This window comes from Pseudomonas sp. 15C, assembly GCF_055484735.1.
On sequence record NZ_JBUDGD010000044.1, the window covers coordinates 1 to 50,930 of the forward strand.

Annotated in this window: 50 protein-coding genes; 26 read left to right on the forward strand and 24 right to left on the reverse strand. The window is 60.3% G+C overall.

The window, feature by feature from the left end:
* Positions 1-154 precede the first annotated feature (154 nt).
* From lpxO to ACYYKW_RS19855, 9 genes are all read right to left on the reverse strand, one after another.
* Entirely contained in the window at positions 155-1,054 is a 900-nt protein-coding gene (gene lpxO / locus ACYYKW_RS19815; protein ID WP_464990913.1) for a lipid A hydroxylase LpxO, read from the reverse strand.
* 388 nt (positions 1,055-1,442) lie between these two features.
* Positions 1,443-1,868 carry an HPF/RaiA family ribosome-associated protein gene (locus ACYYKW_RS19820; RefSeq protein WP_090283609.1) on the reverse strand — a complete coding sequence of 142 codons (426 nt, stop codon included), beginning with the start codon at positions 1,866-1,868 and terminating at the stop codon, positions 1,443-1,445.
* 36 nt (positions 1,869-1,904) lie between these two features.
* A complete protein-coding gene (locus tag ACYYKW_RS19825; protein ID WP_464990942.1) occupies positions 1,905-2,366 on the reverse strand; it encodes a hypothetical protein in 462 nt (153 codons plus the stop codon).
* 66 nt (positions 2,367-2,432) lie between these two features.
* Positions 2,433-3,158, reverse strand: a complete 726-nt coding sequence (locus tag ACYYKW_RS19830) for a DUF892 family protein (RefSeq protein WP_093101423.1) — start codon at positions 3,156-3,158, stop codon at positions 2,433-2,435.
* A complete protein-coding gene (locus ACYYKW_RS19835; RefSeq protein ID WP_464990914.1) occupies positions 3,155-4,330 on the reverse strand; it encodes a hypothetical protein in 1,176 nt (391 codons plus the stop codon). The genes ACYYKW_RS19830 and ACYYKW_RS19835 overlap by 4 nt, the downstream gene beginning before the upstream one ends.
* Positions 4,331-4,593: 263 nt before the next feature.
* On the reverse strand, positions 4,594-6,354 hold the full coding sequence (locus ACYYKW_RS19840) for an ABC transporter ATP-binding protein (protein ID WP_464990915.1): 1,761 nt from the start codon (positions 6,352-6,354) through the stop codon (positions 4,594-4,596).
* Positions 6,351-7,526: a glycoside hydrolase family 1 protein gene (locus tag ACYYKW_RS19845; RefSeq protein ID WP_464990916.1), complete on the reverse strand. Its 1,176-nt coding sequence runs from the start codon at positions 7,524-7,526 to the stop codon at positions 6,351-6,353. Before ACYYKW_RS19845 ends, ACYYKW_RS19840 begins: the two co-directional genes overlap by 4 nt.
* Positions 7,526-8,716 (reverse strand): UDP-galactopyranose mutase, encoded by a 1,191-nt coding sequence (glf, locus tag ACYYKW_RS19850; protein WP_464990917.1) that lies wholly within the window; start codon positions 8,714-8,716, stop codon positions 7,526-7,528. Before glf ends, ACYYKW_RS19845 begins: the two co-directional genes overlap by 1 nt.
* Positions 8,704-9,873, reverse strand: coding sequence for a glycosyltransferase family 1 protein (locus ACYYKW_RS19855; RefSeq protein ID WP_464990918.1), 1,170 nt, complete (start codon positions 9,871-9,873; stop codon positions 8,704-8,706). Before ACYYKW_RS19855 ends, glf begins: the two co-directional genes overlap by 13 nt.
* A gap of 294 nt (positions 9,874-10,167) precedes the next feature.
* On the opposite strand from ACYYKW_RS19855, the gene galE reads away from it, so the two are divergent.
* The 3 genes from galE to ACYYKW_RS19870 all read left to right on the forward strand — a co-directional run bounded on the left by galE (position 10,168) and on the right by ACYYKW_RS19870 (position 14,929).
* Entirely contained in the window at positions 10,168-11,193 is a 1,026-nt protein-coding gene (galE, locus tag ACYYKW_RS19860) for a UDP-glucose 4-epimerase GalE (protein ID WP_464990919.1), read from the forward strand.
* 282 nt (positions 11,194-11,475) lie between these two features.
* Entirely contained in the window at positions 11,476-13,062 is a 1,587-nt protein-coding gene (locus ACYYKW_RS19865; protein ID WP_090283621.1) for an ABC-F family ATPase, read from the forward strand.
* A 679-nt stretch (positions 13,063-13,741) separates the two neighbouring features.
* Positions 13,742-14,929, forward strand: a complete 1,188-nt coding sequence (locus ACYYKW_RS19870) for an MFS transporter (RefSeq protein WP_464990920.1) — start codon at positions 13,742-13,744, stop codon at positions 14,927-14,929.
* A gap of 120 nt (positions 14,930-15,049) precedes the next feature.
* Here the strand turns inward: ACYYKW_RS19870 and ACYYKW_RS19875 are convergent, their stop codons facing one another.
* Together ACYYKW_RS19875 and ACYYKW_RS19880 are read right to left on the reverse strand one after the other, a co-directional pair.
* Positions 15,050-16,087, reverse strand: coding sequence for an alpha/beta hydrolase family protein (locus ACYYKW_RS19875; protein WP_464990921.1), 1,038 nt, complete (start codon positions 16,085-16,087; stop codon positions 15,050-15,052).
* A gap of 201 nt (positions 16,088-16,288) precedes the next feature.
* Positions 16,289-16,900, reverse strand: coding sequence for an FMN-dependent NADH-azoreductase (locus ACYYKW_RS19880; protein ID WP_464990922.1), 612 nt, complete (start codon positions 16,898-16,900; stop codon positions 16,289-16,291).
* Between the two features lie 127 nt (positions 16,901-17,027).
* Here ACYYKW_RS19880 and ACYYKW_RS19885 point away from each other — a divergent pair, with 127 nt between their 5' ends.
* The gene (locus ACYYKW_RS19885; RefSeq protein ID WP_464990941.1) at positions 17,028-17,936 is read left to right on the forward strand and encodes a LysR substrate-binding domain-containing protein; all 909 of its coding nucleotides are present in this window, start codon (positions 17,028-17,030) and stop codon (positions 17,934-17,936) included.
* Complete coding sequence (locus tag ACYYKW_RS19890) at positions 17,933-18,292, forward strand: MmcQ/YjbR family DNA-binding protein (RefSeq protein WP_093101405.1); 360 nt, start codon at positions 17,933-17,935, stop codon at positions 18,290-18,292. The genes ACYYKW_RS19885 and ACYYKW_RS19890 overlap by 4 nt, the downstream gene beginning before the upstream one ends.
* A gap of 116 nt (positions 18,293-18,408) precedes the next feature.
* On the opposite strand, the gene ACYYKW_RS19895 is transcribed toward ACYYKW_RS19890, so the two are convergent.
* On the reverse strand, positions 18,409-18,837 hold the full coding sequence (locus tag ACYYKW_RS19895) for a DUF1294 domain-containing protein (protein WP_464990923.1): 429 nt from the start codon (positions 18,835-18,837) through the stop codon (positions 18,409-18,411).
* The gene (locus ACYYKW_RS19900) at positions 18,834-19,664 is read right to left on the reverse strand and encodes an undecaprenyl-diphosphate phosphatase (RefSeq protein WP_090283634.1); all 831 of its coding nucleotides are present in this window, start codon (positions 19,662-19,664) and stop codon (positions 18,834-18,836) included. Before ACYYKW_RS19900 ends, ACYYKW_RS19895 begins: the two co-directional genes overlap by 4 nt.
* Before the next feature lie 304 nt (positions 19,665-19,968).
* On the opposite strand from ACYYKW_RS19900, the gene ACYYKW_RS19905 reads away from it, so the two are divergent.
* The 10 genes from ACYYKW_RS19905 (at position 19,969) to ACYYKW_RS19950 (ending at position 28,148) form a co-directional block, all read left to right on the forward strand.
* Positions 19,969-21,603, forward strand: coding sequence for a methyl-accepting chemotaxis protein (locus ACYYKW_RS19905; protein ID WP_464990924.1), 1,635 nt, complete (start codon positions 19,969-19,971; stop codon positions 21,601-21,603).
* 150 nt (positions 21,604-21,753) lie between these two features.
* The gene (pnuC, locus tag ACYYKW_RS19910; RefSeq protein ID WP_090283638.1) at positions 21,754-22,317 is read left to right on the forward strand and encodes a nicotinamide riboside transporter PnuC; all 564 of its coding nucleotides are present in this window, start codon (positions 21,754-21,756) and stop codon (positions 22,315-22,317) included.
* Positions 22,314-22,838, forward strand: a complete 525-nt coding sequence (locus tag ACYYKW_RS19915; protein ID WP_336355776.1) for an AAA family ATPase — start codon at positions 22,314-22,316, stop codon at positions 22,836-22,838. The genes pnuC and ACYYKW_RS19915 overlap by 4 nt, the downstream gene beginning before the upstream one ends.
* A gap of 16 nt (positions 22,839-22,854) precedes the next feature.
* Complete coding sequence (locus tag ACYYKW_RS19920) at positions 22,855-23,061, forward strand: hypothetical protein (protein WP_464990925.1); 207 nt, start codon at positions 22,855-22,857, stop codon at positions 23,059-23,061.
* Between the two features lie 98 nt (positions 23,062-23,159).
* A complete protein-coding gene (locus ACYYKW_RS19925; protein ID WP_090283642.1) occupies positions 23,160-23,609 on the forward strand; it encodes a hypothetical protein in 450 nt (149 codons plus the stop codon).
* A 1-nt stretch (position 23,610) separates the two neighbouring features.
* Positions 23,611-24,183 (forward strand): adhesin, encoded by a 573-nt coding sequence (locus ACYYKW_RS19930; protein ID WP_464990926.1) that lies wholly within the window; start codon positions 23,611-23,613, stop codon positions 24,181-24,183.
* A gap of 68 nt (positions 24,184-24,251) precedes the next feature.
* The gene (locus tag ACYYKW_RS19935) at positions 24,252-25,250 is read left to right on the forward strand and encodes a heme utilization protein (RefSeq protein WP_464990927.1); all 999 of its coding nucleotides are present in this window, start codon (positions 24,252-24,254) and stop codon (positions 25,248-25,250) included.
* A gap of 65 nt (positions 25,251-25,315) precedes the next feature.
* Positions 25,316-25,996, forward strand: a complete 681-nt coding sequence (locus ACYYKW_RS19940; RefSeq protein ID WP_039760558.1) for a C39 family peptidase — start codon at positions 25,316-25,318, stop codon at positions 25,994-25,996.
* Positions 25,997-26,039: 43 nt separating this feature from the next.
* A complete protein-coding gene (locus ACYYKW_RS19945; RefSeq protein WP_464990928.1) occupies positions 26,040-26,786 on the forward strand; it encodes a hypothetical protein in 747 nt (248 codons plus the stop codon).
* A 45-nt stretch (positions 26,787-26,831) separates the two neighbouring features.
* A complete protein-coding gene (locus ACYYKW_RS19950; RefSeq protein ID WP_464990929.1) occupies positions 26,832-28,148 on the forward strand; it encodes a hypothetical protein in 1,317 nt (438 codons plus the stop codon).
* A 65-nt stretch (positions 28,149-28,213) separates the two neighbouring features.
* Here ACYYKW_RS19950 and ACYYKW_RS19955 read toward each other — a convergent pair whose 3' ends face one another.
* Complete coding sequence (locus tag ACYYKW_RS19955) at positions 28,214-29,539, reverse strand: sigma-54 dependent transcriptional regulator (protein ID WP_090283651.1); 1,326 nt, start codon at positions 29,537-29,539, stop codon at positions 28,214-28,216.
* 355 nt (positions 29,540-29,894) lie between these two features.
* On the opposite strand from ACYYKW_RS19955, the gene ACYYKW_RS19960 reads away from it, so the two are divergent.
* The 3 genes from ACYYKW_RS19960 to nhaB all read left to right on the forward strand — a co-directional run bounded on the left by ACYYKW_RS19960 (position 29,895) and on the right by nhaB (position 33,327).
* The gene (locus ACYYKW_RS19960; RefSeq protein WP_336355730.1) at positions 29,895-30,161 is read left to right on the forward strand and encodes a hypothetical protein; all 267 of its coding nucleotides are present in this window, start codon (positions 29,895-29,897) and stop codon (positions 30,159-30,161) included.
* Between the two features lie 277 nt (positions 30,162-30,438).
* A complete protein-coding gene (locus ACYYKW_RS19965) occupies positions 30,439-31,752 on the forward strand; it encodes an NHL repeat-containing protein (protein ID WP_464990930.1) in 1,314 nt (437 codons plus the stop codon).
* Positions 31,753-31,824: 72 nt separating this feature from the next.
* Positions 31,825-33,327 (forward strand): sodium/proton antiporter NhaB, encoded by a 1,503-nt coding sequence (gene nhaB, locus ACYYKW_RS19970; RefSeq protein ID WP_090283656.1) that lies wholly within the window; start codon positions 31,825-31,827, stop codon positions 33,325-33,327.
* 113 nt (positions 33,328-33,440) lie between these two features.
* Here the strand turns inward: nhaB and ACYYKW_RS19975 are convergent, their stop codons facing one another.
* The 3 genes from ACYYKW_RS19975 to gnd are packed head-to-tail and all read right to left on the reverse strand — an operon-like array spanning position 33,441 to position 36,759.
* Entirely contained in the window at positions 33,441-34,262 is an 822-nt protein-coding gene (locus ACYYKW_RS19975) for an HAD family hydrolase (protein ID WP_336355728.1), read from the reverse strand.
* Positions 34,259-35,782: a glucose-6-phosphate dehydrogenase gene (gene zwf / locus ACYYKW_RS19980; protein WP_093101380.1), complete on the reverse strand. Its 1,524-nt coding sequence runs from the start codon at positions 35,780-35,782 to the stop codon at positions 34,259-34,261. The genes ACYYKW_RS19975 and zwf overlap by 4 nt, the downstream gene beginning before the upstream one ends.
* On the reverse strand, positions 35,779-36,759 hold the full coding sequence (gnd, locus tag ACYYKW_RS19985; RefSeq protein ID WP_093101378.1) for a phosphogluconate dehydrogenase (NAD(+)-dependent, decarboxylating): 981 nt from the start codon (positions 36,757-36,759) through the stop codon (positions 35,779-35,781). Before gnd ends, zwf begins: the two co-directional genes overlap by 4 nt.
* A gap of 273 nt (positions 36,760-37,032) precedes the next feature.
* Here gnd and ACYYKW_RS19990 point away from each other — a divergent pair, with 273 nt between their 5' ends.
* The 4 genes from ACYYKW_RS19990 to ACYYKW_RS20005 all read left to right on the forward strand — a co-directional run bounded on the left by ACYYKW_RS19990 (position 37,033) and on the right by ACYYKW_RS20005 (position 41,955).
* A complete protein-coding gene (locus ACYYKW_RS19990) occupies positions 37,033-37,215 on the forward strand; it encodes a DUF6026 family protein (protein WP_090283663.1) in 183 nt (60 codons plus the stop codon).
* Between the two features lie 204 nt (positions 37,216-37,419).
* Positions 37,420-39,168: a phosphoethanolamine transferase CptA gene (locus ACYYKW_RS19995; RefSeq protein ID WP_464990931.1), complete on the forward strand. Its 1,749-nt coding sequence runs from the start codon at positions 37,420-37,422 to the stop codon at positions 39,166-39,168.
* A gap of 144 nt (positions 39,169-39,312) precedes the next feature.
* A complete protein-coding gene (locus ACYYKW_RS20000) occupies positions 39,313-41,541 on the forward strand; it encodes a TonB-dependent siderophore receptor (RefSeq protein WP_464990932.1) in 2,229 nt (742 codons plus the stop codon).
* A gap of 198 nt (positions 41,542-41,739) precedes the next feature.
* Positions 41,740-41,955, forward strand: coding sequence for a hypothetical protein (locus ACYYKW_RS20005; RefSeq protein WP_464990933.1), 216 nt, complete (start codon positions 41,740-41,742; stop codon positions 41,953-41,955).
* Positions 41,956-42,252: 297 nt separating this feature from the next.
* Here ACYYKW_RS20005 and ACYYKW_RS20010 read toward each other — a convergent pair whose 3' ends face one another.
* From ACYYKW_RS20010 to ACYYKW_RS20030, 5 genes are all read right to left on the reverse strand, one after another.
* Positions 42,253-42,750 carry a GNAT family N-acetyltransferase gene (locus ACYYKW_RS20010; RefSeq protein WP_464990934.1) on the reverse strand — a complete coding sequence of 166 codons (498 nt, stop codon included), beginning with the start codon at positions 42,748-42,750 and terminating at the stop codon, positions 42,253-42,255.
* A gap of 106 nt (positions 42,751-42,856) precedes the next feature.
* Positions 42,857-43,441: a DinB family protein gene (locus ACYYKW_RS20015; RefSeq protein ID WP_093101368.1), complete on the reverse strand. Its 585-nt coding sequence runs from the start codon at positions 43,439-43,441 to the stop codon at positions 42,857-42,859.
* Positions 43,442-43,459: 18 nt separating this feature from the next.
* Positions 43,460-44,575, reverse strand: a complete 1,116-nt coding sequence (gene zapE / locus ACYYKW_RS20020) for a cell division protein ZapE (RefSeq protein WP_464990935.1) — start codon at positions 44,573-44,575, stop codon at positions 43,460-43,462.
* 22 nt (positions 44,576-44,597) lie between these two features.
* Positions 44,598-44,939 (reverse strand): nuclear transport factor 2 family protein, encoded by a 342-nt coding sequence (locus ACYYKW_RS20025; protein WP_093101364.1) that lies wholly within the window; start codon positions 44,937-44,939, stop codon positions 44,598-44,600.
* 52 nt (positions 44,940-44,991) lie between these two features.
* Complete coding sequence (locus ACYYKW_RS20030; RefSeq protein WP_464990936.1) at positions 44,992-45,708, reverse strand: helix-turn-helix transcriptional regulator; 717 nt, start codon at positions 45,706-45,708, stop codon at positions 44,992-44,994.
* 308 nt (positions 45,709-46,016) lie between these two features.
* Between ACYYKW_RS20030 and ACYYKW_RS20035 the strand changes: the two genes are divergently transcribed.
* Positions 46,017-47,483: a nucleobase:cation symporter-2 family protein gene (locus ACYYKW_RS20035; RefSeq protein WP_464990937.1), complete on the forward strand. Its 1,467-nt coding sequence runs from the start codon at positions 46,017-46,019 to the stop codon at positions 47,481-47,483.
* A 64-nt stretch (positions 47,484-47,547) separates the two neighbouring features.
* The gene (locus tag ACYYKW_RS20040) at positions 47,548-48,021 is read left to right on the forward strand and encodes an LEA/WHy family protein (protein ID WP_464990938.1); all 474 of its coding nucleotides are present in this window, start codon (positions 47,548-47,550) and stop codon (positions 48,019-48,021) included.
* A 40-nt stretch (positions 48,022-48,061) separates the two neighbouring features.
* Here the strand turns inward: ACYYKW_RS20040 and ACYYKW_RS20045 are convergent, their stop codons facing one another.
* Entirely contained in the window at positions 48,062-48,985 is a 924-nt protein-coding gene (locus ACYYKW_RS20045) for a carbon-nitrogen hydrolase family protein (RefSeq protein WP_464990939.1), read from the reverse strand.
* 84 nt (positions 48,986-49,069) lie between these two features.
* On the opposite strand from ACYYKW_RS20045, the gene ACYYKW_RS20050 reads away from it, so the two are divergent.
* Positions 49,070-49,978 carry a LysR family transcriptional regulator gene (locus ACYYKW_RS20050; RefSeq protein WP_464990940.1) on the forward strand — a complete coding sequence of 303 codons (909 nt, stop codon included), beginning with the start codon at positions 49,070-49,072 and terminating at the stop codon, positions 49,976-49,978.
* A 3-nt stretch (positions 49,979-49,981) separates the two neighbouring features.
* Here ACYYKW_RS20050 and ACYYKW_RS20055 read toward each other — a convergent pair whose 3' ends face one another.
* Positions 49,982-50,236: a hypothetical protein gene (locus ACYYKW_RS20055; RefSeq protein ID WP_038363082.1), complete on the reverse strand. Its 255-nt coding sequence runs from the start codon at positions 50,234-50,236 to the stop codon at positions 49,982-49,984.
* A gap of 153 nt (positions 50,237-50,389) precedes the next feature.
* On the opposite strand from ACYYKW_RS20055, the gene ACYYKW_RS20060 reads away from it, so the two are divergent.
* Positions 50,390-50,707 (forward strand): ElaB/YgaM/YqjD family protein, encoded by a 318-nt coding sequence (locus tag ACYYKW_RS20060; protein WP_093101352.1) that lies wholly within the window; start codon positions 50,390-50,392, stop codon positions 50,705-50,707.
* Positions 50,708-50,930 lie beyond the last annotated feature (223 nt).

The following is a 50,930-nucleotide window of genomic DNA, read 5'->3' on the forward strand; positions in this document are numbered from 1 at the left end:
GCGAAGGGACCCGAGCCTGCGAGGGCCGAACGCAGGAGCAAGCGTTTTGGGTTACCTTTTTGGCGTTTGAAAAAGGTGACTCGCCGTAAGGGCGAAACCCTAAGCCGCCGTTACCGCAGCAACGGATATGTACCCAGCAAAAACCAGCCCGTGATCAGATCAGAATGAAGATCGCCAACAACCCAGCAAAAATCGCCCACTTCTCCAGGTAATAACGCGTACGGTTACGCTTCTTCAACTCCTTGCCCCGCAACCGAATCTTGTAGATCCGCGCAAACAAACGGTTAATGCCACCCGTACGATCCCCCGCATCATTCGGCGCACCCGCCGCCGACATCACCGTACGACTGAACCAGCTATTGAACGCCCCCGCCCAGCGATACTTCATCGGCCGCTCAATGTCACAGAACAGAATGATGCGGTTCTGGTCAGTGGTGTTTTCCGCGTAATGAATAAACGTCTCGTCGAACATCACCGCCTCGCCATCGCGCCAGTGATAGCTCTCACCGTCAACGTTGATGTAGCAACCGGCATCGTTCGGCGTATCCAGGCCCAAGTGATAGCGGTACGAACCGGCATACGGATCGCGATGACGCACCAGTTTCGAACCCGGTGGCAGTTCGGCAAACATCGCCGCCTTGATCGAGCCGATGCTCTGCACCAGTTCGGTAGTGCGCGGGCAGAGTTTCATCGCCGAAGGATGGCTCTCGCCGTACCACTTCAGATAGAAACGCTTCCAGCCGCTTTTGAAGAACGAGTTGAAACCCACGTCATCGTACTGGTTCGAGCGTTTGATCTCACCGGCACGCAACAGATTCTGACCTTCTTCGCGAATCTCCTCCCAGTGAGCCTGCAACGGGCTCAGGTCGGGAAACTCGCTCGGGTCGAGATAAGGCTGGTTCGGCTTTTTCGAAAACAGATAGAGGAAGCAATTGATCGGCGCGAGAAACGTCGAGTGGTCGCTCAGTTGTCGACCGAGCTTGTGCCGCACACGCCCACGCAGGTGAACGTAGGCAATCGAAACGACATAGATAGCAGCAATGATGAGTTTCACGGAAATCGTCACACGTCAGAAGTGAACAAACTGCGCGCCGGGTGGCCGAAGGCCCTGCGTCTTGTGCAGCGGTCTGAATACAAAGTGGCACGTCCTTGAGCCCACGCCGCCATCCGGCGTCGGTGAAAGGTGGCATTTTAGCCACAGTTTGTAACCGACTGTGAACCTTCATCTGTGAAAAACTGTCATGCGCGGCGCAACGCACCGATAACGCCGGCATCGCGCCTTCATTGAAAACTACATGATGGCGCCAGCAGTCCATCGCCGGCGCTCGGATTGACTGATCAATAACGATAAACCGCCGCCGCCCCGGTTTCGGTCGGCATCGAACGCAAGGTGTTCAGTGTCTCGTGAGTAAACGGTTGAATCCGGGCCGTGACGACACTCCTTACTCCTTCTCCAGATCAGCTTGTTTGGCGAGAAACTCGTCTTCGAGCATGGCGTCGATTTCCGCTGGCGAATCCTCCCGGACCGGCGGCGCCGTGAGGCGTCCGGTCGACTCGACGCGCGGTGACAAGCGCCCCACCAGATGCTCCAGCGCATGGGCGATTTTTTTCGCCGCGCCGGCGACGGCCAGTTCCAGACTCTCGGCATGGTGGCTGGCCGACAGCGAACTGTGCCCTTTGGGGTGCGCTTCGATCTGGCAGCGTTTGTCTTGCGCGCCGGCCTTCTGCGCATTGACGTCGCCGACATGAATCTCGAGACGGGTCAGAAACGAGGTATAGCGGTCCAGCTCATCGACCACCGTACTGCCCACCCACTCCTGCAGTTCGGCGCTGCCTTCGATATGGTTGCTGTCTACTTGTACTTGCATGGTGAAATACTCCGCGTGCTCTGGGCTTGAGGGCAGTCAGCAGTTCCCCGGGGGGATGCCGTCCTTGTTGAAGTCCTTCAAGCGTTCGCGCTCCTGCTCGGTGGAATGCGCCGGCACGGTGTCGTTCGGTTGGTTGTTCGGTTCGTCGGGTTGATCGTTCTTTTCTTCAGTCATGATGACGCTCCCATGGGTAGCTGCCGCGTGCGGCGGTTGCTCAAGCTGTCGCTTTTCGTGCCCCCTCGGGAACTGCAGCAACGAGGTTTTCAGGCAATCGCGCTGTTCGCGCGCAAGGCTCTCGAGGGTAAATTCCCGGGCTTGGTCAGCAGCGTTCTTCAGTAGCTGCCAGTCGTCCCGAGTGATCCATTCGTGCAGCAGCAATTCGTCGGCACGCTGGATCAGCGTGTGGTGATAATCCTCGGGAAAATCCAGCCGATAAGCGTCGTCCTCCAGCAACAGACGCCACGCTTTCAGTTCCATTTCAAGATCGGTCTCACTCACGATAGTGTCCTTCTCGGGTCGGTGGTTTACATCGGCAAACGAGGTAAACCACGCATTGCACTTCGCTCAGCTCACTTGCTCGAGCAGGTCTTTGCGGATGAACTCGCGGACCGTAGCCAAGTGGGTTTCTTCTTGCTCCAGCGCATGTTTGAAGCGTTTGGCAATCAGCGGATGACCGCCCTTCTGCGCCAGCTCGATCAGCAATTCCCAGGCGGCGTTGTCTTCAAGTTCGATGGTCAGGATCGCACTCATCGACTGCGACACCGTGGTGCGTGGGTCGGTCAGCACTTGCAACACGCCCATCGCCTTGACGCCGGCCACGTCCGCGCACGGCGTCATGGCGGTGGGGTCGCCGCCGAGGGTTTCGATGGCTTCGCGCACGATGTTCATGTGTTCGAGTTCTTCAGCCTGGATCTGCCGCAACGTGTCGACCAGCGCCGGATCGGCACCGGGCGCCGAGGTGGCCTTGGCGACCATTGCCTCATACAGGCGCACGCCGGTGCGTTCGAAGGCCAGGCGTTCGCCAAGTTTGTCGATCAGCACTTCCGGGGCCTTGCCGATGGTTTTGTCCAGCGCGGTCTTGAGCATGCCTTTGGTGGTGCCCGGTGCCGGCACCGAGCCGATCAGGTCTGCCTCGCGAATCGCCCGTTCACGTTCAGCGGTGTAGTCGCTCATGTCGCCCGGGACATCGGCCGGGAACATACGAGTCGCCTCCAATTGGCGAGCGGTGTCCTGCGGCGAGGTCTGAATGCCGGTGCGATTGGTGCCGATGGTGACTTGAGGTTCGCTCATTGCTGTTCTCCCACTTCGTTGAGTTCCGTGCCCGGTTTGAAGGTGTAGCCGGCCGAGGCGATGTTGGCGGGCACTCCCTCGCTGTTGAGTTGCGCGCGGTAATCAAGGGAAGGTCGTGCTTCGCGCTCCTTGGGCACGTAGTCGATGCCATGCGCGCGCAGGTCGACTTCCCGCGACAGGGTTTCGCGGACGAAATCACGCTGGCTCTTGAACTCGATCATCCGTGGCAATGGTCCGGCGAGCACTTCGGCGGGGTCGCGTCGTTCGTACTTCTTGAACAGTTCGCAGGCCAGGTTGAGGTGCCCCAGCTCGTAGTCGACGTAGCGCTCCCACAGCGCTTTGAGGCGTGGGTTCTCTTCCTGCTCGGCGCAACTGGCGTAGGTGTAGACCTCCATCGCTTCGTGGACCAGCCACTTCTCCATGAACGTTTCGGCAGGATCCTGCAACGAGCCGTACTGGGTGACGTGCTGTTCTTCGACCGAGGCGATCTCAGCATACAGGGCGCGGGCTACCGGATCGGCAAACAGCGGGCCGATGTTCATGTAGTAATCGTGGGTCTGATATTCGGCGCCGGTGATCAGCGCCGCGTGGATCTTGGTGATCAGCGCGGCGTTGTCTTTTTCGTAGTTGTCGCGCAGGTCGTCACCAGGGGCGCGGTGATGCTGGCTGGTCGGCCGACCGGGCACCAGATCGGTGTAGCCCTGGAGGATGTTGTTGGCGTCCTTGCCTTCGAGCCGATCGAGCATGGCGGCGTAGCGATACAAATGATCGAAGTCTTCGAGCAGGCCAAACCGGTAGGTCTGCGCCTGATACGGATCGGGCTCGTTCTGCGCGACGGCAGCGGTGACCTCGATCGCCACCTGCTCATAGGCCACCGTGGTTTCCAGTGGCGAATGATCCGCCGAGAGCAGCCAGTTGATCGAAGTCATCTGGTGCTGCTCGGCGCGGCGAATCTGTGCGAGCGGCAGTTGCAGTTCCTTGTGAAAGCGCGCGCCGAAATGCTTGAGTCGCAGCGCGTCGGACTCCACCCCATTCATCAAAATCACCCGTACACGGGTAAACGCGTCGTCATCAAGCTTGCTGATCGGTTTGCCGGCCAGCTCGCGCCAGGTGAACGTCTGCTTGTCCAACGGCGTGCCTTTGTTGTCCAGCAGGTTGTCAATTTTTGTCATCTGTTGCTCTCCTCAATCAGTCAACACGCAACGCCTCGCGAGGCACGCTATGAAAAATCGACTGCGCCAGTCATGCGCCCATTCCTGTGTTCCGATGGATGGCGTCCTACAGCGCAACGGCCGTATTGAAAGGCTTGCGGTCTCATGGAGATGACCATAAGAGCGAGGAAAAACATCGATTTACTTGCGCTGAAACCCGATGAGCGGCGCAGTACCGCGCTCAGACATCAAGCGCAGCGAGGCTGGCAAAACCCGCACAATGCTCAACGCTCATGCAGCATCGCCTGCATCTGCCAGAGCGTGCGAAATCGCCCCTGGCGCAGGCGCAATTCATCCGGCGGGCCGTCTTGCACGATCTCGCCTTGTTCCAGCACCAGCACGCGGTCGAAGCCGGCAATGGTCGAGAGCCGGTGCGCCACGGCGAGCACCGTTCTGCCACGCATCAGGTTGGCTAACGCGCGCTGGATAATCGCTTCGGAATCGGAATCCAGCGCCGAGGTCGCCTCGTCCAGAATCAGGATCGGCGCGTTCTTGAGAAACGCGCGCGCCAGCCCCAGGCGCTGACGCTGGCCGCCGGAAAGCGTGACGCCGCGTTCTCCGACCAGCGTGTGGTAACCCTCGGGTAAGGCCTGCACGAACTCATCGCAGAACGCCTGCCGGGCGGCGTCGATGATTTGCTCCTCGGTGGCGTGGGGCTGGCCGTAGCCAATGTTTTCCAGAATGCTGCGATTGAACAACGCAGGCTCTTGCGGCACGACGGCGATCTGCCGGCGCAGGCTGTCCTGGCTGACCGAACGGATGTCCCGATCATCGATGAGGATCACACCGCTTTGCACGTCATCCAGACGCTGCAACAGGCTGAGCAACGTCGATTTGCCGGAACCCGAGGTGCCGGCGATGCCAACACTCTGCCCCGGCGGTATTTCCAGAAACAGGTGCTTGAACACCTGACAACCGTCCGGATAGGCATAGCTGACGTCGAGCAGTTTGATGCCGCCGCGCGTCGGTGCCAGTTCCTCCGGCGTGTCGCTGAGTTCGTGGGGTTGCGCGATGATGCTCAGGGTTTCGGCAATCACGCCCATTTGCTGGCTGGCATCGACCAGCGCCAGTGCCAGATCCCGCGAACCGTGAAGAATGCGAAAGGTCAGCGCGCTGACCATCACCACATCGCCCGCCGTGACTTCGCCCTGCCGCCACAACAGGATGGCCCAGCCCAACATCGCTCCGGCCATGATCGACAGGCAGACATCGTGCAGCACACGGGCCTTTTCCAGATAGATCCAGCTGCGTCGATGGGCAGCGGCCTCGATGCCGATCTCGCGCTCCAGCCGCTGACGCTCACGCTCGCGTCCGGAAAACGCCTTGATGGTCCAGACATTGGCGACCAGATCGACGATCTCGCCGCCGACCCGCGCCGACTGCGAGGCGAACGCGATATGCCGGTGCCGGCCGCGCACCCCGACCATCGTCAGCAACGCCGCCACCAGCAACACGCAGACGATCAACGCCAGCGCCATGGAATCGCGCACCGAAAACAGCACCACCACCGCGCCGAGGAAATCCACGCAGGGCGGCACGATGCGCCACGCCATACCGCCGTAGACGACATCGGCGGCGCCACCGGCCGCCGCCACCCGGTTGGCCAGCGAGCCGCTGAAGTGCCGTTTGAAATAGCGCATCGGGTGGCCGGTCAGGTGATGAAACAGATCCACACGCAGATCCGCACAACTGCCGACCACGGTGTAGCAGCCGACCCAGCCGCCGAGTCGCCACAACACGTTTTCCAGCACGATCAATGCAATGAACAGGCTGAACGCGCGCCACACTTGCCCGGCCTGTGACTCACCGGCCATCGCATCGACCAGCAGTTTCATGCCGTACTGCACCGCCACCGCGCAGCACGCAGCACCGATCACCAGCGCCAACATGGTGCTGAAGTGAAATGGCCGCACCCTGACATAACGCCACAAGAACGCACTCGCCGAGGCCGGCAATGGCTCATGACGCAAATGCTGAAAATTCATCGCGGCCACCGCTTGTCAGCCAGATGCAGCTGCTCGCCGATGCGCTCGGGCACTTGCACAAGCTCAACACACAACGGATGAAAACCCGCACGCTGGCCCTCGCCATCGGGATAGCCGAAAACTCCGGTCGGACAGTAACGGTCATCATCCCAGCCGGGGTAATCGAGAAACGGGTACCAGCAAATGCCCTGCACCGGCACGCCACGTGCGAGCGCGATTTGCACCTGCTCGACGATATAGCGCAGCCACGGCACGCGCTCGGTGTCCTCCGCCCCGGTTTCCGAGATCAGCAGCGGTCGCTGATAACGCTGATGCAGTTCTTTGAGCATGCCGGCCAGCGGCCGGTAATCGCGTTCACCGCGGTGGATTCGCGCACCTTGAAAATACCATTGGTTATGCGGGTAAAAGTTCGCACCGATGATGTCCAGGTAATGTTCCTGCCCGCCCAGTCCAGGCCATTTCCGCCCGGCCAGCAAGTCCCAGGCTTCGAACTGCGCCAGGCGATATCGCTCGGCGTTTTCCAGCTCGTCGCTGCGCCGCGAGCCGGAGATGACGTTGATCAACGGGTCGCACTGGACGAAACGCGCGGCCGGCGCCTGTTCGCGAATCGCCTCGATCGCCGCGATGCTCGCTCGAACCAACTGATGTTTGAGCTCTTGCCCGCGCCCGTGAGCACCGGGGTTGAAATAGCCGACATCACCGCCGGCCCAACTCCAGAAAGAGATTTCGTTGATCGGCGAATAGAACGGCACGCTGACCCCTTCATCGCTCATCAGTCGCGCCGCGGCACCAGCAAAACGGGCGAAGCGCTCGACAAACGCCGGCTGCCAGATATCCAGATCATCCGGATAGCCGTAATGGCACAAGTCCCAGACCACTTGCAGTTGCGCGCCTTGCGCCGCTTTGAGCATCGGCAGAAAACTGCCCCAGTCATATCGGCCGGGGCTGCTTTCGATCAGATGCCAGCGCAACCCGTCCCGTGCGCAGCGGATGCGCAGATCGGCCAGTTGCCGATAGTCCTTGTCTGCCCACTGCGCGTGGCCGGTGCTGCCGAGCAGATCCAGCCGTCGACCATCGCGGCGGCGCTGACTGGAACATTCGTAACCGGCCATCACAAAGCTGTCGAACAGCGCAGCGGGCTCGAGTCCGTCACCCTTCGGCTGCGCGGTCATCAGGCATCCAGCCTCGCCTCATCGGGTAGCGTCTGGCTTTGCGCTTCGATATCGCGATACAACGCCAACGCCTGCCCGACGACCTGGTCCATGTTGTAGTACTTGTAAGTGCCCAGCCGCCCAAGAAACGTCACGTTCGGGGTTTGCTCGGCGAGCGCCCGATAGCGTTTGTACAGCTCGGCGTTTTCCGGGCGTGGCACCGGGTAATACGGGTCGCCGTCGTCACAGGGAAACTCATAGCTGATGCTGGTGCTCGGGTGCGTCTGGCCGGTGAGATGCTTGTACTCGGTGATCCGCGTGTACGGCACCTCGGGGTCGGGGAAATTCACCACGGCGACCGGTTGATAGCGCTCCTGCTCCAGCGTCTGATGCTCGAAGCGCAAGGAGCGGTACGGCAAACGCCCCAACTGAAAGTCGAAGTACTCATCGATCGGCCCGCAGTAAATGACATGCCGGTACTTCACCACATCGCGCACGTGCTTGAAGTCCGTGCTCAGCAACAGATCGATTCGCGGGTGATCGAGCATCCGCTCGAACATTTGCGTGTAACCGTGCAGCGGCATGATCTGGAAAGTGTCGGTGAAGTAGCGGTCGTCCTCGTTGGTGCGCGTCGGCACCCGCGAGGTGACCGATTTGTCCAGCGCCGATGGATCGAGCCCCCACTGTTTTCGCGTGTAGCCGCGAAAGAATTTTTCATACAACTCACGGCCGATCTGGTTGACCACCACGTCTTCGGAGGTGCGAATCGTCGCCACCGGTTCGGCGCGCTCGGCCAGAAACTGTTCCGCCTCGACCGAGTTCATCGACAAACCGTAGAGCGCATTGAGCGTACTCAGGTTGATCGGGATCGGCACCAACTGGCCGTCAACCCTGGCCAGCACTCGGTGCTCGTAAGGACGCCACTCGGTAAAACGCGACAGGTAATCGACGATGCGCTGCGCGTTGGTGTGAAAAATGTGCGGACCGTAGCGGTGCACCAATACGCCCGCGGCATCGTAATGGTCGTAGGCATTGCCGGCGATATGGTCGCGCCGATCGATCAGCAGCACGTGGCGGCCGAGGCCTTCGGCCAAGCGTTCGGCGATGACACTGCCGGCAAACCCGGCGCCGACGATCAAATAGTCATAGACCCCACTGTCGTTCTGACTGGATGGGCCGGATCTGGCCGCTTCAAGGGTTATCTGAGGCATTCGATCTGCTCCTTCATGAAGCGGCAAGTGTTGTCCCACGACATGCCCGCGATAGCGGCGTCGGCGCGTTGTACAAATTCATCGGTGCCTTTGAGCGGCAGCGCGCGCTCGATCGCTTCGATGAACGCCCCGGCCGTATCGGCAATGAACACCGCCCCGCTCTCCCCGTAGCCGCTGATCACATCGTGGATCGGCGTCGATACCACCGGACAGCCGCCAGCGAGATATTCCGGGGTCTTGGTCGGGCTGATAAAACGAGTGGAAGCGTTGAGGGCGAACGGCATCAGCGCCACGTCCCAACCGCTGAGATAGGCAGGTAGTTCGGCGTATTGCTTCGCCCCCAGATAATGAATGTTCGGCCGACGTGGCAGGGTCTGCGGATCGATCTTGACCACCGGCCCGACCAGCACGATTTGCCAATCGGCACGTTGCTGCGCAACCTGGTCGATCAGGTTGATATCGAAGCGCTCATCGATGACACCAAAAAAACCCAGGCGTGGCCGTGCGATCAAGGCCTGATCCGCTGGCTCCGGCACATCCTGCCGCGCCACTGCGAAGTGTGCGATATCGACGCTGCTCGGCACCGGATAAGCATTGCCATGCTGGCGCTGCTTGACCTCCCACAGACTGACGCCGCCGGTGAAGACCACGTCTGCCCGGCCCATCAGCAAGCACTCCATGTCGATCAATTGCGCCGGCGCGCCCATGAACGCCGACAGCTCATCCATGCAGTCGTAGATCGTGACTTGCGCATCGAGGTGATCGGTAAACGCCAGGCTCATCGGGGTGAAATACCAGAGCAGCAGATCGCCCTGCTCACGCCCGGCAAGCAGTTGGTCGAGCAAGGTGCGTTGCGCCGACACCACGGCGTCGTGGTCGAGGCCTTCGGGCACATGCGGAACCGCCACTTGTATGCCTGCGGCGGGCGTCGAGGTTTCCAGCCAGGGACTCTCGCCAGCGGAGACCACTGGCTCTTCAAAAAAAATCACATCGTAGTGCTGTGCCAGACGCGACATCACATGCTGCGGCCGCTGAAAAACAAAACCCCAGCGCAAATGCGACAGGCACACCAGCGTGGGGCGGGTTTGCGTCGCCAGCTCGACGAGCTTTTGCGCATTCAGAATCGGCGACTGTCCGGGTTGTTCGGCAAGGTTCATGGCACGGTCCTTTTCAAGAGAAGGAAAGACGACTCAGGATCGAGCCATCGGGCCGTAACACCCGTGAAACAGCAGGTGTCCGGCTTCTCTCGATGAGTCCGTACGGCTCTTGATCGTTGGAAACGTGGCGTTCACGAGGCGTTCACACGAACAATAATCGCAGCCGATGAACTGCACATACCGGCTGGCAAACCGGCTTGAACTCCGCTCAAAAAAAGCTCCCTACCTTTCAACAGGCATCGCTGCGAGCGCCGCGGATGCCATCGAAAAACCAAGATGATCGAGGGCGGGCGCATGATTCTGATAACGGGTGGTGCGGGCTACATCGGTGCGCATGTCGCGCTGGAATTGCTGGCCAGGAACGAGGACGTGCTGATTCTGGACAATCTGTGCAACAGCCAGCGCTCGGCGATCGAGCGCATCAGCACGCTGGCCGGGCGACGACCGGGATTCATTCAGGGCGATGTGCGCAATCGGCGTTTGCTCGACACGCTGCTGCGCGACTATCCGATCGATGCCGTGGTGCATTGCGCCGGGTTGAAAGCGGTCGGCGAAAGCGTGCACGAGCCGTTGCGTTACTACGACAACAATGTCGGCGGCAGCCTGACCCTGTGTCAGGCGATGGCGCAGGCCGGGGTTTTCACCTTGGTGTTCAGCTCATCGGCCACGGTGTATGGCGACTGCTGCACGATGCCGATCAACGAATCCTGCGCCACCGGGCAGCCGACCAATCCTTATGGCATGTCGAAGCTGATGGCCGAAAACATCATGCAGAGTGTTGCCAGCTCCGACCCGCGCTGGTCGATAGGCCTGCTGCGCTACTTCAACCCGATCGGTGCACACCCTTCCGGCTTGCTGGGCGAGGCGCCGCTGAACATGCCGAACAATCTCCTGCCCTTTCTGCTTCAAGTTGCCAGCGGGCAACGTGAATACCTCTCGGTGTTCGGCAACGATTACCCGACAGCGGATGGCACCGGGGTGCGCGATTACATTCATATCGTCGACCTGGCGCAGGGACACCTTTGCGCGCTCGACGCATTACGCGAGCGCAGCGGCGTGAACATCTGGAACCTGGGCACCGGACGAGGTTACTCGGTGCTGGAGCTGGTCAAGTCTTTCGAACAGGTCAGCGGCGTACCGATTGCGCTGCAGTTCAAGGCCCGGCGGCCGGGCGATGTCACCTGTTGCTGGGCCGATCCGCAAAAAGCCGCTGACGAACTGGGCTGGCGGGCCAGTCGTTCATTGCAAGACATGCTGACCGATGCGTGGCGATGGCAATGCAGTCAACTTGAAACCGAGTGGATCAGAGAGGCCAATTGAAACCTGCAGCACCCGCCAAAGCAGATCACAGCAATGTGCGTTGGCTGGTCGCGTCGCCATACAACTGCCTTGTTGATTATGCGACAATGCGCGCAATGTCCAACATATGACCCCCGCATGCATCGCTCAGCAGCCTGGCCACACCGGCCAATGGTTGCTGGCGAAGCATGCGCGTTGGCGCAACTCAAGCTCGGATCGGGCGGAGCCGGCAAAGCTCCAGGTTGGTATCAAGTCGGTATCAGGCACACATGACCCGCTCCAAACCATTGATAGGTAAGGTAATTGATCTCCACAGCTAACATCACGATGCAGTTCGGCGCCAAGCCGCTCTTCGAAAACGTTTCGGTCAAGTTCGGCGCGGGCAATCGCTACGGTCTGATTGGCGCCAACGGTTGCGGCAAGTCGACCTTCATGAAAATCCTCGGCGGCGACCTCGACCCGTCCGGCGGTCAGGTCATGCTCGAACCGAACGTGCGTCTGGGCAAGCTGCGCCAGGATCAGTTCGCTTACGAAGAATTCACCGTGATCGACACCGTGATCATGGGCCACGAAGAGCTGTGGAAGGTCAAGGCCGAGCGCGACCGCATCTATTCGATGGCGGAAATGACCGAAGAAGATGGCATGGCCGTCGCCGAGCTGGAAACCGAGTTCGCCGAGATGGACGGCTACACCGCCGAATCCCGTGCCGGTGAACTGCTGCTGGGTCTGGGCATTCCGCTGGAACAGCATTTCGGCCCGATGAGCGAAGTTTCGCCAGGCTGGAAACTGCGCGTATTGCTGGCGCAGGCGCTGTTCTCCGATCCGGAAGTGCTGTTGCTCGACGAACCGACCAACCACCTGGACATCAACACCATTCGCTGGCTGGAAAACATCCTCACCCAGCGCAACAGCCTGATGATCATCATCTCCCACGACCGGCACTTCCTGAACAGCGTGTGCACGCACATGGCTGACCTGGATTACGGCGAGCTGCGTCTGTTCCCGGGCAACTACGACGAGTACATGACCGTGGCGACCCAGTCCCGCGAGCAACTGCTGTCGGACAACGCCAAGAAGAAAGCGCAGATTTCCGAGCTGCAATCGTTCGTCAGCCGCTTCTCGGCCAACGCCTCGAAAGCCAAGCAGGCGACCTCCCGCGCCAAGGCGATCGACAAGATCCAGCTGGCCGAGGTCAAGCCTTCGAGCCGCGTCAGCCCGTTCATTCGTTTCGAACAGAACAAGAAGCTGCACCGTCAGGCAGTCATGGTCGAGAAGATGGCCAAGGGTTTCGACGGCAAGCCGTTGTTCAAGGATTTCAGCTTCCAGGTTGAAGCCGGCGAGCGCGTGGCGATCATCGGCCCGAACGGTATCGGTAAAACCACCCTGCTGCGCACCCTGGTCAACGAGCTGACCCCGGATGCCGGTACCGTCAAGTGGACCGACGCCGCGGAACTGGGCTACTACGCTCAGGACCACGCGCACGATTTCGAAGACGACGTGACCCTGTTCGACTGGATGGGTCAGTGGACGCAGGGCGAGCAGATGATTCGCGGTACTTTGGGCCGGATGCTGTTCTCCAACGACGAGATCCTCAAGTCGGTCAAGGTCATTTCCGGTGGTGAGCAAGGCCGCATGCTGTTCGGCAAGCTGATCCTGCAAAAGCCGAACGTGCTGATCATGGACGAACCGACCAACCACCTCGACATGGAATCAATCGAAGCGCTGAACCTGGCGCTGGAAAACTACCCGGGCACGCTGATCTTCGTCAGCCACGACCGCGAGTTCGTCTCGTCGCTGGCCACACGCATCATCGAGCTGAGCCCGGATGGCGTGACGGATTTCAGCGGCACCTATGATGACTACCTGCGTAGTCAGGGCGTCGTTTTTTAAACGCAGCTGTGAGTTATTAGCTGCAAGCTGCAAGTTAAAAGCCCTGTCCTTGGTGACGGGGCTTTTTGCATTTTGAGCCGAGTGATCAGTTGATGCGGGGACCTTCGCGAGCAGGCTCGCTGCCACATTGGGAACGCGTTCTTCTGTGGGAGCGAGCCTGCTCGCGATGGCGCCAGACCAGTCACATCGCCGTCGCCTGATACGGCGCAATCGCGAGCAGGCTCACTCCTACAGGGGGGCGGTGTCACCACTAACTTGTGATTACACCCAAAATCCAATGGGAGTGAGCCTGCTCGCGATGGCGCCAGACCAGTCACATTGCCGTCGCCTGATACAGCGCATTCGCGAGCGGGCTCACTCCTACAGGGGGGCGGTGTCACCACTAACTTGTGATCACACCCAAAATCCTGTGGGAGCGAGCCTGCTCGCGATGGCGCCAGACCAGTCACATCGCCGTCGCCTGATACAGCGCATTCGCGAGCAGGCTCACTCCTACAAGGGGTGCGGTGTCACCACTAATTTGTGATCACACCCAAAATCCTGTGGGAGCGAGCCTGCTCGCGAAGGCGGCCTCAGCATCACCGCACTCATCGGCGAAGTCGTTAGCCTGCTTTCTTTTCATCCATGCCCGCGCCATGATGACGGCAACGCTCCCACCGCCGCCCGCGATCGAGTTCTCATGTCTGCACAGCCTCAACCCCCGCAAAGCTCCCTGGCGATCACGCTGAAGATCGTCTCCATCGTCTTCTATACCTTCATTGCCTTCCTCTGCATCGGCCTGCCGATTGCGGTGTTGCCCGGTTACGTGCACGAGCAACTGGGTTTCAGTGCGGTAATTGCCGGGCTGGTAATTGGTTCGCAGTACCTGGCCACCCTGCTCAGCCGGCCGATGGCCGGGCGCATGTCGGATACTCTCGGAACCAAGCGGGCGATCATTTACGGTTTGTGGGGCATTGTCCTGAGTGGTGTGCTGACGCTGCTTTCGACGTTGCTGCAGGATTTTGCCCTGACCAGCCTGATCATTCTGATCATCGGCCGCTTGCTGCTTGGCGTGGCGCAAGGCTTGATCGGTGTGGGCACGATCAGTTGGTGCATGGGCGCGGTCGGCGTTGAGCACACGGCGAAATCCATCGGCTGGAACGGCATCGCCTCGTACGGCGCCATCGCCATTGGCGCGCCGTTGGGTGTGGTGATGGTCGCCGATTACGGTTTCACCAGCCTCGGCATTGCGCTCGCAGCGCTGGCAGCGGGCGCGTTGCTGCTGATTCGCAACAAACCTTCGGTGCCAGTGATTCGCGGCGAGCGCCTGCCGTTCTGGGCGGTGTTCGGGCGAATCGCACCTTATGGCACCAGCCTGACCCTGGCCTCGATCGGTTATGGCACGCTGACCACCTTCATCACGCTGTATTACCTGGATCGTGGCTGGACCGGCGCAGCGTACTGCCTGACGGTGTTCGGCGTGTGTTTCATCCTGTCGCGGCTGCTGTTCATTTCGGCGATCGCGCGCTTTGGCGGCTTCACCTCGGCCATCGCCTGCATGAGCGTTGAAACCCTGGGCCTGGTGTTGCTGTGGCTGGCGCCGTCCACCGCGTTCGCCTTGATCGGCGCCGGGCTGGCGGGATTTGGCCTGTCGCTGGTGTACCCGGCGCTGGGCGTCGAGGCGATCAAGCAGGTCCCGAGTTCCAGCCGTGGATCGGGGCTGGGCGCATATGCGGTGTTCTTCGATCTTGCGCTGGCAATCGCCGGGCCGTTGATGGGCGCGGTGGCGTTGAATCTTGGCTATGGGTGGATATTCTTCAGTGCTGCGATGTTGTCGGTGATCGGCTTGGGGCTGACGTTGCTGCTCAAGCGCCGGGCGACAACCTGATCCCGCCGCGGTCCCCTGTAGGCCTTCGCCTGCTCGCGATAGCGGTGTATCAGGTAAGAAGATGTCGACTGACACTCCGCTATCGCGAGCAGGCTCACTCCTACAAGGGATCTGCGACGTTTATTGATCGGCCGTCTGCATCCCCGCCCGTGTCGGTTTGCCCAGCGCATGGGAGAAGAAGCGGCCGGCCTCGGAGATCAGGTTGCGGTGGATGTCTTCGCGGTCGACACCATCGGCATCGGTGCACAGCGCTGGCATCGCGCGGATCTGCTCTTCATTGCACGGCGCCAGGAACACGAAATGCCCTGCCCCGGCCAATAATTTGAAGTCCGGCGCGGTCGGCAGTTTGCGCGCCAGTGCGGCGGCGTTCTTGTCGAAAGCCACCAGTTTGTCGCCGTCGCCGCTGTAGAGCAGCACCGGCACGTGCACATCGGCCAAGGTGTGCCGGCCGAACTTCAGGCTCAGCGGCGCCATCAGCAGCAAGGCGTGGACGCGCGGATCGGGCACCGGTTGCAGATCATCGCGATCGACGATCAATTCACCCTGAGTGTTACAGGCGTCGTGGTCATCCGGGCGTTCCTGGCAATAGCGCCGCAGGCGATCCAGATCCGGTTGCGCGCCGGAGAGAATCAACGCGGTCTCGCCGCCCGCCGAATAACCGATCACGCCGACCTGTTCGGCATTCACATAAGGCGCGAGCATGCCGTCGCCGAGTGTCGCGGTGATCGCTTGGGAAATCTGGATCGGCCGCCCGTACAGATTGCTCAACGTGCCCAGTCGGCTGTGGTCCTTGGAGTTATCGCCTGGGTGAATCACCGCGACCACCACAAACCCCTTGCGCGCCAGCGAGGTCGCGAGATCGTGCAAGGCCAGCGGTGTGCCGGTATTGCCGTGCGAGAGCATCAGCATCGGAAAACGGCCGATGGCGACTTTGGTGTCTTCACCCGCCTCGACCGAATAGCCCTCGAGCAGGCTCTGGTGTTCGCGGTCGCTGGACGGGTAGAACGCAATCGCGCGCATCGGTTGCAGATCGAGGGGATCGAGAAAGGTCATTTCGTGGTAGCCGACGCTCCACACGGGGTGTCGTCCGGGCGCAGCCTGCACTGAATCGAGGCTGACCAGCAGGCCTATCAGTAACACTGCACAAAGACGCACCATGGATGCCCCACCCTGTTTTGACTGAATCCTGTGATTCGCTGCCTGCGTGGATCGGCGCGCGAACGCTGAGCGATCAACTGCATAACCCGGGCCAGATTATGTAACAGCCAGAAACAAAAAACTCCGTATTCGCCCCTTGCGGAACCAGAATACAGAGTTTTTTGAGTACTGCCTGAACCTCAGCTGTTCTTTACGCAAGCCTTACGCGGCGGCGAACAGTTGCTCGCTGACCTTCGCCTGGGCTGCGGTCATGGCGTTGTTGCGCACTTCTTCGCCGTAAGCCAGACCTTCAGCGCGAACGATTTCGATGTCGGTGATGCCGAGGAAGCCCAACACCAGCTTCAGGTATTCTTCGTGAGCGATGCCGCTGGCCTGACCGGCATGGATGCCGCCGGAGGTGGAAACGATCACCACTTTCTTACCACCGCACAGGCCTTCAGGGCCGGCTTCGGTGTAACGGAAGGTCTGGCCGGCGACGGCAACGCGGTCGATCCACGCCTTGAGTTGGGTCGGCACGGTGAAGTTGTACATCGGCGCGGCGATCACTACGGCGTCGGCAGCGATGAACTCGGCCAGGGTGCTGGCGCTCAATTCGGCTTCGTGCTGTTGCGCGGCGTCACGCAGTTCAGCGGTGGTGCCAGCGGCGACCAAGGTAGTCGAAGAAAAGTGGCTGATCGCGTCAGCCGCCAGATCACGGTAAGTCACCACGGCGCTCGGCTCAGCGGCCTGCCAGGCTTTGACGACCTGGCTGCTCAGCTGACGGGATGCCGAGTTGTCGCCCAGAATGCTCGAATCGATATGCAGCAGTTTCATGTGGATGCTCCTTAAGTGATCGCCAGTGGCGACGGAATGGAGACAATCCTACGCAAGAAACCAATGGATGATTAGCCGCCTGCAATGCGATAGTTTGTCCTATTGATAGAACAGTCGGATGACTCGAATGCAAGACCTCAACGATCTCTACTATTTCGCCAAAGTTGTCGAGGCTGGCGGGTTCGCCGCAGCCGGGCGTTTGCTGGGCATTCCCAAATCGCGGCTGTCACGGCGCATCGCCGAACTGGAAGATCGACTCGGCGCGCGTCTGCTGCAACGCACCACCCGCCAGCTCAACCTGACGGCGGTGGGCGAGCGCTACTTGCGCCATTGTCAGGCGATGTTGCTGGAAGCGGAAATGGCGGATGAGGCCGTGGCGAGCATGTCCAGCGAGCCGCGCGGGCGCTTGCGGGTCTCCTGCCCGACCGGACTGGCGCGGGAGATGCTGCCGTGGGTGATCAGCGAATTTCTCGGCAAATTTCCGCAGGTGCAACTGGAGGTGGTGCTGCTCAATCGCCGCGTTGACCTGGTCGGCGAAGGTTTCGATGTGGCGCTGCGTGTGCGCGAACACGGAGATGAAGATCCGCTGCTGGTCACCCGGCGTCTGCGTCAGGCGCAGATGGTCGTTGTCGCCAGCCCGACGTTTGTCGCGAGCCACTCGGTCAATCATCCGCAGGACCTGAAGAACCTGCCGGTGCTCGGCGCGCTTGAGGCCGATCGACTGGTCCATGTGCGCTTGCTCGACGCCCAGGGCAAGAGTTTCGAGCTGAACATGGAAGCACGCCTGGGCATCGATGACTTTATTGTGCGCAAAGCCTGCGTGCTGGCCGGCCAGGGTTTCACCTTGTTGCCGATGATGTATTGCGAAGAAGAGCTGCGCAACGGCACGCTGGTGCAGATGCTGCCGGAGTGGTCATTGCCCGGCGGCTGGCTGCAAGCGGTGTATCCGCATCGGCGCGGGGTGATGCCGGCGGTGCGCGCGTGGATCGATCATCTGGTCGAATCGTTCAATGCCTGTGGGGAGCGACCGTTATGAGCAAGGGAAAAATGAACGAAGCCCAAGTGGCGGAGTTCTGCCTGGCATTGCCGGGCGCTCGGGAAGATTACAAGTGGGGCGGCGTTCGGGTGTTTTCGATTGCCGGCAACAAGATGTTTGCCTTGCAGGGACTGCGCGGCGACTCATTAGCCTTCAAGGTCGACAAGGATCTGTTCCTCGGCCATTGCGACCGCCCGGGCATTCACCCGGCGCCGTATCTGGCGCGGGCGCAGTGGATCATCATGCACCCACCCTACCCGCTGGGCGCCGAGGAGTTGCAGGGGCTGTTGCAGCGCTCGCATCAGCTGGTGGTGGGCAAATTGCCGAAAAAGACCCAAATCGGTCTGTTGCTATAAACGCGGTCCCCTGTAGGCCTTCGCCTGCTCGCGATTGCGGTTTACCTGTTTAAGATGTAGCGGCTGACACACCGCTATCGCGGGCAGGCGAAGGCCTACAGGGGGCGGAGGTGGTCTTAAGACAGTGTCAGCAGGTTCGAGCCGAGGAACAGCTGGTCGATCCAGAATACCTGATGCAGTACGACGATCACCCAGAACAGAACCTGAAACGACACCTTGCGCGTCTTGTGCCGGAACACTTGCTGGGCGATCAATGCACCCGGCCAGCCACCGGCCAGTTCCACGGCGTGGAGGATGTTTTCCGGGGTGCGCCAGGCATCGGCGCGGGCCTTGCGCTTGTCGGCCCAGTACATGAAGAACGCCAGCACACTGACAATCCCGTACGCTGCCAGCGGCACCAGAGAAATCCCGCGCAGCCACATCGACACGGAACCGAACAGCGGCAGCGCGCAAACCACCAGCAGCACCAGCAGTTTGAATTTCAGATGTTGAATCGCGCCGCCCGAAGGCCGAGCTTCGGCGCGGCGCGCGCGGGAGTCATTCATGGCTTGGCCGCCGCCCAGTCGACCCAGCCGAACTGCCAGGTCGCCAGAATCACCAGGCCGAACACGATCCGGTACCAGGCAAACGCCGCGTAACTGTGGCTGGCGATGAACTTGAGCAGGCCGCGCACGGCGATCATGGCGAAGATGAACGCGGTGACGAAACCGATGGCGAACACTGGGAAATCCGCCGGCACAAACAGCTCGCGATATTTGTAACCCGAGTAGACCGCCGCGCCGACCATGGTTGGCATCGCCAGAAAGAACGAAAACTCTGTAGCGGTCTTGCGCGACAGGCCGAACAACAGGCCGCCAATGATCGTCGAGCCGGAGCGCGAGGTGCCGGGGATCATCGCCAGGCACTGGGCGAAACCGACTTTCAGCGCGTCCTTCCAGGTGATCTCGTCGACCGTTTCGGCGTGCACCTCGTGCTGACGCTTCTCCGCCCACAACATGATCACCCCGCCCACCACCAGCGCGGCCGCGACCGTGATCGGGTTGAACAGATATTCGTGGATCAGGTCGGCAAAAATCACGCCCAGCACCACCGCCGGCAGGAAGGCGATCAGCAGGTTGGCGGTGAAGCGCCGTGCGCTTGGCTGGGTCGGCAGACCGATGACCACGTCGAGAATCTTGCGGCGAAACTCCCAGACCACCGCGAGAATCGCGCCGAGCTGAATAATAATGTTGAACGCCATGGCCCGCTCACCGCCGAAATCGAGCAAGTCGGCAACGATGATCTGGTGTCCCGTACTGGAAATGGGCAAAAACTCCGTCAGCCCCTCTACAACTCCTAGTATCAGTGCCTGCAAGGCCGTCCAAAGATCCATCAATCCCCCAAAGAGCGATGCGCAGCGGCATGCTCCGATAGTATTTTTTTACGTTCACTGCGATCAGCGTAGCTGTTTATGGCTGTACCGATTCCGCGCGCACAGAATCCACACGAAACGGTAAAAATTCCGTGAAATTTCAAAATGGATTCAGGTTTTCACGCGCGGGGCCGAAATCCTAACAGACAAGCCCTAATAGCGCTGCCGCGTTATACGACTTGGGTCGCGTATGCCCACCCGCGCAATCGTGGCTGGATGCTGGCGGTCGATCATTACAAGAACAAGAATCCGGAGTGACAGCGTTATGAACAGCTTGCGCAGTGTGTCGATCAGCCGACGCTTGTGGCTCATCTTGATTGTGGCGGTGGTCATGTTGCTGACCTTGGGCGTGCTGATGCTCAAGCAGATCCATGACGACCTCTATCACGCCAAGGCCCAGAAAACCCAGCATGTGGTGCAGACCGCCAGCGGCCTGCTGACCTATTACCATGGCCTGCAGACCGCCGGCACCTTGACCACGGAAGCCGCGCAGCAACAGGCGCTGACGGCGATTCGCGGCTTGCGCTACGACCAGAGCGATTACTTCTGGATCAACGACCTCACGCCCGTGATGGTCATGCACCCGACCAATCCCAAGCTTGAAGGCCAGAACCTTTCGGCAATCCGCGACCCTGACGGTTTTGCGGTGTTCAATGAAATGGTCGCCATCGCCAAGGCCAAAGGCGCTGGCATGGTCAACTATCGCTGGCCGAAACCCGGCGCCACCGACCCGGTGGCCAAAACCTCCTACGTCAAACTGTTCGAGCCGTGGGGCTGGGTGATCGGCTCCGGCGTGTATGTCGATGACGTGCAGGCCGAATTCCAGGGGCAGATGCTGAAAGCCTCGGTGATCGGCCTGGCCATCGCGCTGATCATGGCGCTGCTGGTGATCCTGATCGCGCGCAGCATCGTCCGGCCGCTGCAGGAAACCGTCAACGCCATGGCCAATATCGCCAGCGGCGAAAGCGACCTGACCCGCAGCCTCGATACCCACGGCAAGGACGAAGTCACCGAACTGGCCCACCACTTCAACGCGTTTACCGCCAAATTGCGTCGGGTGATCGGCGACTTGCAGGTCTCGGCCAGCGCCCTCGGCCAATCCTCCAGCGAGCTGGGCAACGACGCTTCGCAGGCGCAACAACGCAGCCAGCAGCAGTCGCAGCAGATGGAACTGGTGGCCACGGCAATCAACGAAGTGACCTATGGCGTGCAGGATGTGGCGAAAAACGCCGAGCACGCCGCCGCCGAAATGCGTGATGCCGAGGCGCAGGCGCAACAGGGCCAGATCAACATCGACGGCAGCCTGCAACAGATCGACAGGCTGTCCGGCACCATCGATCAAGCGGTGGAAGTGATTCGCACGCTGGCCGCCGAAAGCACGCAGATTGGCAGCGTGCTGGAAGTGATCCGCTCGATTGCCGAGCAGACTAACCTGCTCGCGCTCAACGCCGCCATCGAAGCCGCGCGGGCCGGCGAGCAAGGTCGCGGGTTTGCCGTGGTCGCGGACGAAGTGCGCTTGCTGGCGCAGCGTACGCAGAAATCGACGGCGGAAATCCAGTCGATGATCGAGCGCTTGCAGAACCATTCCGAGGCCGCCGTGAAGGTCATCGGCGACAGCAGCAAGGCCTCGCAACTGACCATCGAACAGGCGGGGCTTGCCGGCGCCAGCCTCAACGCGATCGGCCAGGCCCTGCGCAATCTCAATGGCCTGAACGCCTCGATTGCCAGCGCGACGTTGCAGCAGGCGCATGTGGTTGAAGACATCAATCAGAACGTGACGCAGGCGGCGGGGCTTTCGCACAGCACGGCGTTGGCGGCGGAGCAGTCGAGTGCGGCGAGTTTGCGGCTTGGGCAACTGAGCGAACAGCTCAACGGGTTGCTGCGGCAGTTTCGCGTCTAGTCACCTTCCTTTGTAGGAGTGAGCCTGCTCGCGATAGCGGTGTGTCAGACAATGTGAGTTTCGCTGACACACCGCTATCGCGAGCAGGCTCACTCCTACATGTTTTTGTGTAAAATCCGCCCCTTTCTTCATTCCCCCCAAGGATCTTCAATGTCCGGGCTCGAACTGTTTGCCGCCGCCCTCGGTGTGATCGCCGTCTGGCTGACGGTCAAACAGAATCCGTGGTGCTGGCCGATCGGGCTGGTCATGGTGTTGCTATACAGCTGGATCTTCTTTGAGGTGAAGCTGTATTCGGACATGTTGCTGCAGGTGATCTACGCCGCGCTGCAACTCTACGGCTGGTGGCAATGGACCCGCGCCGGGACGATGCACGACGGGCGTGCGGTGACGCGGCTGGATGCGCGCGCCGTCGCCCTTGGCCTTGGCGTCGGCGCGCTCGGCAGTCTGCTGCTCGGCGCGGCGATGGCGCACTGGACCGACGCTGCGCAACCATGGCTCGACGCGGCGCTCACCGGTTTCAGCCTGGTCGCGCAGTTGTGGATGGCGCAAAAGCGTCTGCAATGCTGGGCGCTGTGGTTTGTGCTGGATGTGATTTTCGTCGGGTTGTTCATCTACAAGGGCCTTTACCTGACCGCCGCGTTGTACGGGCTGTTTACCTTGCTGGCCGTGCAAGGCTTCCGTGAATGGCGCGCCGACCCGGCGCTGCGCACATGAAAGTGGTGGTGTTGACCGGCCCGGAATCCAGCGGCAAGAGCTGGCTGGCGGCGGGCCTGCAACAGCGCTTTGGCGGTTTGCGCGTGGATGAATTCGTGCGCCGCTTTATCGAACTCAATCCCCGCGACACCTGTCTGGCGGACATCCCCGAAATCGCTCGCGGCCAGTTGCAATGGGAAGATCAAGCGCGGTCGCAGCGGCCTGAGCTGCTGATTCTCGACACCCACCTGCTGAGCAATATGCTCTGGAGCCAAACGCTGTTCGGCGCCTGCCCGGCGTGGCTGGAGCAGGAACTGCTGACGCGGCATTACGACCTGCACCTGTTGCTGTCACCGGAACAGGTCGACTGGACCGACGATGGTCAGCGCTGCCAACCGGATCTCGTCGAGCGACAGGCCTTCTATCAGGCGACTCGACAGTGGCTGGAGCAGCATCACCAACCGCTGCAAGTCATTGCCGGCAACTGGGCCGAGCGCCAGGCACAGGCCTTCGCTGCCGTTGCGCGTTTGCTGGCTGAATGACCCGAACGCGGGCCAAGTGTCCATTGCTGAAACACCTTTCCTCACGCAGAAGGCCAGTCTCAACACGGTTCACAGCTTTGTCATGCCAGTTGTTTCAGCGCTGAAACACCACCGCACCAAGCCCCGTTCCAGAGCGTTGCTCAGAAAGTCGCCGGTTCATCGGCAACCCGCCTGTTTCAAAGATGAAACAGATGCCGCACAACGCAGCCAGACATTTCTGTAACCCTCTGAAATCAAAGATGATCTCAAAAGCGGCACAGCTTTCGCTCTCTCCTTCACAACGCTGACCAAGGGCAGCCCGTTAAAGAAGGAATTGCAGCCGTGGGGACTTTCAAAACCGGATTGACCTGTCTTGTGCTGATCGGATCGGCAGCCAGCGCAGTGATCAGTTTCAACGTGCAGGCCCAAGGCAATGGCGTGATCGTCCTGCAGCGCGACGTTCAGCCAATCCCGATCGGGCGCAATGGCGGCAAAGACCCCTACCCGACCACCGTCAACGCCAACCCTTCGGCACGCATCAATCAGACCGTCAACAGCACTGAACTCAGCGATGGCGATTTCGCCAGTGTCGCTAGCGGTTCCTCGATTCGCGGCAACATCACCACGCCCAATTCCAACCTGCCCGGCATGAACACACTGACCAACCAGAACGGTCTGCCCGGCATGCGCGTGGGCAGTGGCGGCGGTGCCGGTGGCTCGATTTCCAATACCGTCAACCGTGCCATGAGCACCGGTCTGGCGCCTCTGACCCGCATGGCCGGAGGCCAATGAGATGAATCGCACCCTGCTGCTTCTCGCCCTGCTCGGCTGCACCAGCGCCATGGCTGATTCAAATACGGTCAATCGCGCGAACATTCAGGATTCCGGCGCGCAGTACCGCGGCAATTTCAACGTCAACCAGGCCGCTGGTGACCAGATGCAGCAAGCCAACACCAAGGCGATCGCCATCGGCACCGAATCCCACGCGACCACCCAGGTCATGCAGAAAATCGACACGCCTGCCAGCCGCGCCATCGACGCGAGCGCCAACATCGGCGGCCACGCTTTCAGCAATGGCAACGGCATCCTCGGTGTGAACCAGGGCGCCGGTGCCAACAATCAGATGGCCAACGTCACGCGCGTCAGCATCAGTGCTGCCCCGCAAAGCGTTGACGACAGCGCCCTTTCGCAACAGAACGTGGCGTTTTTACCAAGCTCAGGAGCAACTGGTACCTCACCCGGCAGTCGCCAGGTCACGACAAGTGATCAGGCCTTCACCGGCAGCCGCGGGGTTATCCAGGTGAACCAGAGTGCCGGGGTGGGGAACCGAATGGCCAACACCCTGAGCATCCGGGTCGCAGACTGACCCATACAAAGTGCAAGTGGAAAAGTAACGACACTTAACCCAACTAATAAGCACGATGGAGAAACACCATGAAACCTACAATGGCTCTCAAACCACTGGTTTTCGCACTCGCAGCAGTGATGGCAATCGCAGCACAGGCAGGCGGCCGTGATGACAACAACGGTCATGGTAACGGACATGGCAATGGCCACGGCAACGGTCACGGCCAGCAAGGTCCAAGTCTTGAACAACTGCTGCAGATCACCGCAGGCGCTGGCGCCGCTGTACTCGACGCGCAAGACAGCGACGGCAACGTGGTGAAAAACCAGGGCACGCTGAACAATGCCAACGCCAGCGACTCGCTCAACGGCTCCAACGGCAACATGGGCGCCAACGTGGCCGCTGGCGACGGCAACCAGCAGGACAACGCTGCTGCACTGGCCACCGCTGACGAAAGCTTTATCTTCGGCAACGCTGTTGCAGCCTCGAGCGCGACTCAGGTCAACAACAACAACTACGTGAAAAACTCCTCCACGTTCAACAACGCCACGCTCAACAACGCCGGCAACAATGGTTCCGGCAACATCGGCATCAACGTGAGCGCCGGCAACTTCAACCAGCAGAAAAACAACCTGGCGATCGCTGTATCGGGTGGTCGCGTAGCCACTGCTGCCGCTGCTGCCAACCAGTCCTCCACTGGCCTGGTCGTGGACAACAAAGGCGTGCAGGCGTACAAAACCGACACCCTTACCGGTACCTATGCAGCCGCTGGCACGTTCAAGGCCAAAGGCACTGCGACCATCGAAGACGACAACCATGGCGGTTGGGGTAACCGTGGCGGCGGCCACGGCGGTAACGATGATCAGAAAGCCAAGTTCGAAGCCGTGGGCAGTTTTGGCCTCGCTGGTGTCACCACCCAACAAGTATTGACCAAAGATGGCTGGAAAACTCCGGTGGTCAACAATGCCAACATGACCAACTCGATGAACAACTTCTCCGGCAACGGTGGAGCCAACGTCTCGGCCGGTGTCGGCAACCAACAAAGCAACTCGCTGTCCATCGCCGCAGGTTGCAAAGCCTGCATGTAATCGCGATCGAAACGAAAGCCCCGGCAACGGGGCTTTTTCCCAGGTTCCACAAGGCGTATTCGATCATGCGGACTCCTGCCCTCCTCGCTCTGCTTTGTCTGTGTGGCCTGACTCAGGCAGCGCAGATGCCCGTCGCTGCCCTGCCTGGCGGCGTACTGGTCTACAAGGACGTACAAAGCATTCGTGAGCGCAAGTTTGCCGACATCGTCGAACAGAAAACCGATTTCAGTTGCGGCGCTGCTGCACTGGCAACGGTATTGCGCCAGGCCTATTGGCTCGACGTCGATGAAGAGCACATCATCAAAGGCATGCTGGTCAACGCTGACCAGGACCTTGTGCGTACGCAAGGGTTCTCCATGCTCGACATGAAGCGCTACGTAGAAAGCATCGGCATGCGCGCCCGTGGTTACCGGATCCCGCCCGAAAAACTCGAAGCGGTGACCATTCCGGTAGTGGTTCTGATGGACATTCGCGGCTACAAGCATTTCGTCGTGCTGCAGCGTTCGGACAAGGATTGGGTCTACATCGGTGACCCGGTTCTCGGCCACAAACGCTACAAGCATGATGACTTTGTCAAAGGTTGGAACGGCATTGTCTTTGCCATCGTCGGCCCCGGTTACGACAAGGCCAACGCCTTGCGCAGCCCTCCCGTGCCGCTGACGGCGAAAAATTCGCTGGACGGCTTCAACCCGGTCAAAGATGCGGAATTGATGGATTTCGGGTTCATTCAGAGCGACTTCTTTTAATCGCCGAGTTAGAGAATGGGACTGGATGTCCCGGGAGCAGCAGATGAAAACCTCATACTGGCTGGCCGCCGCCTGCCTGGCAGCGGGTGCGTCAGGCTTTGCCCATGCCGGATTCAAACCCATCGAAATCAAGGACCAGGAGCTCGCCGAGCTGCGTGGTCGGTACGTCATGCCGGGGCGGATCATCAGCTTCGGCATTGTCATGAGCAGCACCTGGCGCAACGCCAGCGGCGACCTGATCGGCGCAGCGACCTCGATGCAGGTCCAGGCCGCCACCGTCAAACCGGAGTTCTATGTCTCGACCATCAAGGAGTCGGGCAATGGCAGCACGCCAACGTTGGGAACGGGCACCGTGATCGGTGGCGCCGGCCTTAACAGCACGCAAGGCGTGACGCAGAGCGTGCGCGCGGCGGGCGATGGCAACACAGCCAACAACAACGTCGCGATCAACGTCAGCGAAGCCAGTCAGGCGCCGGCGCTGATGCCGTCGCAAGGCCAGGCGCTCGTCGCCGGGCAGACCATCACCGGCAGCAATGGCGCTGGCAGCGTCGCGGTAACAGCCAATGGCGGCGGCGTGCAAATGGCCATTCAGGCGAGCGGCAATCAGGGCACCGCACTGCAACAAGTCGCCCAGGGTGGACTGCTGCAAAACACCCGACTGCTGGGCAGTGCCAACGTGGTCAACAACCTCACGCAACTCAATGTCGTACTGAACAATAACGGCAGAAGCGCCGGTGCACTGGACTGCAACCTGACCCAACTCGGGGCCCTACGCAGTATCGGATATTGAACTACGCTGAGTCTCGATCATTGGGCTTAAAGGGACGGCTTATTCATGTATCGATCAGTATCACTGCGTGCCGCAGTGTGTTTGAGTACCCTTCTACCGGCGGCGATGTTGCAAGCAGCACCCGACGCCGATGTGGAAGCCCTGAAACGGGAACTTCTGGAACTGAAACAACGATACGAAGTACAACAACAAGCCTTGGCAGTCCTTGAACAACGGGTTCGCCAGGTCGAAGAACAGCCCGCCGCCCCACCGCCAAAACGCCTGGCCAAATCGCCATCGGACATGAAAGGCAATCGCGTCGCCACCGGAGCCGCTACCGGCACGGGTGCCGCCGCTGCATCGGGAGGCGCCGCCGGGGGCAGTGGCGCATCCTACGGGCAGTCGCTGGCCGATGATTCGCAACCGGCGCAAAGCGTTTCCAACCTGTACGACGAAGCCAGCGGCTTTTTCGGTGGCGGCAAATTCAGTTTCGAAACCGGCGTCACCTATTCGCGCTATGACACCCGCCAGTTGATCCTCAACGGCTTCCTCGCGCTGGATTCGATCTTTCTCGGCAACATCAACCTTGACCGGATCAAGGCCGATACCTGGACCCTCGACCTCACCGGCCGCTACAACTTCGATAATCGCTGGCAGTTCGACCTGAACGTGCCGGTGGTGTATCGCGAATCGACTTACCAGTCCGGTGGCGGCAATGAGGGCGCAGCCGGGGTCACCACCGAAGAAACCGTGACCAAGGATCCAACCATTGGCGACGTCAACTTTGGCATCGCTTATAAGTTCCTCGACGAGTCGGTCAACACCCCGGACGCCGTCGTGACCTTGCGCGTCAAAGCCCCAACCGGCAAGGACCCGTTCGGCATCAAGCTGCGCCCAACCAGTGCCAACTCGAACCTGTTCGTGCCCGACACCCTGCCCACCGGCAACGGCGTCTGGTCGATCACTCCGGGCATTTCGCTGGTCAAGACCTTCGACCCTGCGGTGCTGTTCGGCAGCCTGTCGTACACCCACAACCTGGAGGAGTCGTTCGACGACATCAGCTCCACCGTCAATCAGAAAACCCCAGGCAAGGTGCGCATCGGCGACAGCTTCCAGATCGGCGCCGGTATCGCTTTTGCCTTGAACGAGAAGATGAGCATGTCGTTCTCGGTATCCGACCTGGTGCAGCGCAAGAGCAAGCTGAAACAGGACGGCGGCGACTGGGAATCGGTCATTTCCAGCGACGCCAACGCCGGTTATTTCAATATCGGCATGACCATCGCGGCGACCGAAAACCTGACCATCGTGCCCAACCTGTCGCTGGGCATGACCGACGACGCCCCGGACTTTTCCTTCAGTCTGAAATTCCCGTACTACTTCTGAGTCTGCGGCAAACAACAAAGGCCCGTTGCGATCACCTCGCAACGGGCCTTTGTTGTTTACCCGCCCTAGCGGATCTGATGCTTGTGCAACAACCGATAAAACGTCGGCCGCGACACGCCGAGCACTTTGGCTGCAACGCTGAGGTTATCACTGTGCCGGTTCAGGACGTCGCACAGCGCCTGGCGTTCGGCGCGGGTCTTGTAGTCTTCGAGGGTGCCCATGGGCGTGGCGATCGAGTGCTGACTGATCAGCCCCAAATCACGCGCCTCGATCTGCCGGCCTTCGGCCAACACCAGTCCACGGCGCACGCGGTTGGCCAGCTCACGCACATTGCCCGGCCAGTCGTGCTTGCCCATGGCGATCAGCGCGTCTTCGCTGAAACTGCGTGGACGGCGCCCGGTTTCATGACTGTAGAAGTGGGAAAAGTGATTGGCCAGCATCGACAGATCGCCGTGCCGTTCGCGCAACGGCGCGGTCACCACTTGCAGGACGTTGAGGCGGTAATACAGATCTTCGCGAAAAAGTTTTTTCTCGATCGCGGCTTCGAGGTCGACGTGAGTTGCCGCCAGCACTCGTACATCCACCGGGATCGGCTGGCTGCCGCCGACGCGTTCGATGTGTTTTTCCTGGAGAAAGCGCAACAGATTGGCTTGCAGCTCCAGCGGCAGATCGCCGATCTCATCGAGAAACAGCGTGCCGCCATTCGCCGCTTCGATCCGCCCGACCTTGCGTTGATGCGCGCCGGTAAACGCGCCTTTCTCGTGGCCAAACAATTCCGATTGAATCAGATGCTCAGGGATGGCGCCGCAATTGATCGCCACGAAGGGCTTGCTGTGGCGCTGGGACTGACGGTGCAGCGTGCGTGCAACCAGTTCTTTGCCGGTTCCGCTTTCACCGCGAATCAGAACAGGCGATTCGGTGGGCGCCAGTTTGCTGAGCAACTTGCGCAGTTCGCGAATCGGCTTGCTGTCGCCCAGCAGCTCGTGCTCGGGCTGGTCGACATGAATCGTGCCCTGCCCGCGCAATCGCGCCATGCCGAACGCACGCCCGAGGGTGACCTGCACCCGCGAGACGTCGAACGGCAACGTGTGGAAATCGAAAAACCATTCACAGACGAAGTCGCCGACGTTCTGCAGACGCAGGACTTCCTGATTGAGCACGGCGATCCATTCGGTGCCGCTGCGGCTGATCAATTCCTTGACGGCTTCGGGTCGTTCGAGGTGAAACGGCTGTAGTCGCAGCAAACCGATGTCACAACTGCGCTCGGCGGCGTTCTCCAGTGAACAACTATCAACGTCCCAGCCAACCGCGCGTAATCCGGGCAATAAGCGGTGGCAGTCGTCGCATGGATCGACCACCAGTAAACGTCGTAACGCAGGCGCTTCGCTCATGACTGTTCCTTGGCGCCAAATAAAGGAAATGATTGAAAAAACAGTCATTTGGCAGACCCGACTGTAACACTAGCAAGATTTTGACAGCCCCTTGTATCGATTGCTTATAGGCGTCCAGTCAAACCGGTTATAAGAACGTGAGTTGTTAGTCAGCTATCGACTTAGTTGGTTTTTAAAAACTTTCACCATGCTTTCAAAAGACGGCTTCAAAACAGGATCTGAAAGAAACTTTGAAATTTCTTTGTTTCATGTGTGACCCGTTGCAGGGTTGCGTGCATCAGTACAAGTAACCAGCCGAACGGTAAGCCCAACCGACGGCACATCATTTGATTGGGCACGACAGAGAGAAGACCCCATGACCGCCCCGCTCCGTATCAACGAAGCTCTTCTGATTGCCAACCGCGCCTTCAAACCTTTCCACTGCGTGGCCTGGGCGCCGCAAGACGGCAATGGCGAACTGAGCCTGACCGTCGTCGACCGGACCAACTCGCACATCGGCCGCAAACAGATTCCAAGCAGCGCCTACTCCGACCCGGCGCAACTCGAGCAACTGCTGAAGCAGGCTCGCGCTGAACTCAGCGAAGAAGGTTACAGCCTGCAATCGTGGTCAATGCCACACTGAGAAGCAGTTCGTGCAGGTGACTTCGAAGTCATTCACCTCTGCGCTTAGTTGCAACCTTGTAAACTTCCACCCGCTTGTATAACTCTTCTCAAGCCGACCAGGCTTAATTGCTTGGTCGGCTTTCTTTTGGTTCAAGAAGACACTGTTCTGGCACAGTGCGACCGTCCATCCGTTAGTTATTACAGTTGTACTTCTCCCGGTTCAGGGATTGAATGTTCCGCTCGTGCAGTTACCCATCCGGTTCGCGGTCATGGTCAACTCGCAAGGAGATGCGTGCATGTCCACCCTCAACACTTTTGCCGTGCCGGCGTTACCAGCGACCGTCTCACCGTCGTTTACGCCTCGATCCGGGCCACTCGATAAAACCTTTGGTACTCAGGGCGTCGCCCAGGCGTACTTCGCGGGCAGCGTGTCCAGCCTGAGCGAAGACATTGCCCTCGATACACAGGGCCGAATCCTGGTCGCAGCGAAAGTCTGCGATGCGCGCGGCAGCCGATTTGGCCTGGCGCGCATGCTCGCCGACGGCTCCGCAGACCTGACCTTTGGCGAGCATGGCAGCGTGATCGACACCTTCGCCCGCGGGTTCGAAGCCACGGGCGGCAAAGTCAAAATGCTGCCGGACGGGCGCATTCTGCTGGCCGGCCTGCATTACGAAAACGCCCATCGCACCCTGCCCGCGCTGGCCTTGTTCGACGCGGACGGCAAAGCGGATTTGTCCTTTGGCGACAGCGGCCGTCAGGTGATACGTCTGCCGGGCAACCTGTCCATGGGCAGTCGCGATGCCTGGTTGCCACCGGGCGTGCCGGGGGCGGAAGCCTGCGACGTCGCGGTGCAGGACGACGGGCGAATTCTGTTGATCGCCAACCATCATTTCGAACTGGCCGACCATGCCGGCATGCTGATTCGCCTCATGCCCAACGGCAGCCTTGACGACACCTTCAATGGCCGCGGCTTTGTCATGATCCGTCATTTATTGCTCAACACCTGGCTGAGCAGTCTGTTACTGCAAAAGGACGGACGAATCGTGGTGGCCGGCTCCATCGATCTTCCCCAGGAAGGCTTGCTGGCGCGTTACCTGCCAGACGGCCGTCTCGATGAGTGTTTTGCCGTGGACGGTTTCATGGCGTTCAAGGCTGAGAACAAAAGCGTTCAGGTCAGTCGCGTACTCGAAGCGCCCGAGGCCTTGCAGTGTTTTGGCAGCGGCCGCGATCCGATCCGCTGCCTGACCTTCAGCCTCCACTCAAACGGCCGACCGGATATTCACCGCCAGGGTGGCCAGCCGCAACTTCTGCAGATCGGCCACAGCGGCTGCCAGTGGAGCACCGCTCAACGTTTGCCCGACGGGCGGATGATCGCGGCAGGCGCGACCATTGGCGGCGTCGAGGCTGATTTCATCGTTGCCCGCTACCTGAGCGACGGTCGCCTCGACCCGGCGTTCGGCAACGGCCATGGCTGGCTCCGTACGCGCCTTGGACGCAGCCTGGATTCGGCCAGTTCACTGGCCGTGCAGGCGGATGGCGGGATTCTGGTGGGTGGGTTTTCGCTGGACGGAAATTATCGGGCGGTGGTTGTGCGATATCTCGACCACTGAAAATACTGGCTGTACTTGATCTTCCCGAACGTATCCGGCAACTTGCGCGCTTCTATAAAAAAGGAGCAACCGATGTCCGGTTCGATGACCCAGGCGTTCGCGCAAAACTTTCTCGGGCATTCGCCACGCTGGTACAAGGCGACCATCGTTGGCTTCCTGATCCTCAATGCCGTGGTGCTGTTCAGCATCGGCCCGGTCGCCGCCGGCTGGTTGTTGGTGATCGAGTTCATCTTCACCCTGGCCATGGCGCTCAAGTGTTACCCGTTGATGCCCGGCGGCTTGCTGCTGGTTGAAGCGCTGCTGCTGAAGATGACCACGCCGCAGGCGCTCTACGATGAATTGGTGCACAACTTTCCGGTAATCCTGCTGCTGATGTTCATGGTCGCAGGCATCTACTTCATGAAAGACCTGCTGCTGTTCCTGTTTTCGCGGCTGCTGCTGGGCGTGCGTTCAAAAGCGGTGCTGGCGCTGATGTTCTGCTTTCTCTCGGCATTTCTCTCGGCGTTTCTTGATGCGCTGACCGTAACGGCGGTGATCATCAGCGCCGGTGTAGGCTTCTACTCTGTCTATCACCGCGTCGCGTCCGGCAACGATCCGCGCCAGGACAGCGAATTCGCTGACGATGCGAACCTGCCGAAATTGCACCACGACGATCTTGAGCAGTTCCGCGCGTTTCTGCGCAGCCTGTTGATGCACGGTGCGGTGGGTACGGCGCTGGGCGGTGTCTGCACGCTGGTGGGCGAGCCGCAGAACCTGTTGATCGGCCATGAAATGGGCTGGCACTTCGGCGAGTTCTTTACCAAGGTTGCCCCGGTTTCGCTGCCAGTGCTGGCGGCCGGTCTGGTGACATGCGTGTTGCTGGAGAAGCTGCGCTGGTTCGGCTACGGCACGTTGCTGCCGGACAACGTGCGTGGCGTTCTGGCTAACTACGCCGCTGAGGACAATGCCGAACGTACGCCCCGCCAACGTGCGGCGCTGCTGGTGCAAGGTGCTGCGGCATTGATTCTGATCGCCTGCCTGGCCATGCACGTCGCTGAAGTCGGCCTGATCGGTTTGATGGTGATCGTGCTGATCACCGCGTTTACCGGCATCACCGACGAGCATCGTCTGGGCAGCGCGTTCAAGGAAGCCATGCCGTTCACCGCGTTGCTGGTGGTATTTTTCGCGGTAGTGGCGGTGATTCATGACCAGCAGCTGTTCGCGCCGTTGATTCAATGGGTGCTGGCGCTGCCGGTCGAGCAGCAGCCGGGCATGCTGTTCATTGCCAACGGCTTGCTGTCGGCGATCAGCGACAACGTGTTCGTCGCAACGATTTACATCACCGAAGTGAAGCAGGCGTTCCTTGCCGGGCACATGAGCCGCGAGCACTTCGAAACGCTGGCCATTGCCATCAATACCGGGACCAACCTGCCGAGCGTGGCAACGCCGAACGGCCAGGCGGCGTTTCTGTTCCTGCTGACCTCGGCGATTGCACCGCTGGTGCGCCTGTCGTACGGGCGGATGGTGTGGATGGCGGTGCCGTACACCGTGGTGATGGGAGGCCTGGGCTGGTATGCGGTGAGCTACTGGCTCTGATCTTCACCGTATAAGTCTTCTGGGAGTCAACCTGCGGGCTCCCAGACGGACTGTCAAAACGAAGAACCCTGTGGGAGCCAGCCTGCTGGCTCCCACATTGGCTTTCGGTGAATTCAGCGAGGGAGAATGTACTTCTCGATCGCCTGAGCCACACCGTCTTCGGTGTTGGCCGCCGTAACCACGTCGGCCTGACGCTTCACCGCTTCCTCCGCCTGGCCCATGGCAATCGACAAGCCTGCACACTTGAACATTGCCGGATCATTGCCACCGTCACCGATTGCCGCCGTTTGCTCCAGCGGCACGCCCAGGTATTCGGCAATCGTCGTCAGCGCCGTGCCTTTGTTGGCTTCCAGCGCCGTGACATCCAGATACACCGGTTGCGAGCGCGAGACTTGCGCCATACCGTTGACCTTCGGCAGCAGCTGCGCCTCAAGCTCAATCAGCAATTGCGTGTTGTTGCTGGTGGCGACGATCTTGTCGATACGCTGCAAGTACGGTTCGAAACTCTCCACCACTACCGGCGGATAGCCGAGGCCGTGCTGCTCGCGCGGGACCATCGGCCCGTGCGGATCCTTGAGCAGCCAGTCGCCGCCGCTGAACACCCAGACTTCGACGTCCGGCTGATCGGCAAACAGTGCCAGTGCGATAAGCGCTGTGGTCGCCGGCAAATAGTGCGCAGCCAACAGCGTGCCGTCCGGCTTGACGATAGTCCCGCCGTTGAACGCCGCTGTCGGCAGATCCACGCCCAAGGCTTCGATCTGCTGCAACATGGCTCTGGGCGGGCGGCCAGTGGCGAGGCTGAACAGCACGCCCGCCTCACGCAGCGACCGCACCGCATCAAGGGTGCGCTGGCTCAGCGTGTGATCGGGCAACAACAGCGTGCCGTCCATGTCGCTGAGCAAAAAACGGATGGGTTGTTTCGGCACGTCACTCATCCGAGGCCATGCCAGACGCGACCATCGCGAGTCAGTAGTTCTTCGGCGGCCTGCGGGCCGTCTTCACCGGCGGCGTAATGCTGCACGCTGGCATCCTGCTGCCAGGCATCGAGGAACGGTTGCACGGCGCGCCAGCCGTTCTCGATGTTGTCGGCGCGCTGGAACAGCGTTTGATCGCCGGTCAGGCAGTCGTAGATCAGGGTTTCGTAACCGGTCGAGGCCTGCATCTCGAAAAAATCCTTGTAGGCAAAACCCAGCTCGATGTTGGCCATGTTCAGCGCCGGCCCCGGCCGCTTGGCCAGCAGGTCGAACCACATGCCTTCGTTCGGCTGGATCTGGATACGCAGGTAGGTCGGTTGCAACTCATCGACTTCGGTGTCGCGGAACTGCGCATACGGCGCCGGTTTGAAACAGATGACAATCTCGGTGTCGCGCACGCTCATGCGCTTGCCGGTGCGCAGGTAGAACGGCACGCCGACCCAGCGCCAGTTGTCGATCATCACCTTCAGCGCCACGTAGGTTTCCGTGGTGCTGTCCGGCGAAACGTTGGGCTCCTCGCGGTAGGCGCTCAACGGTTTGCCGTCGATCGCGCCGGCGCTGTACTGGCCGCGTACCGAATTGGCCCGTGCCTCCTCGACCGACCAGGGACGAATCGCCCCCACGACCTTGGCCTTCTCGCCGCGCACCGCATCGGCGCCGAACGCGGCCGGCGGCTCCATGGCAACCATTGCCAGCAACTGGAACAAGTGATTGGGCACCATGTCGCGCAGTGCGCCGGTGTGTTCGTAAAAACTGCCACGGGTCTCGACACCGACGGTTTCGGCGGCGGTAATCTGCACGTGGTCGATGTAGTGATTGTTCCAGAATGCTTCGAACAGGCTGTTGGAGAACCGGCTGACGAGAATGTTCTGCACGGTCTCCTTGCCCAGATAATGGTCGATCCGATAGATCTGCTTCTCGGACATCACCTTGAGCAGACAGGCGTTCAGCGCTTCGGCGGTTTGCAGATCGGAGCCGAACGGCTTCTCGATCACCACCCTTCTGAATGCCTCGGGGGTTTCTTCGAGCAATTTGGCAGCGCCGAGGCGGCGGACGACTTCGCTGAAGAAACGCGGCGCGGTGGCCAGATAGAACACCGCATTGCCGGTGCCGCTGTCGGCGATTTTCGCCGCCAGTGCTGAATAGGTGCTGTCGTCCAGAAAATCGCCCTGGACGTAGCTGATACCTTTGGCGAGCTTGGCCCACAAGGCCGGATCAAGCATCTGACCGCCCTTGCCGACCTTGGCCGCCGCTTCACTGCGAATGAAGTCCTCGAGCTTTTGCGCGAAGGCTTCATCGGTAATTGCGTTGTGGTCAACGCCGACGATCCGCAGATTGTCGTCAAGCAAGCCGTCGCGACTGAGGTTGTACAGCGCCGGCATCAGCAAGCGCTTGACCAGGTCGCCGTGGGCACCGAACAGAAACAGCGTGGTCGGTGGTGCGGGTTCTGCCTTGGACTTTCTGCGGATCGTTCGGGTCATTTCTTCGGTGTCTCCACGTGGCCGCCGAAGCCGAAGCGCTGCGCGGAGAGAATCTTGTCGCCGAACGTGCCCTGACCGCGCGAACGGTAACGCGAGAACAGCGAGTTCGACAGCACCGGTACCGGCACCGCTTGCTCCATGGCTGCCTCGATGGTCCATTGGCCTTCGCCGCTGTCCGCCACGGAGCCGGAAAAACCGTCGAGTTTCGGGTCGCTGGCCAGCGCATCGGCAGTCAGGTCGAGCAACCACGACGACACCACGCTGCCGCGACGCCAGACTTCGGCAATGTCGGCCACGTTCAGATCGAAACGCTGATCTTCCGGCAGACGTTCACTGGATTTGGTCTTGAGAATGTCGAAGCCTTCAGCGAAGGCCGCCATCATGCCGTACTCGATACCGTTGTGAATCATCTTCACGAAGTGCCCGGCACCGGCAGGGCCGGCATGGATGTAACCGTGCTCGGCGCGCGGATCGTCAGACTTGCGGTCCCTGGTGCGCGGGATGTCACCCATGCCCGGCGCCAGAGCAGCAAACAACGGGTCGAGGCGTTGCACGGTTTCGGCATCGCCGCCGATCATCATGCAATAGCCACGCTCCAGGCCCCAGACGCCGCCGGAGGTGCCGACATCGATATAGTGCAAGCCCTTCTCGGCCAGGGTCTTGGCCCGGCGAATGTCATCCTTATAGTTGGTGTTGCCGCCGTCGATGATGGTATCGCCGGCTTCGAGCAGATCGCTCAGGGTGTTGATGGTGTCTTCGGTCGGTGCGCCGGCCGGTAGCATGACCCAGACCGCACGCGGCTTGGCCAGCCCGGCAACCAGTGCCGGCAGATCGGCGACGCCGGTGGAGCCCTCGGCGACCAGGTTATCGATGAAAGCGGTATTGCGGTCGTAAACAACGGTGGTGTGACCGTTGAGCATCAGACGTCGCGCAATATTGCCGCCCATGCGGCCCAGTCCAATAATCCCGAGTTGCATGTGCTGATGCTCCTTACTACAAATAAATATATGTCATTGGTTATAGCCCAACGCGACTGATGGAGGTTAGTCCAGAGCGTTGCGATGAAGTTTCCGGGCATTGTGCCCGATCCAGACTGATAACGCCGCAAATCGCGCCGAAGACACACCGACCATGAAAAATAAAAAAGTTCCATAAATGGGCAAAAGAAATCAAAATTGGCGCCGATAGTAAGTCACCACCTCAGATCAGGGGTGGCTTACAGTTGATGCACGCCATTTGCGAGGTGAGCAATGGGCACAGTACACACAGCAATGCCGCCACAAACCCTGTACGTCACGATCCGTCGTGATGAGTTGCGTCAGTTGAAGGACGAACGCGACCAGTTGAAGCAAGAGCTGGCGCAGTTGCGCCTGTTGACCCAGGGCTCGCAGCCGCAACCCTTCCCGGTCGTTCAGCGTCACCCCCACGCCTGATCCCCGCCTGATTCGGGAACGGCAGCCGCGGTTCCCGACATGATGCCCCAGCCCCTTAGCGGGCTAAACGCGCGTCAAATAACAAACTTTTCACATCAGTCTGGTGATACTGCGCCGCATTCTGGTCGTACCTGCGCGTACGGCCTCCGTTCGTCGGTTTCACGGATGTCCCGGCGGTGGTTGTAACCAGAGCTGGAGCGCCGAATGGCATTGTTCAAACGCAGCAAAACGACTGCGACAGGTTTTGATTGGGCCGGACTTCTCTGGCTGTTCGTATTCTTCTGGTACTTCTCGGGTATCACCCAACTGCTGATTCAACTGACCGGCACCTCGGGCTTCACCGGGTTCCGTCAGGCCTTTGTCATGAGCGCGATCTGGCTGGCGCCGATGCTGCTGTTTCCCAAGCGCACCAAATTGCTCGCGGCGATCATCGGTGTGGTGCTGTGGGCCTGTTCGATGGCCAGCCTTGGCTATTTCTTCATTTACGAGCAGGAATTCTCGCAAAGCGTCATCTTCATCATGTTCGAGTCGAACGTGTCCGAAGCCGGCGAATACATGACGCAGTACTTCGCTTGGTGGATGGTGCCGGCGTTCCTTGCGCATACCGCGTTTGCCTATTTCCTGTGGACCCGTCTGCGCCCGGTGTACATGCCGCGTGGCCGCGCCTTCGTCGCAGCCATGGCGATCCTGATTGCCGTGATCGGCTACCCGCTGGTCAAACAGACCTTGCGCATGGGTACCTTTGAGCAAGGCTTCGAAAAATTCGAAACCCGCATCGAGCCGGCGGTGCCGTGGCAGATGGTGGTGGCGTATCACCGTTATCAGGAAACCCTCGCCGACATGCAGGGCATGCTGCACAACGTCAGCAAGATCCCACCGTTGAAGAACCTCCAGGATGCCTCGGGCGATCAGCCCAAGACCCTGGTGCTGGTGATCGGCGAATCGACCAACCGCCAGCGCATGAGTCTTTACGGCTATCCGCGCAACACCACGCCGGAACTGGACAAGCTCAAGGATCAACTGGCGGTGTTCGACAACGTCGTCACCCCTCGCCCGTACACCATCGAGGCGTTGCAGCAGGTGTTGACCTTCGCTGACGAACTGCATCCGGATCTGTACCTGTCGACGCCCTCGCTGGTCAGCGTGATGAAGCAGGCCGGCTACAAGACGTTCTGGATCACCAACCAGCAGACCATGACCAAGCGCAACACCATGCTCACGACCTTTTCCGAACAGGCCGACGAGCAGGTGTACCTCAACAACAACCGTAACCAGAACGCCGCGCAATACGATGGCGACGTGATCGAGCCGTTCAACAAGGCCCTGGCCGATGCCGCACCACGCAAGCTGATCGTCGTGCATTTGCTCGGCACACACATGAGCTACCAGTACCGTTATCCGCCGACCTTCGACAAGTTCAAGGACCGCGACGGCGTGCCGGCCGGTGTGCGTGACGACCAGGTGCCGACCTACAACAGCTACGACAATGCGGTGCTGTACAACGACTTCGTCGTTTCGAGCCTGATCAAGGATTACGCCAAATCCGATCCGAACGGCTTTTTGCTGTACCTCTCCGACCACGGCGAAGACGTGTTCGACTCGGTCGGCCACAAGACCCTCGGTCGTAACGAAAACAAACCGACCGCGCCGATGTACACCATCCCGTTCATGGCCTGGGCCTCGCCGAAGTGGAAAGAAAACCACGACTGGAACTTCGCCGGCGACCTTGACCGCCCTTACAGCAGCTCGCATCTGATCCACACCTGGGCCGACATGGCCGGGTTGAGCTTTGACGAACTCGACCGCAGCAAGAGCCTGGTCAGCGACAGCTTCAAGGAACGGCCGTTGTTGATCGGCGACCCGTACCAGACCGCGCAACGGGCGTTGATCGACTTCAGTCTGATGAAGCCGAAAAAGCCCGATGCGAATGTTGCGCAAGCGACCGAGCAATAAAACGAAGGGGCCTCAGCGGCCCCTTTTTTTCGTCCCCGAAACATCTACAAATAACAATATTTCTCGTTTGAGCCTAAATCCACGCCCCACCCTTCGTCTTTGAACCAACGGAATTTTCCCTTCGAAGACAAGGAGTCGGCTGCGATGTTCGCGCCCATTACCCGTTCCATGACCCTCACGCTCGGCCTTTGCGGCGCGGCGATCAGCCCTGATCTGCTGGCGCAAAACCAGGCTGAAGAGCAACCTTCGCCGGCCGGTTCGGCGCTTGAACTGGCGGCGACCAGCGTCACCGCTCAAGGCCTGGGCACCACCACCGAAAACACCGAGTCCTATACCACCGGCGCGATGAGCACCGCGACGCGGTTGAACCTGTCGATCAAGGAAACCCCGCAATCGGTGTCGGTGATCACTCGTCAGCAAATGGATGATTTCAAACTCGGTACGTTGTCCGAGGCCATGCGCCAGACCACCGGCGTGGTGGTGCAGCACCTGGATTCGGATCGGGTCAGTTATTCTTCGCGCGGCTATGCGATCAGTAATTTCCAGATTGACGGGATGCTCAATACCTTCGATCGCATGAAGTCTGATTCGGACACCATCATCTACGACCGCATCGAAGTGGTTCGCGGGGCCACGGGACTGACCACCGGGGCCGGCGATCCATCGGCGACGATCAACATGGTGCGCAAGCGCCCGACCGCGCAATGGCAGGCGCTGGCCGGGGTCAGTGGCGGCAGCTATGACAATTACTACAGCTACGTCGATGTCGGCGGCCCGCTGGCGTTTGACGGTCGCTTGCGTGGGCGCAGCGTGCTGGCTTACCGCGACAGCCAGTCGATCAAGGACAAATACGCGCAGCAACGCGAGGTTGGCTATGGCGTGCTCGAAGCAGACCTGACAGATTCAACTGTACTCGCGGTGGGTTACGACTATCAGAACAAGCACGTGCAAGGCTCGTCCTGGGGCACGGTGCCCTATTGGAATGCCGATGGCAGCAAGGCCGGATTGGGTCGCTCGACCAACATGGCGACGTCGTGGAGTTCCTGGCCGCTGCAAGACAAAACCGCCTTCGCCACCCTCGATCAGCAACTGGCGGGCGGCTGGCATCTGAAAGCGGCTTACACCCATCGCCAAAGCGATACCGACGGCAAGGTGTATTTCGGCGGCGCGGGTTTCCCCGAGGCCGACCGCAGCGGCATGCTCGCGTATACCTCGCACATGATCGGCACGCAAAAAATGCAGGCCTATGACTTCAACGTGTCAGGCCCCTACGCCTTGTTCGGCCGCGAACACGAAATGATGTTCGGCTACGGCGAGGCCGAGCGGCGTTCGAATTCCCCCTACACCATCGCTGGCGCGCGTCCCGACGATTACGGGACCATCCGCGACTGGAAGTACATGGGCAACATCGGCAAGTTCAGCGACACCGTCACTGATCTCACTGGATCCAAGGACGACACGCGGCAAAAGGCCGGCTACATCGCCACACGCTTGAGCCTCACTGATGACCTGCACGCCGTGCTGGGCAGCCGCTACGGCAGTTGGCAAGCATCGAGCACCAGTAACAGTTACGACGCCGACCGCCAACTGACCAAGGTCGATTACACCAGCCAAAAACAGAACGATATCTGGACGCCTTATGCCGGACTGCTCTACGACCTGACACCGCAATACACGGCCTACGTGAGTTACACCGACATATTCAAACCCCAGGGTAATCGCGACAAGAATCGCCAGTACATCGACCCGGTGGTCGGCAAGAACTATGAGCTGGGCCTCAAGGGCAGTTTGCTCGAGGAGCGTCTGAACGTTGCCACAGCGTTGTTCTGGAGCAAGCAGGACAACGTCGCCGAGGTGGACAACACCGCACCGCCCGATCCGGTGACGCGTGAGCAGTTCTACAAATCCGGCGGCAAGGGCAACAAGGTCAACGGTTTTGAAGCAGAAGTCTCTGGTGAGATCCTGCGCGGCTGGAACATGACGGCCGGTTACACCTATACCCATTCAGTCAACGGCAGCAGTGAGCGCAGCAACACCAGTGAGCCGATGAATCTGCTGCGCGTGTCGACGGCGTATCGCCTGCCGGGTGAATGGCAGGCGCTGACTGTCGGCGGTGCGGTGAATTGGCAGAGCGATGTATACGGCATTTCGACCCGGCCGGTCGGGGATGACCAGGAAACGGCACGGATCAAACAGAGCGCCTACACCGTGGTGAATCTGATGTCGCGTTACGAGTTTGATCGGCACCTGTCGGCGTCGCTGAACGTCAACAACCTGTTCGACAAGAAGTATTACGACAACGTCGGTTTCTACAACGGTGTTTATTGGGGCGACCCGCGCACGCTGACCGTCAGTCTTGACTGGAAGCTCTGACCCGCTCCCCCCTGATCGTTCCCACGCGGGAGCGTGGGAACGATCATGCTCTGGCGCTGTGTGCATTCAGCGCTCTGCAACATGCTGCAAAACTCACCCTGAGCGGGCGTTAACCCCGGGTTAATTCACACGATAGAGACTCCTCTCGAGTTTTGCTTCATGGATGAAACGGCTCCCACTTGTTCAGTAGGAGGCACCATGAAAATCTCTACCCTCATCCTTGCCGGGCTGTTTGCCCTGGGTTCTGCCAGCGTCTTCGCCGAGGGCGGCGCTGAGCGCATGCGCTATTACTACGACAACTTCCCGGTTCACCAGAGCCAGAGCGCGCAACAGAGCGACGCCAGCGCGAAAGAAATTCGCGTTCCCGCCGACCAGACCGCGCAAGTGACCGAGTCTTACCTCGACCGGGATTGACCGAGCAACCGATGGACCTTCCGCGGCTCCGCTCTGGCCCGGGAGATGACAGTTGAGGCGCCCTTTTTGGGGCGCCTTTTTTTTGTGTTTCATTCAGTCGATTAGTCAGGATTGGATGTCCGGCTTTTCATTTGTGGTGAATTCGCCCCTCACCCCAGCCCTCTCCCCTTGGAGAGGGAGCCGATTTGTGGTTTTTTTCAAACCTGAGTTCGGCTCGATATTTCAGGTCGGCGTACCTTGCCCAATCACCTCGGTCAGTCCCCTCTCCCTCTGGGAGAGGGTTAGGGTGAGGGGCTTTCAGGCTTTCAGATCCTTTACCCAGAACAGCATGCGCCCGTGATTCGGGTCGAACATCCCCGGCGCGAAGCCGAACTTGCGGTACGACTGCTGCGCGATGGCATTGCCTTCCAGTACTTCGAGGGTAATTTTGCAGCAGCCGCGCTGGCGCGAGATTTCTTCGACTTTCTGCAGCATTTTCTGACTCAGGCCCAAGCCGCGGAACTGGCTCACGACTACCACGTCGTGGACATTGACCAGCGGTTTGCAGGCGAAGGTCGAGAAGCCTTCGAAGCAGTTGACCAGCCCCGCCGGTTCGCCGCCAACGAAGGCCAGTACGCTGAAGGCGTGTGGGCGGCGGGCGAGTTCTTCGGGTAGTCGGCGCAGCAGGTCCGGGTCGAGCGAGTGACCGCCGCCCATGGGGTCTTCTGCGTAGTGGTTGAGCACAAGGCCGATGGCTTCGGCGTGCGTTGGGTTGGTGTAGCTGGCCTGAAGTACCAGAATTTCTGCGGAATCCATTTCCATCCCCGAACAGACAAAAGCCCCGGCACGCAAGGTACGCGCTGATAGGCTGCCTGACCTTAACGCGGCCACATACCGGTGAGCAACCGGCAAATCCTCAGGATCAGGCGTGGCCCCAGATCAATTCCTCGGTCCAGCCGAGTTCGGCGAAGTCTGCAGCACGCAACGCGCTTTCGCCGGCGCAGAAGAATTCGTCCAGTTGCGGCGGTTCCACCGAAGTATCGCTGAGCATCGCGTGCACCTGGCCGCGGTGATGGATCTGATGTTCGAACAGATGCGACAGCAAGCGCAGGCGGCTGTCGTGCTGGGGCGTGTCGCGGGCAATGGTGACGATGCGGTTCAGCTCGGCATCGCGCAGTTGCTCGCAGTAGGCGATCAGCCGACGGTCGACGTGAGCCTGTTCTTCACGCAGTTGAACGGTGTCAGTGAACGGTTCGTCGGCATTGAAAAAAACATGACAGTCAGGATGCGGTTCAGCCCCGCGCAATTCGCGCTCCAGCGCATCGACGTAAAACCAGTCGCACGTCAGGATGTGGTTCAGCGTCAGGCGAATATTCGGGAAAAAACTCACCCGCGGCGCCGCAAGATCCGCCGCGCCGAGTTGGCTCCAGGCCTTGGCCAGACGATGATTGGCCCAGGCATTCTGATAAGCCATGGTCAGCAAATGATGGGACAACGGTTGGCTCATGTCGGCGCCCTCTTCATTTCAAGCTTCGGCAAAGCGCTGCAGTTGCATTTCCTGCAAACGACTCAGGGTGCGGCGGAACGGGAATTCCAGGTAACCCTCGGTGTACAGCGCGTCCATCGGCACTTCGGCCTCAACGTACAGCGGCACTCTGCGGTCGTAGCACTCGTCGACCAATGCAATGAACCGCCGCACGCCGTCGTCATGTACGGACAACTGCGGCAGCTCTCGATCACCCGCCACTACGCGCTCGGCGCCGTCTTCCGTGCCACGGGCAATGCGCCCTTCGCGTTTGCGCGCGCTGAGGTTCGGCACCTCGCTCAACAGAATAGCCCGATAGCGGTCGCACAGCGCGATGAAGTCCATGGCGGCGAACGGCTGCTCGCACAGGTCGGCGTAACGACACCACAACACCGATTCACTGGCCCGCACCACGTTCAATTGGCGATGACCGACTGACACCGGTTCGGCGGTGGCCGGCTCACCGGCGGCCAGCGCCTGGAAGACATCCTCCAGCGCACTGAGCGATGACGCGGCCACAAAGTAACGTTGCAGACCCGCCCCCGGATGCAAGCGATGATCCTCAGCGCCGTTCACGGCAACCACCCGCATATGCGCCTTGATCGCGGCAATCGCCGGGACGAAACGGTCTCGGTTGAAACCATCGGCGTAGAGATCGTCCGGCGGCAGGTTGGACGTGCAGACAATCACCACGCCCTCATCGAACATCACCTGAAACAGCCGCCCGAGAATGATCGCGTCGCCGATGTCGTTGACGAACAACTCATCGAAACACAGTACTTTGACTTCTGCAGCCAGCTCTTTGGCCAGCGCCCGAAGCGGATCGGCAATCCCGGTCAACTGGAACGAGCGCTGATGCACCCAGCCCATGAAGTGATGGAAATGCTGCCGGCGCGCTGGCACCCGCAGGCTTTGGTAGAACTGGTCCATGAGCCAGGTCTTGCCGCGCCCGACCGGGCCCCACAGATAAACGCCGGTGACCGTACGGGCACCGGCGTGCAGCGCTTCGTGACATTTTTGCAGGGCCCAGACCGCGTGTTCCTGGGCTTCATCCTGGACGAAGCCGTTGTATTGAACGGCGTGTTGCCAGGCGCTTAAGGGGGAGTCGAAAGTCATGCGCAGCAGTATGCCACGATGGCTACAGGGAAATATCCAGCCGGGCGATTTTCCCCTGTTCGTTCAACCGGAACGTATAGCGCAGCTGTGCCGGGCTACCGGGGAACGTGCCAGAGATCAGCCCCTGTACCAGCACTTTCCCGGTGCGCTGCTGCACATCGAGCACTTCAACACGAGGCTGATAGCGTTGTCCGGTGTCGCGCATCCATTGGGCGATGGCTTGCGGGCCGACCTGATGCAGGCCTTCATCGAACACGTTGGCATCCTCGGCGAAAAAACTGGCGACCTGCGACGTGTCGCGTGCGTTGGCCGCATCGATATACGCAGCAATCGCCGGGGCCAGTGTTGAGGCGGGATGGGACATGGTGGCAGCTCCTTGTTGTGTGGTTCTGCGACCATCCTAAAACAGCGTTGTGTCAGTTTTTGTCAGGAGTGAAACGGCCGTCCTCGTCCAGTTGCATCTGTTTGCGCCAGATACGCAGCAGGTCGCTGCGCCGGCCCGGATAAGCCTCGCCCTGTGGATTTGCAGCGCTGATCCGGTCAGTCCGAAATGTGCGATAGGCACCGCGTAACTCACACCACGCGACAATGATCCGCACCTCATTGAGAAAACCCAGCGCCAAGGGCCAGATCAGCCGCTGAGTCGGCACCTGGTGCGCGTCGGCGTAATCGATGTGCAGTTTGGCCTGGTCGCGGATCGCGTGGCGAAACACGTTCAACGGCACGGCGTTCTGCGGGAAACCGTAGCCCGGCGGCCCCGGCAGCACTGTTGGATTGCGCAGTGCCTCCTGAGCCTGCGGATCGAGCACGGCGGCGATCTTGGCCAAGGCATCCGCCGCCGCTTTGCTCAGTATTTCATCGCCACGCTGATCAACGTAGCGCAAACCGAGAACGATGGCTTCGGTCTCGTCGGCATTGAGCATCAGCGGTGGCAGGAACAGGCCGTTGCGCAGCACATAGCCGATCCCCGCCTCGCCCTGAATTGGCGCGCCGAGGGCCGTCAACTCGGCGATGTCGCGGTAGAGCGTGCGCTCGGACACCTGCAGCTCGGCGGCCAGGGTAGCGGCAGTCACCGGGCGTTTCTTGCCGCGCAGCACTTGCAGCAGGGTCAACAGTCGGGTGGTACGCGACACGATGGCGGACTCAGGTTGGAAAGAGGTCTGAGATTAGCAGAGGTTGGAGTCAGAAAATGGCAGGAGCTTGGGGCGCAGCAAGATCGTTTCCACGCTCCGGCGTGGGAACGTCTCTACGGCGCTCCGCGTTTGGTTCTGTATGGGGCGCGGAGCGTCCCGGGCTGCATCCCACGCAGGAGCGTGGGAACGATCACGCCCGCAAAAGCTGACCTTTCGGGCAGTTATTGCTCGTTGCCCTCACCGCCCGCTTACGGCATCCTGCGCCTCCATTTTCTGACCCGGCCCCGCCTCGCAGCGCGCAAAACACCATGACCGCCTCTGAAAACACCCCGCGCAACAATGACCTGATCTACGGCCTCAACGACCGCCCGCACCTGACTGCCACCGTGTTTGCCGCGCTGCAACACGTACTGGCCAGCTTCGTCGGGATCATCACGCCGACCCTGATCATGGGCGGCGCCCTCGGTCTGCAAAGTGAAATCCCTTATCTGATCAGCATGGCGCTGTTCGTTTCCGGGCTCGGCACGTTCGTCCAGGCCAAGCGCTTCGGCCCGGTCGGTTCCGGCTTGCTGTGTCTGCAAGGTACGAGTTTTTCCTTTATCAGCGTGATTCTCAGCGCCGGGTTCATGGTCAAGGCGCGCGGTGGCGGCACCGACGAAATCCTCTCGACGATCTTCGGCGTGTGCTTTTTCGCCGCGTTCATTGAGGTGGTGCTGAGCCAGTTCATCGGCAAATTGCGCATGCTGATCACCCCGGTGGTCACCGGCACGATCATCACCTTGATGGGCCTGTCGCTGATCAAAGTGGCGATGACCGACATTGCCGGCGGCTTTGGCGCAGCCGACCTGGGCGCGGCCAGCCATGTGTTTCTGGCGGCGCTGGTGATCGGCACCATTGTCGTGCTGAACCGGGTCGACGTACCGTTCCTGCGCCTGGGTGCGATCGTCATCGGCCTGACCCTCGGCTACGTCGTCGCCTGGCTGATGGGCACGGTGGATTTCACCACGATGCCCGCCGTGCCGCTGGTCAGTGTGCCGGTGCCGTTCAAGTACGGCTTCAATTTCGACTGGGTGGCGTTCGTGCCGGTGGCGGTGATTTTCCTCGTTTCGCCACTGGAAGCGGCCGGCGATCTGACTGCCAACTCGATGATCTCGCGGCAACCGGTGAAAGGTCCGCTGTACATTCGCCGGATCAAATCCGGCCTGCTTGCTGACGGCCTCAACTCCGCCATGGCCGCGGTGTTCAACAGCATGCCGATGGTCACCTTCGCGCAGAATAACGGAGTCATTCAGCTCACTGGCGTGGCCAGCCGCTACGTTGCGTTTTTCATTGCCGGATTGCTGGTGATTCTCGGCTTGTTCCCGATGATCGGTGCGGTGCTGCAATTGATGCCGAAACCGGTGCTCGGCGGCGCCGAACTGGTGATGTTCGGCACCGTCGCCGTGGCCGGGATCAAGATCCTCGCCGAAGCGGGCCTGCATCGGCGCAATATGCTGATTGTGGCGATTTCGCTGGGCATGGGCCTGGGCATCGCGGCGGTCCCGGAAGTACTGCGCGAACTGCCGCAGGCGCTGCGCAATATCTTCGAATCGCCAATCACCGTCGGCGCGCTGTGCGCGATCGTGCTGAATATCTTCCTGCCGGAGGAATTCATCGAACTGGAAGAAGACGACTTCGACCCCGAAGCTTCTATTCTTCAGGTTATGGAAAACCCCGACGTGCCAGCCAAAGCTGAACCTGGCCCAACGGCGACTGTCGCACAAGAGAACCGCTGACGTCCGGCCTTGAAAAAGGGCTGAACCGACAGGCCGGTTCAGCCCTTTTTTCGAGAGACCGTTTATGCGCCGTCTTCACGCCCTGATTTTGTCGTTGCTGCTGTTATCCCTGAGCGCCTGTGCGCTGTTCCCCAATCGAGATCCGGTCAATATCAACGTGGTCGGTCTCGAACCGTTGCCGAGCCAGGATCTGGAAGTACGCTTCGCGATCAAACTGCGCGTACAGAATCCCAACGAAACCGCCATCGACTACAACGGCATCGCCCTCGATCTGGACGTCAACGGCCATTCACTGGCCTCCGGCGTGAGCGATCAAAGCGGCTCGATCCCGCGCTTTTCCGAAACCATCGTCAGCGTACCGGTGAGCATTTCCGCATTCTCGGTCCTGCGTCAGACCCTGGGCCTGAGCCAGACCCAAACCCTCGACAACCTGCCTTACGTCCTGCGCGGCAAACTGGCCGGGGGACTGTTCGGCACTATGCGGTTTGTGGACAGCGGCACGTTGAGTGTGCCCAGGGCGAGTGCCGCTAAGTGGTAACAAACGCCTCGCTCCCACCGGGTTTCGAGTCAACCGGCAGTCAGTTGTTGAAACGCACGCCGGGTTTGGCGCGTTCATCGACGGATAATTCGAACACATCCGGCCGCGCATAGTGGCCGACCACGTCGTAGTCGTAACGCGCGCGCACCAGTTCGTCGGTGTCGATTTCAGCCGTGAGCAGGCCCGCTTCGCCGCGTAACGGTCCTGCCAGCACGTCACCCATCGGCCCGACAATCACGCTGCCGCCGGCAATCAGCGGGCGGTCTGCCGGCCAGTTGGCAATGTCAACGCCCAGTTCGTTCGGCGAGGCCTGGACCTGGCAGGCGCTGACCACAAAGCATCGGCCTTCATGGGCAATGTGGCGCATGCTCACTTGCCACATTTCGCGCTCATCGACCGTTGGTGCGCACCAGACCTCGATGCCTTTGGCGTACATCGCCGTGCGCAGCAGCGGCATCATGTTTTCCCAGCACACTACCGCGCCAAGCTGGCCGACCTGGGTGTCGAAAACCGGCAAGGTCGAGCCATCGCCCTTGCCCCAGATCAGCCGTTCGGTGCCGGTGGGCATGAGTTTGCGGTGTTTACCGACCAGCCCGGCCTGCGGGTCGAAATACAGGACGGTGCAATACAAGGTGCTACCAGCGCGTTCGATCACGCCGATCACCAGATTGGCCCCGGTGCGCGCCGACAGCCCGGCGAGCGCCTCGGTTTCTGCGCCCGGTACGTCAATCGCGTTGGCGAAGTAGCGGGCGAAGGCTTCGCGGCCCTCGGGCAGGCGATAGCCCAGTTGCGTGCCGAAGCCTTCGCCTTTCGGGTAACCGCCGAGCAACGCTTCGGGCATGACCACCAGCGCCGCGCCAGATTCGCTGATCGCCGCTTCCCAGCTCAGAATCTGGTCAAGGGTGGCTTGTTTGCCGGCGGGCAATGAGCCGATTTGCAGCGCAGCGACAATGGATTTGGACATCGCAGTAACTCCGTCAGGTTCAGTAGTTGCCGATTCTGCGGCGCCACGCGATCATGAATAAAGCCCCGATCACTGCTGAATGATATGAACCAAATGAATATCGCCAACGTCGACCTCAACCTGCTGAAAGTCTTCGAGGCGCTGCACGAAGAATCCAGCGCCAGCCGCGCCGCCCTGCGTCTGGGCGTCACCCAATCAGCAGTCAGTGCGGCGTTGCGCCGGTTGCGCGAGGTGTATGGCGATCAGTTGTTCGTGCGCACCGGACGCGGCCTCGCCCCGACGCTCAAGGCCAATCAATTGAAACCGGTGGTCAGTGAAGCCCTGAATAAATGTCGGCAAAGCCTGGCGATGGTCGACCCGGCGGCCAATTACTACGATGGCCGCTCGGTGACAATCGGGCTTTCCGATGATTTCGAGATTGCCTACGGTCGCCGCCTGATCGAGGAGATTGCCCGTAGCATGCCGAAGTTGCGTCTGATCTTCCGCCAGACCCACAGCCAGATTGTCGCCCGTGCGCTGATGGAGCGCAGCATCGATCTGGCGATCACTGCCGGCGGTTTCGCCGAGCGCCTGCTCAGCCGGCAAGTGCTGGGCGAAGGCGCTTATGCGTGCCTGGTCGACCCGTCGAGCCTTGCGCCCGGTCAGGCGCAGATCGGGCTGGAGGAGTTTGTCGCCCGCGAACACATTCTGGTGTCGTCCGGCGGTTTTATCGGCATCACCGATGAAGGGCTCGCGGCCGTGGGCTTGAGTCGTCGGGTCTGCGCTTCGACCACGCATTTTGCTGCGCTGCCCTGGCTGCTCAAGGGCAGCCGTGCCGTAGCGACGATCCCGGCGCATGCCGCCGAAAGTATCGCGGCACTCAGCGGTCTGGCGTTACTGCCCTGCCCGCTGCCATTGCCGCGTTACCCGATCGAGCTGGGCTGGCGTACCAGCACGCAGATCGATCCGCTGGTGGTCAAGGTTCGCGAGGTGATTGCCGCGACCTTCAACTGAACGTTACTTGTTCGCGGCCATCAGTCGATTGACTTCACTGCGCACCATGTTGGCGAATTCCGGCGGCGACATGCCGTCGAGTTCCGCGCGAACCCATTCGGCCCATTTGCCCTTGCGCTTGGCGCGCTCGCCGAACAACCGCGCGGCCTCGCCTTTGGCTTTGCCCAGATTGTTCTGCCAGAGTTCGAACAGACGGGATTTCTCATCTTCCAGCGCGGCGCGCTCTGCGAGTGATTTGTCGGCCAGATTGAAACTCATGGGGAATTATCCTGCTGCGTAAAATGGCGACATCTTACACGCTCGGCCGAAAACTCCGGCGCAGGTTTTTCTTTTGGGGAGCGTTGGCGTGCAACTTTATGCGTTGCGCCATACTCCATTGCTCACTGTCCATTCATCTGCAAGGAGTCACCCATGGCCCGCAAATCTGCCGTGCAAGCCGCTGAAGAGCAAATCAAGGATCAGGCGTTCAGCGAACTTCAGGCGCTGATTGAAGAATCGGACAAACTGCTCAAGAGCAGTGCTTCACTGGTGGGCGAGGAGGCGGAAACGCTGCGGGGGCAAATCGCTCTGAAATTGCAGCAGGCGCTGGATTCGGTGTCGAGTGTGCGGGATCGGACCAAGCCTGCCGTTGAAGCGACCGAGACGTATATTGGTGGGCATCCTTGGCAGACGGTGGCGATTTCGGCTGGGTTCGGGTTGGTGGTCGGGTTGTTGCTTGGCCGACGTTGAGGTTTTTTGGTTTTTGGAAAAGCGGACCTTTGGGTTCGCTTTTTTTTGGATCTGGTTTTTGGACTTGGCGGCCTCTGGGCCGACCAGGCTTTGGTTGTTTTGGGTGAATATCCGTTTTTTTTGTTGTTGCGGCTGGCGGTTCCGCTCTTACAGCGGGTCACTTTTGCAGACGCCCAAAAGTAACCAAAACGCTGGGCCCCTGCGTTCGGCCCTCGCAGGCTCG

Bases quoted from the DNA above. Each gene is read 5' to 3' on its own strand.
- ACYYKW_RS19820 (WP_090283609.1), bottom strand. From the start codon at position 1,868: ATGCAAGTACAAGTAGACAGCAACCATATCGAAGGCAGCGCCGAACTG.
- ACYYKW_RS19830 (WP_093101423.1), bottom strand. From the start codon at position 3,158: ATGAGCGAACCTCAAGTCACCATCGGCACCAATCGCACCGGCATTCAG.
- ACYYKW_RS19835 (WP_464990914.1), bottom strand. From the start codon at position 4,330: ATGACAAAAATTGACAACCTGCTGGACAACAAAGGCACGCCGTTGGAC.
- ACYYKW_RS19840 (WP_464990915.1), bottom strand. From the start codon at position 6,354: ATGAATTTTCAGCATTTGCGTCATGAGCCATTGCCGGCCTCGGCGAGT.
- ACYYKW_RS19845 (WP_464990916.1), bottom strand. From the start codon at position 7,526: ATGACCGCGCAGCCGAAGGGTGACGGACTCGAGCCCGCTGCGCTGTTC.
- glf (WP_464990917.1), bottom strand. From the start codon at position 8,716: ATGCCTCAGATAACCCTTGAAGCGGCCAGATCCGGCCCATCCAGTCAG.
- ACYYKW_RS19855 (WP_464990918.1), bottom strand. From the start codon at position 9,873: ATGAACCTTGCCGAACAACCCGGACAGTCGCCGATTCTGAATGCGCAA.
- galE (WP_464990919.1), top strand. From the start codon at position 10,168: ATGATTCTGATAACGGGTGGTGCGGGCTACATCGGTGCGCATGTCGCG.
- ACYYKW_RS19870 (WP_464990920.1), top strand. From the start codon at position 13,742: ATGTCTGCACAGCCTCAACCCCCGCAAAGCTCCCTGGCGATCACGCTG.
- ACYYKW_RS19875 (WP_464990921.1), bottom strand. From the start codon at position 16,087: ATGGTGCGTCTTTGTGCAGTGTTACTGATAGGCCTGCTGGTCAGCCTC.
- ACYYKW_RS19880 (WP_464990922.1), bottom strand. From the start codon at position 16,900: ATGAAACTGCTGCATATCGATTCGAGCATTCTGGGCGACAACTCGGCA.
- ACYYKW_RS19885 (WP_464990941.1), top strand. From the start codon at position 17,028: ATGCAAGACCTCAACGATCTCTACTATTTCGCCAAAGTTGTCGAGGCT.
- ACYYKW_RS19890 (WP_093101405.1), top strand. From the start codon at position 17,933: ATGAGCAAGGGAAAAATGAACGAAGCCCAAGTGGCGGAGTTCTGCCTG.
- ACYYKW_RS19895 (WP_464990923.1), bottom strand. From the start codon at position 18,837: ATGAATGACTCCCGCGCGCGCCGCGCCGAAGCTCGGCCTTCGGGCGGC.
- ACYYKW_RS19900 (WP_090283634.1), bottom strand. From the start codon at position 19,664: ATGGATCTTTGGACGGCCTTGCAGGCACTGATACTAGGAGTTGTAGAG.
- ACYYKW_RS19905 (WP_464990924.1), top strand. From the start codon at position 19,969: ATGAACAGCTTGCGCAGTGTGTCGATCAGCCGACGCTTGTGGCTCATC.
- pnuC (WP_090283638.1), top strand. From the start codon at position 21,754: ATGTCCGGGCTCGAACTGTTTGCCGCCGCCCTCGGTGTGATCGCCGTC.
- ACYYKW_RS19915 (WP_336355776.1), top strand. From the start codon at position 22,314: ATGAAAGTGGTGGTGTTGACCGGCCCGGAATCCAGCGGCAAGAGCTGG.
- ACYYKW_RS19930 (WP_464990926.1), top strand. From the start codon at position 23,611: ATGAATCGCACCCTGCTGCTTCTCGCCCTGCTCGGCTGCACCAGCGCC.
- ACYYKW_RS19935 (WP_464990927.1), top strand. From the start codon at position 24,252: ATGAAACCTACAATGGCTCTCAAACCACTGGTTTTCGCACTCGCAGCA.
- ACYYKW_RS19940 (WP_039760558.1), top strand. From the start codon at position 25,316: ATGCGGACTCCTGCCCTCCTCGCTCTGCTTTGTCTGTGTGGCCTGACT.
- ACYYKW_RS19945 (WP_464990928.1), top strand. From the start codon at position 26,040: ATGAAAACCTCATACTGGCTGGCCGCCGCCTGCCTGGCAGCGGGTGCG.
- ACYYKW_RS19950 (WP_464990929.1), top strand. From the start codon at position 26,832: ATGTATCGATCAGTATCACTGCGTGCCGCAGTGTGTTTGAGTACCCTT.
- ACYYKW_RS19955 (WP_090283651.1), bottom strand. From the start codon at position 29,539: ATGAGCGAAGCGCCTGCGTTACGACGTTTACTGGTGGTCGATCCATGC.
- ACYYKW_RS19960 (WP_336355730.1), top strand. From the start codon at position 29,895: ATGACCGCCCCGCTCCGTATCAACGAAGCTCTTCTGATTGCCAACCGC.
- ACYYKW_RS19965 (WP_464990930.1), top strand. From the start codon at position 30,439: ATGTCCACCCTCAACACTTTTGCCGTGCCGGCGTTACCAGCGACCGTC.
- nhaB (WP_090283656.1), top strand. From the start codon at position 31,825: ATGTCCGGTTCGATGACCCAGGCGTTCGCGCAAAACTTTCTCGGGCAT.
- ACYYKW_RS19975 (WP_336355728.1), bottom strand. From the start codon at position 34,262: ATGAGTGACGTGCCGAAACAACCCATCCGTTTTTTGCTCAGCGACATG.
- zwf (WP_093101380.1), bottom strand. From the start codon at position 35,782: ATGACCCGAACGATCCGCAGAAAGTCCAAGGCAGAACCCGCACCACCG.
- gnd (WP_093101378.1), bottom strand. From the start codon at position 36,759: ATGCAACTCGGGATTATTGGACTGGGCCGCATGGGCGGCAATATTGCG.
- ACYYKW_RS19990 (WP_090283663.1), top strand. From the start codon at position 37,033: ATGGGCACAGTACACACAGCAATGCCGCCACAAACCCTGTACGTCACG.
- ACYYKW_RS19995 (WP_464990931.1), top strand. From the start codon at position 37,420: ATGGCATTGTTCAAACGCAGCAAAACGACTGCGACAGGTTTTGATTGG.
- ACYYKW_RS20000 (WP_464990932.1), top strand. From the start codon at position 39,313: ATGTTCGCGCCCATTACCCGTTCCATGACCCTCACGCTCGGCCTTTGC.
- ACYYKW_RS20005 (WP_464990933.1), top strand. From the start codon at position 41,740: ATGAAAATCTCTACCCTCATCCTTGCCGGGCTGTTTGCCCTGGGTTCT.
- ACYYKW_RS20010 (WP_464990934.1), bottom strand. From the start codon at position 42,750: ATGGATTCCGCAGAAATTCTGGTACTTCAGGCCAGCTACACCAACCCA.
- ACYYKW_RS20015 (WP_093101368.1), bottom strand. From the start codon at position 43,441: ATGAGCCAACCGTTGTCCCATCATTTGCTGACCATGGCTTATCAGAAT.
- zapE (WP_464990935.1), bottom strand. From the start codon at position 44,575: ATGACTTTCGACTCCCCCTTAAGCGCCTGGCAACACGCCGTTCAATAC.
- ACYYKW_RS20025 (WP_093101364.1), bottom strand. From the start codon at position 44,939: ATGTCCCATCCCGCCTCAACACTGGCCCCGGCGATTGCTGCGTATATC.
- ACYYKW_RS20035 (WP_464990937.1), top strand. From the start codon at position 46,017: ATGACCGCCTCTGAAAACACCCCGCGCAACAATGACCTGATCTACGGC.
- ACYYKW_RS20040 (WP_464990938.1), top strand. From the start codon at position 47,548: ATGCGCCGTCTTCACGCCCTGATTTTGTCGTTGCTGCTGTTATCCCTG.
- ACYYKW_RS20045 (WP_464990939.1), bottom strand. From the start codon at position 48,985: ATGTCCAAATCCATTGTCGCTGCGCTGCAAATCGGCTCATTGCCCGCC.
- ACYYKW_RS20050 (WP_464990940.1), top strand. From the start codon at position 49,070: ATGAACCAAATGAATATCGCCAACGTCGACCTCAACCTGCTGAAAGTC.
- ACYYKW_RS20055 (WP_038363082.1), bottom strand. From the start codon at position 50,236: ATGAGTTTCAATCTGGCCGACAAATCACTCGCAGAGCGCGCCGCGCTG.
- ACYYKW_RS20060 (WP_093101352.1), top strand. From the start codon at position 50,390: ATGGCCCGCAAATCTGCCGTGCAAGCCGCTGAAGAGCAAATCAAGGAT.